The organism is Bacillus sp. EKM206B (assembly GCF_011066015.1).
Lineage (GTDB): Bacteria > Bacillota > Bacilli > Bacillales > Bacillaceae > Bacillus > Bacillus velezensis.
Genome location: NZ_JAAMNL010000001.1, coordinates 346,030 through 402,181 on the forward strand (window position 1 = coordinate 346,030; position 56,152 = coordinate 402,181).

64 protein-coding genes and 4 pseudogenes (2 of these 68 running past the window's edge) are annotated in these 56,152 nt (G+C 46.1%); 50 read left to right on the top strand and 18 right to left on the bottom strand.

Features of this window, described 5'->3' with window-relative positions:
- From murA to G9F50_RS01780, 14 genes are all read left to right on the top strand, one after another.
- Positions 1-483: the final stretch of a UDP-N-acetylglucosamine 1-carboxyvinyltransferase gene (gene murA / locus G9F50_RS01715; protein ID WP_007614362.1), read on the top strand. The gene continues 828 nt to the left of window position 1, outside the view; 483 of the gene's 1,311 nt are visible here — the last part of the coding sequence; its start codon lies off the left edge, out of view; its stop codon occupies positions 481-483.
- A gap of 199 nt (positions 484-682) precedes the next feature.
- Positions 683-1,714, top strand: coding sequence for a stage II sporulation protein D (spoIID, locus tag G9F50_RS01720; protein ID WP_060562439.1), 1,032 nt, complete (start codon positions 683-685; stop codon positions 1,712-1,714).
- Between the two features lie 265 nt (positions 1,715-1,979).
- Positions 1,980-2,666, top strand: coding sequence for a VWA domain-containing protein (locus G9F50_RS01725; RefSeq protein ID WP_007407590.1), 687 nt, complete (start codon positions 1,980-1,982; stop codon positions 2,664-2,666).
- Between the two features lie 309 nt (positions 2,667-2,975).
- Positions 2,976-3,656, top strand: a complete 681-nt coding sequence (locus tag G9F50_RS01730) for a VWA domain-containing protein (protein ID WP_015240755.1) — start codon at positions 2,976-2,978, stop codon at positions 3,654-3,656.
- Between the two features lie 85 nt (positions 3,657-3,741).
- Entirely contained in the window at positions 3,742-3,906 is a 165-nt protein-coding gene (locus G9F50_RS01735) for a hypothetical protein (protein ID WP_007407587.1), read from the top strand.
- A gap of 94 nt (positions 3,907-4,000) precedes the next feature.
- The gene (gene fdhD, locus G9F50_RS01740) at positions 4,001-4,789 is read left to right on the top strand and encodes a formate dehydrogenase accessory sulfurtransferase FdhD (protein ID WP_017418742.1); all 789 of its coding nucleotides are present in this window, start codon (positions 4,001-4,003) and stop codon (positions 4,787-4,789) included.
- A 17-nt stretch (positions 4,790-4,806) separates the two neighbouring features.
- Positions 4,807-5,832: a GTP 3',8-cyclase MoaA gene (gene moaA, locus G9F50_RS01745; RefSeq protein ID WP_014419094.1), complete on the top strand. Its 1,026-nt coding sequence runs from the start codon at positions 4,807-4,809 to the stop codon at positions 5,830-5,832.
- Positions 5,833-6,022: 190 nt separating this feature from the next.
- Positions 6,023-7,153, top strand: a complete 1,131-nt coding sequence (locus G9F50_RS01750; protein ID WP_060562440.1) for a response regulator aspartate phosphatase — start codon at positions 6,023-6,025, stop codon at positions 7,151-7,153.
- Positions 7,154-7,274: 121 nt separating this feature from the next.
- On the top strand, positions 7,275-7,754 hold the full coding sequence (locus G9F50_RS01755) for a hypothetical protein (protein WP_060562441.1): 480 nt from the start codon (positions 7,275-7,277) through the stop codon (positions 7,752-7,754).
- Between the two features lie 74 nt (positions 7,755-7,828).
- The gene (locus G9F50_RS01760) at positions 7,829-8,017 is read left to right on the top strand and encodes a CsbD family protein (RefSeq protein ID WP_015418407.1); all 189 of its coding nucleotides are present in this window, start codon (positions 7,829-7,831) and stop codon (positions 8,015-8,017) included.
- A gap of 353 nt (positions 8,018-8,370) precedes the next feature.
- Positions 8,371-8,688, top strand: coding sequence for an urease subunit gamma (gene ureA, locus G9F50_RS01765; RefSeq protein WP_007407581.1), 318 nt, complete (start codon positions 8,371-8,373; stop codon positions 8,686-8,688).
- Positions 8,685-9,059, top strand: coding sequence for an urease subunit beta (gene ureB / locus G9F50_RS01770; RefSeq protein WP_012118652.1), 375 nt, complete (start codon positions 8,685-8,687; stop codon positions 9,057-9,059). Before ureA ends, ureB begins: the two co-directional genes overlap by 4 nt.
- Positions 9,056-10,765, top strand: coding sequence for an urease subunit alpha (ureC, locus tag G9F50_RS01775; RefSeq protein ID WP_060562442.1), 1,710 nt, complete (start codon positions 9,056-9,058; stop codon positions 10,763-10,765). Before ureB ends, ureC begins: the two co-directional genes overlap by 4 nt.
- Positions 10,766-10,905: 140 nt before the next feature.
- Positions 10,906-11,310 (top strand): Rrf2 family transcriptional regulator, encoded by a 405-nt coding sequence (locus G9F50_RS01780; protein ID WP_003151203.1) that lies wholly within the window; start codon positions 10,906-10,908, stop codon positions 11,308-11,310.
- Between the two features lie 330 nt (positions 11,311-11,640).
- On the opposite strand, the gene xynA is transcribed toward G9F50_RS01780, so the two are convergent.
- From xynA to cls, 3 genes are all read right to left on the bottom strand, one after another.
- Complete coding sequence (xynA, locus tag G9F50_RS01785) at positions 11,641-12,282, bottom strand: endo-1,4-beta-xylanase XynA (protein WP_007407578.1); 642 nt, start codon at positions 12,280-12,282, stop codon at positions 11,641-11,643.
- A 471-nt stretch (positions 12,283-12,753) separates the two neighbouring features.
- On the bottom strand, positions 12,754-13,140 hold the full coding sequence (locus G9F50_RS01790; RefSeq protein WP_007407576.1) for a DUF5362 family protein: 387 nt from the start codon (positions 13,138-13,140) through the stop codon (positions 12,754-12,756).
- 136 nt (positions 13,141-13,276) lie between these two features.
- Positions 13,277-14,725: a cardiolipin synthase gene (gene cls / locus G9F50_RS01795; protein ID WP_003151210.1), complete on the bottom strand. Its 1,449-nt coding sequence runs from the start codon at positions 14,723-14,725 to the stop codon at positions 13,277-13,279.
- A gap of 220 nt (positions 14,726-14,945) precedes the next feature.
- On the opposite strand from cls, the gene G9F50_RS01800 reads away from it, so the two are divergent.
- Positions 14,946-15,383, top strand: coding sequence for a DUF5392 family protein (locus G9F50_RS01800; RefSeq protein ID WP_060562444.1), 438 nt, complete (start codon positions 14,946-14,948; stop codon positions 15,381-15,383).
- 31 nt (positions 15,384-15,414) lie between these two features.
- Here the strand turns inward: G9F50_RS01800 and G9F50_RS01805 are convergent, their stop codons facing one another.
- Complete coding sequence (locus G9F50_RS01805) at positions 15,415-15,864, bottom strand: DUF5362 family protein (RefSeq protein ID WP_007407573.1); 450 nt, start codon at positions 15,862-15,864, stop codon at positions 15,415-15,417.
- The gene (locus tag G9F50_RS01810; RefSeq protein ID WP_089072492.1) at positions 15,861-16,352 is read right to left on the bottom strand and encodes a GNAT family N-acetyltransferase; all 492 of its coding nucleotides are present in this window, start codon (positions 16,350-16,352) and stop codon (positions 15,861-15,863) included. The genes G9F50_RS01805 and G9F50_RS01810 overlap by 4 nt, the downstream gene beginning before the upstream one ends.
- Before the next feature lie 138 nt (positions 16,353-16,490).
- Here G9F50_RS01810 and spoIIQ point away from each other — a divergent pair, with 138 nt between their 5' ends.
- Both spoIIQ and G9F50_RS01820 read left to right on the top strand, forming a co-directional pair.
- Positions 16,491-17,360: a stage II sporulation protein SpoIIQ gene (spoIIQ, locus tag G9F50_RS01815; protein WP_060562445.1), complete on the top strand. Its 870-nt coding sequence runs from the start codon at positions 16,491-16,493 to the stop codon at positions 17,358-17,360.
- A 91-nt stretch (positions 17,361-17,451) separates the two neighbouring features.
- Positions 17,452-17,874 carry a VanZ family protein gene (locus tag G9F50_RS01820; RefSeq protein ID WP_060562446.1) on the top strand — a complete coding sequence of 141 codons (423 nt, stop codon included), beginning with the start codon at positions 17,452-17,454 and terminating at the stop codon, positions 17,872-17,874.
- Positions 17,875-17,890: 16 nt separating this feature from the next.
- Here G9F50_RS01820 and G9F50_RS01825 read toward each other — a convergent pair whose 3' ends face one another.
- Positions 17,891-18,466 (bottom strand): undecaprenyl-diphosphatase, encoded by a 576-nt coding sequence (locus G9F50_RS01825; RefSeq protein ID WP_003151220.1) that lies wholly within the window; start codon positions 18,464-18,466, stop codon positions 17,891-17,893.
- 164 nt (positions 18,467-18,630) lie between these two features.
- Between G9F50_RS01825 and ftsW the strand changes: the two genes are divergently transcribed.
- Positions 18,631-19,785, top strand: coding sequence for a putative lipid II flippase FtsW (gene ftsW / locus G9F50_RS01830; RefSeq protein WP_060562447.1), 1,155 nt, complete (start codon positions 18,631-18,633; stop codon positions 19,783-19,785).
- 51 nt (positions 19,786-19,836) lie between these two features.
- Here ftsW and G9F50_RS01835 read toward each other — a convergent pair whose 3' ends face one another.
- Both G9F50_RS01835 and G9F50_RS01840 read right to left on the bottom strand, forming a co-directional pair.
- Entirely contained in the window at positions 19,837-20,187 is a 351-nt protein-coding gene (locus G9F50_RS01835) for a P-II family nitrogen regulator (RefSeq protein WP_003151222.1), read from the bottom strand.
- Between the two features lie 17 nt (positions 20,188-20,204).
- The gene (locus G9F50_RS01840; protein WP_003151223.1) at positions 20,205-21,416 is read right to left on the bottom strand and encodes an ammonium transporter; all 1,212 of its coding nucleotides are present in this window, start codon (positions 21,414-21,416) and stop codon (positions 20,205-20,207) included.
- 252 nt (positions 21,417-21,668) lie between these two features.
- Between G9F50_RS01840 and G9F50_RS01845 the strand changes: the two genes are divergently transcribed.
- The 3 genes from G9F50_RS01845 (at position 21,669) to G9F50_RS01855 (ending at position 25,214) form a co-directional block, all read left to right on the top strand.
- Complete coding sequence (locus G9F50_RS01845) at positions 21,669-22,235, top strand: isochorismatase family protein (protein ID WP_012118644.1); 567 nt, start codon at positions 21,669-21,671, stop codon at positions 22,233-22,235.
- Positions 22,232-23,596 carry an MFS transporter gene (locus tag G9F50_RS01850; RefSeq protein ID WP_165406487.1) on the top strand — a complete coding sequence of 455 codons (1,365 nt, stop codon included), beginning with the start codon at positions 22,232-22,234 and terminating at the stop codon, positions 23,594-23,596. Before G9F50_RS01845 ends, G9F50_RS01850 begins: the two co-directional genes overlap by 4 nt.
- Before the next feature lie 163 nt (positions 23,597-23,759).
- Positions 23,760-25,214, top strand: a complete 1,455-nt coding sequence (locus G9F50_RS01855) for an NCS1 family nucleobase:cation symporter-1 (RefSeq protein WP_060562449.1) — start codon at positions 23,760-23,762, stop codon at positions 25,212-25,214.
- Between the two features lie 36 nt (positions 25,215-25,250).
- Here G9F50_RS01855 and G9F50_RS01860 read toward each other — a convergent pair whose 3' ends face one another.
- Positions 25,251-26,447, bottom strand: a complete 1,197-nt coding sequence (locus tag G9F50_RS01860) for an MFS transporter (protein ID WP_060562450.1) — start codon at positions 26,445-26,447, stop codon at positions 25,251-25,253.
- Between the two features lie 24 nt (positions 26,448-26,471).
- A complete protein-coding gene (locus tag G9F50_RS01865) occupies positions 26,472-26,885 on the bottom strand; it encodes a MarR family winged helix-turn-helix transcriptional regulator (protein WP_014305988.1) in 414 nt (137 codons plus the stop codon).
- 331 nt (positions 26,886-27,216) lie between these two features.
- Here G9F50_RS01865 and spoIIID point away from each other — a divergent pair, with 331 nt between their 5' ends.
- From spoIIID to G9F50_RS01885, 4 genes are all read left to right on the top strand, one after another.
- On the top strand, positions 27,217-27,498 hold the full coding sequence (gene spoIIID / locus G9F50_RS01870) for a sporulation transcriptional regulator SpoIIID (RefSeq protein ID WP_003151236.1): 282 nt from the start codon (positions 27,217-27,219) through the stop codon (positions 27,496-27,498).
- A gap of 180 nt (positions 27,499-27,678) precedes the next feature.
- Positions 27,679-28,680: a cell shape-determining protein Mbl gene (gene mbl, locus G9F50_RS01875; protein ID WP_003151237.1), complete on the top strand. Its 1,002-nt coding sequence runs from the start codon at positions 27,679-27,681 to the stop codon at positions 28,678-28,680.
- Between the two features lie 159 nt (positions 28,681-28,839).
- Entirely contained in the window at positions 28,840-29,637 is a 798-nt protein-coding gene (locus G9F50_RS01880; protein ID WP_007614310.1) for a flagellar hook-basal body complex protein FlhO, read from the top strand.
- A 24-nt stretch (positions 29,638-29,661) separates the two neighbouring features.
- Positions 29,662-30,483, top strand: coding sequence for a flagellar hook-basal body protein (locus G9F50_RS01885; protein WP_012118640.1), 822 nt, complete (start codon positions 29,662-29,664; stop codon positions 30,481-30,483).
- Between the two features lie 17 nt (positions 30,484-30,500).
- On the opposite strand, the gene G9F50_RS01890 is transcribed toward G9F50_RS01885, so the two are convergent.
- A complete protein-coding gene (locus tag G9F50_RS01890) occupies positions 30,501-31,565 on the bottom strand; it encodes a tetratricopeptide repeat protein (protein ID WP_007407559.1) in 1,065 nt (354 codons plus the stop codon).
- A gap of 195 nt (positions 31,566-31,760) precedes the next feature.
- Here G9F50_RS01890 and fabZ point away from each other — a divergent pair, with 195 nt between their 5' ends.
- Entirely contained in the window at positions 31,761-32,186 is a 426-nt protein-coding gene (gene fabZ / locus G9F50_RS01895) for a 3-hydroxyacyl-ACP dehydratase FabZ (RefSeq protein WP_003151242.1), read from the top strand.
- Positions 32,187-32,241: 55 nt separating this feature from the next.
- Positions 32,242-32,637: a large conductance mechanosensitive channel protein MscL gene (gene mscL / locus G9F50_RS01900; protein WP_003151243.1), complete on the top strand. Its 396-nt coding sequence runs from the start codon at positions 32,242-32,244 to the stop codon at positions 32,635-32,637.
- A 45-nt stretch (positions 32,638-32,682) separates the two neighbouring features.
- Here mscL and G9F50_RS01905 read toward each other — a convergent pair whose 3' ends face one another.
- Entirely contained in the window at positions 32,683-33,093 is a 411-nt protein-coding gene (locus G9F50_RS01905) for a YwpF-like family protein (protein WP_007407558.1), read from the bottom strand.
- 172 nt (positions 33,094-33,265) lie between these two features.
- On the opposite strand from G9F50_RS01905, the gene G9F50_RS01910 reads away from it, so the two are divergent.
- From G9F50_RS01910 to G9F50_RS01925, 4 genes are all read left to right on the top strand, one after another.
- Complete coding sequence (locus G9F50_RS01910; protein ID WP_003151247.1) at positions 33,266-33,619, top strand: hypothetical protein; 354 nt, start codon at positions 33,266-33,268, stop codon at positions 33,617-33,619.
- Positions 33,620-33,716: 97 nt separating this feature from the next.
- Complete coding sequence (locus G9F50_RS01915; protein ID WP_003151249.1) at positions 33,717-34,058, top strand: single-stranded DNA-binding protein; 342 nt, start codon at positions 33,717-33,719, stop codon at positions 34,056-34,058.
- A 210-nt stretch (positions 34,059-34,268) separates the two neighbouring features.
- Positions 34,269-35,051, top strand: a complete 783-nt coding sequence (locus tag G9F50_RS01920; protein ID WP_015418394.1) for a transcriptional regulator GlcR — start codon at positions 34,269-34,271, stop codon at positions 35,049-35,051.
- Complete coding sequence (locus tag G9F50_RS01925) at positions 35,048-35,905, top strand: Cof-type HAD-IIB family hydrolase (protein ID WP_060562452.1); 858 nt, start codon at positions 35,048-35,050, stop codon at positions 35,903-35,905. Before G9F50_RS01920 ends, G9F50_RS01925 begins: the two co-directional genes overlap by 4 nt.
- Before the next feature lie 111 nt (positions 35,906-36,016).
- On the opposite strand, the gene G9F50_RS01930 is transcribed toward G9F50_RS01925, so the two are convergent.
- Both G9F50_RS01930 and G9F50_RS01935 read right to left on the bottom strand, forming a co-directional pair.
- Positions 36,017-38,791: a DEAD/DEAH box helicase gene (locus G9F50_RS01930; protein ID WP_060562453.1), complete on the bottom strand. Its 2,775-nt coding sequence runs from the start codon at positions 38,789-38,791 to the stop codon at positions 36,017-36,019.
- On the bottom strand, positions 38,778-40,388 hold the full coding sequence (locus G9F50_RS01935) for an SWIM zinc finger family protein (RefSeq protein WP_165406488.1): 1,611 nt from the start codon (positions 40,386-40,388) through the stop codon (positions 38,778-38,780). Before G9F50_RS01935 ends, G9F50_RS01930 begins: the two co-directional genes overlap by 14 nt.
- A gap of 203 nt (positions 40,389-40,591) precedes the next feature.
- Here G9F50_RS01935 and G9F50_RS01940 point away from each other — a divergent pair, with 203 nt between their 5' ends.
- The 13 genes and pseudogenes from G9F50_RS01940 (at position 40,592) to G9F50_RS02005 (ending at position 50,354) form a co-directional block, all read left to right on the top strand.
- Positions 40,592-40,735, top strand: coding sequence for a YwzD family small protein (locus G9F50_RS01940; protein WP_003151259.1), 144 nt, complete (start codon positions 40,592-40,594; stop codon positions 40,733-40,735).
- Positions 40,736-40,950: 215 nt separating this feature from the next.
- Positions 40,951-41,697 carry a protein-tyrosine kinase activator TkmA gene (gene tkmA / locus G9F50_RS01945; RefSeq protein ID WP_060562455.1) on the top strand — a complete coding sequence of 249 codons (747 nt, stop codon included), beginning with the start codon at positions 40,951-40,953 and terminating at the stop codon, positions 41,695-41,697.
- On the top strand, positions 41,684-42,373 hold the full coding sequence (locus G9F50_RS01950) for a CpsD/CapB family tyrosine-protein kinase (RefSeq protein ID WP_007614272.1): 690 nt from the start codon (positions 41,684-41,686) through the stop codon (positions 42,371-42,373). Before tkmA ends, G9F50_RS01950 begins: the two co-directional genes overlap by 14 nt.
- Before the next feature lie 45 nt (positions 42,374-42,418).
- Positions 42,419-43,183, top strand: a complete 765-nt coding sequence (locus tag G9F50_RS01955; protein ID WP_060562456.1) for a tyrosine-protein phosphatase — start codon at positions 42,419-42,421, stop codon at positions 43,181-43,183.
- Positions 43,184-43,382: 199 nt separating this feature from the next.
- Entirely contained in the window at positions 43,383-44,708 is a 1,326-nt protein-coding gene (locus G9F50_RS01960) for a UDP-glucose dehydrogenase family protein (protein WP_060562457.1), read from the top strand.
- A gap of 63 nt (positions 44,709-44,771) precedes the next feature.
- Positions 44,772-45,560 carry a YwqG family protein gene (locus G9F50_RS01965; protein WP_060562458.1) on the top strand — a complete coding sequence of 263 codons (789 nt, stop codon included), beginning with the start codon at positions 44,772-44,774 and terminating at the stop codon, positions 45,558-45,560.
- 280 nt (positions 45,561-45,840) lie between these two features.
- Positions 45,841-46,275, top strand: a complete 435-nt coding sequence (locus tag G9F50_RS01970; protein ID WP_007407544.1) for a coiled-coil domain-containing protein — start codon at positions 45,841-45,843, stop codon at positions 46,273-46,275.
- The gene (locus tag G9F50_RS01975) at positions 46,275-46,535 is read left to right on the top strand and encodes a YwqI/YxiC family protein (protein WP_007407543.1); all 261 of its coding nucleotides are present in this window, start codon (positions 46,275-46,277) and stop codon (positions 46,533-46,535) included. The genes G9F50_RS01970 and G9F50_RS01975 overlap by 1 nt, the downstream gene beginning before the upstream one ends.
- Positions 46,536-46,554: 19 nt before the next feature.
- The gene (locus G9F50_RS01980; protein WP_060562459.1) at positions 46,555-48,303 is read left to right on the top strand and encodes a ribonuclease YeeF family protein; all 1,749 of its coding nucleotides are present in this window, start codon (positions 46,555-46,557) and stop codon (positions 48,301-48,303) included.
- A gap of 16 nt (positions 48,304-48,319) precedes the next feature.
- Positions 48,320-48,625, top strand: coding sequence for a hypothetical protein (locus G9F50_RS01985; RefSeq protein WP_012118628.1), 306 nt, complete (start codon positions 48,320-48,322; stop codon positions 48,623-48,625).
- Between the two features lie 160 nt (positions 48,626-48,785).
- A pseudogene (locus G9F50_RS20510) lies at positions 48,786-49,366 on the top strand (HNH endonuclease); the annotation flags it as partial.
- A pseudogene (locus tag G9F50_RS02000) lies at positions 49,300-49,824 on the top strand (T7SS effector LXG polymorphic toxin); the annotation flags it as partial. The pseudogenes G9F50_RS20510 and G9F50_RS02000, both read left to right, overlap by 67 nt.
- Positions 49,825-49,844: 20 nt before the next feature.
- Positions 49,845-50,354 carry a hypothetical protein gene (locus G9F50_RS02005; RefSeq protein ID WP_060562460.1) on the top strand — a complete coding sequence of 170 codons (510 nt, stop codon included), beginning with the start codon at positions 49,845-49,847 and terminating at the stop codon, positions 50,352-50,354.
- A 63-nt stretch (positions 50,355-50,417) separates the two neighbouring features.
- Here G9F50_RS02005 and G9F50_RS02010 read toward each other — a convergent pair.
- Positions 50,418-50,596, bottom strand: a pseudogene (locus G9F50_RS02010) (IS3 family transposase); the annotation flags it as partial.
- On the opposite strand from G9F50_RS02010, the pseudogene G9F50_RS02015 reads away from it, so the two are divergent.
- The 5 genes and pseudogenes from G9F50_RS02015 to G9F50_RS02035 form a co-directional block, all read left to right on the top strand.
- Positions 50,589-51,014: pseudogene (locus tag G9F50_RS02015) on the top strand (T6SS immunity protein Tdi1 domain-containing protein); the annotation flags it as partial. The pseudogenes G9F50_RS02010 and G9F50_RS02015 overlap by 8 nt on opposite strands.
- A gap of 118 nt (positions 51,015-51,132) precedes the next feature.
- Entirely contained in the window at positions 51,133-51,570 is a 438-nt protein-coding gene (locus G9F50_RS02020) for an SMI1/KNR4 family protein (protein ID WP_039063764.1), read from the top strand.
- Between the two features lie 170 nt (positions 51,571-51,740).
- Positions 51,741-52,181: an SMI1/KNR4 family protein gene (locus G9F50_RS02025; RefSeq protein WP_060562462.1), complete on the top strand. Its 441-nt coding sequence runs from the start codon at positions 51,741-51,743 to the stop codon at positions 52,179-52,181.
- Between the two features lie 191 nt (positions 52,182-52,372).
- Complete coding sequence (locus G9F50_RS02030) at positions 52,373-52,873, top strand: hypothetical protein (protein ID WP_060562463.1); 501 nt, start codon at positions 52,373-52,375, stop codon at positions 52,871-52,873.
- 38 nt (positions 52,874-52,911) lie between these two features.
- Positions 52,912-53,628 (top strand): endonuclease V, encoded by a 717-nt coding sequence (locus tag G9F50_RS02035; RefSeq protein ID WP_060562464.1) that lies wholly within the window; start codon positions 52,912-52,914, stop codon positions 53,626-53,628.
- 157 nt (positions 53,629-53,785) lie between these two features.
- On the opposite strand, the gene chrA is transcribed toward G9F50_RS02035, so the two are convergent.
- From chrA to chrS, 3 genes are read right to left on the bottom strand one after another with little or no spacing between them, the layout of a single operon-like run.
- Positions 53,786-54,322 (bottom strand): chromate resistance efflux protein ChrA, encoded by a 537-nt coding sequence (gene chrA, locus G9F50_RS02040; RefSeq protein ID WP_060562465.1) that lies wholly within the window; start codon positions 54,320-54,322, stop codon positions 53,786-53,788.
- Positions 54,319-54,909: a chromate efflux transporter subunit ChrB gene (chrB, locus tag G9F50_RS02045; RefSeq protein WP_017418772.1), complete on the bottom strand. Its 591-nt coding sequence runs from the start codon at positions 54,907-54,909 to the stop codon at positions 54,319-54,321. Before chrB ends, chrA begins: the two co-directional genes overlap by 4 nt.
- Before the next feature lie 13 nt (positions 54,910-54,922).
- Positions 54,923-55,399: a chromate efflux transcriptional regulator ChrS gene (gene chrS / locus G9F50_RS02050; RefSeq protein WP_007407537.1), complete on the bottom strand. Its 477-nt coding sequence runs from the start codon at positions 55,397-55,399 to the stop codon at positions 54,923-54,925.
- Between the two features lie 207 nt (positions 55,400-55,606).
- Between chrS and ggt the strand changes: the two genes are divergently transcribed.
- On the top strand, positions 55,607-56,152 hold the 5' end (the start) of the coding sequence (gene ggt, locus G9F50_RS02055) for a gamma-glutamyltransferase (RefSeq protein ID WP_060562466.1). It continues 1,032 nt past the right edge of the window; 546 of the gene's 1,578 nt are visible here — the first part of the coding sequence; it begins with the start codon at positions 55,607-55,609; its stop codon lies off the right edge, out of view.

Below are 56,152 nucleotides of genomic sequence, written 5' to 3' on the forward strand. Positions count from 1 at the left end.
GATGAAGGAGAAGGCCTTCGTGTCATCGGTCCTGCCCAGCTGAAGCCGATCGACATTAAAACGATGCCTCACCCAGGATTCCCGACTGATATGCAGTCGCAAATGATGGCGCTGCTTCTCCGTGCGAGCGGAACAAGCATGATTACTGAAACTGTGTTTGAAAACCGTTTTATGCATGCTGAAGAATTCCGCCGGATGAATGGCGACATTAAAATTGAAGGACGTTCTGTGATCATTAACGGTCCTGTACAGCTGCAAGGCGCAGAAGTTGCCGCTACGGACCTGCGTGCGGGCGCGGCGCTGATTCTTGCGGGATTAGTGGCTGAAGGTCATACACGCGTCACGGAACTGAAGCACTTGGATCGCGGTTATGTGAATTTCCATCAAAAACTTGCGGCTCTCGGCGCTGACATCGAGCGTGTCGTTGATGAAACGGCCGCTGAACAAGAAAGCAAAGAAGTCGTAACTGACCTAAACGCATAATGGCTGTAAAAACAGTATGTCAATCTGGCATACTGTTTTTTTATGGTTTATCATCATTATTATGCTCTGATTTCCAAAAAAGAATACGTTTTTCGCGTGAAAAATGGAATAAAGATTCTGTCCAAAAGGAAGTCATATTAGCTTGTCCCTGCCCATAAGATGAAGTAGAGTCGAATCCCAAGCAGGAGGCAGCTGATATATGAAACCGATTGTATTTCTACTATCCGGGCTGTGTATACTTATTCTTCTAGTCCCCACCATTCTCGTCCTTCCGTTTCAGGCAGAAAAAGGAGCAGCCGTAAACAGAGAGCCCGGACACAAAACAGCACACACCACACGAGAAACAAAAGGAGCAGAAACATTGAAAGAATCACCTGTATCCATTCCGGTTTATCGGACATCCAATCAATCTGTAGAAAACATTCCGCTTGAAGAGTACGTGATCGGTGTCGTGGCTTCCGAAATGCCCGCAGATTTTAAACCGGAGGCCTTAAAAGCCCAGGCGCTCGCCGCCCGGACATTCATCGTCAGACTGATGGTCGCTGACTCAGCCGTTCAGGCGCCGAAAGGATCACTGGTGGATGATACGCAAATGTTCCAAGTCTATCAAAGCAAAAGCCAGCTGAAAAAAGAATGGGGTTCTAAGTACGCACACAACCTCAAGAAAATCACAAACGCGGTCGCCGGCACGCAAGGAAAGATTTTAACGTACGACAACAAGCCGATTGAGGCATCTTTCTTCTCTACGAGCAACGGGTATACGGAAAATGCGGAAGCCTATTGGACAAGCGCCATTCCTTATTTAAAGAGCGTGAAAAGTCCGTGGGATAAACAATCGCCGAAATATCTCGCCACCCAGACCTTCAGTGTGCCGGAGTTTCAGCAAAAGCTCGGCGTACAGCTCTCGGGACAAAACACAGTGGGACAGATTACAGCCAGAACGCCGGGCCATCAAGTGGCGACGGCCGTCATAAACGGCAAAAAGCTGAAGGGAAGAGACATCCGGGAAAAACTCGGACTCCGTTCTGCCGACTTTGAATGGAAACGAAACGGCGGCAGCATCACCATTACGACAAAAGGATTCGGCCACGGCGTCGGCATGAGCCAGTACGGGGCCAATTACATGGCGCAGCAGGGGAAATCCGTGGCAGACATCGTCAAGCATTATTATCAGGGAGTGGACATTTCCGAAGCAGATTCATTTTTAAACAAATATATGGCGAAAAAATAGACGCTTTCATGAGCGTCTGTTTTTTTTGAAAACTATTCCATAAACGGTAAAGCAACCAACAGACTCATATAACGAAAGCCTAAAGGCTGACAAATGTCGATTGAAGGCTGAGCGCCGGGTGTAAATCACTGATAAAAATGCCGCTTCTATGTGAATATACGCAAAAATAATGAGGAACGCCGTCCTATTTATTTCCCTTTTCATCTCATTTACGATAAATATTGTTCGGCGTTGAACGTAAATCTATTGAAAAGGGGAAAAAGCAATGAAAAAAACATTTTCACTCATACTCATGCTCGGATTGATGCTGACTGCTGCATCTCCTGCTTTTGCTGCCGAGAATGCAAACGAGAAGACTCTTTCATTTAAAAACAATACCGCCATTTTACTTGATGCGAGCGGCAGTATGGCAAAACGGATTGACGGTGTTTCTAAATACAACATGGCAAAAGAAGAAATTGTCCGTTTTGCGGATCAAATTAAATCTAAATCACAGGTCAGAATGACGGTTTTCGGTTCGGAAGGCAATAATAAAAACTCCGGAAAGGTTCAATCTTGTGAATCCATTCGCGGTGTGTACGGATTCCAAAGGTTTGACAGACAGAGCTTCCTTAACTCTCTTAACGGAATCGGGCCTACGGGCTGGACACCGATTGCAAAAGCATTAGAGGATGCGAAGGCTTCCTTTACCGGTTTGCACAAACTTGGCAGTAAATCCGTTTTCCTGTTGACGGACGGCGAGGAGACATGCGGAGGAGATCCTGTTAAGACAGCGAAAGAACTTCGCAAACAGCATATTAAAGTCAACGTGATCGGCTTTGACTTTAAGGAAGGCTTCAACGGCCAGCTTCACGAGATTGCCAAAGCGGGCGGAGGAAAATATTACGAAGCTCACAGCCAAAAGGATATGAACCGCATCTTTACAATGGCAGCGAGTTCATTAGCGGAATAAGAAAAGGTGCCGTTTATCGGCCCTTTTTTTTATTTTTATTTAACAAAAATTTCAAGAAAAGATGAAGAGAAAACTGTAAAAAGAATCAGATTCCGGACTTATATTACAAAAAGGGCGAAAAAGGCATTAAATCTGTCATCATTTATCCAATCTTTTTAGGATGATGCGCATAATTCTGCTCATTTTTAACGGCGTACCGCCGCTTATACAAAAGGAATCCCGCCCTATATCTTTTTGCATACTCGTCATCTAGCATAGAGAAGAGCCGGGGGCCCATCGGCCAAAAACAAACGGAGAGGAATGAAGGAAATGAAAAAAATGTTCACTGCGGGGATTGTCGGACTTTTGACGCTTTCACTCGGATCACCTGTTTTTGCAGCTGAGAAAAAGCACGAAGAAACAAACGTTGCCGTGCTGTTTGATGCAAGCGGAAGCATGATACAAAAAACAGGGGGAGAGCGTAAAATAGATGTTGCGAAAGAGTCTGTCACTTCTTTTGCGGAAGTTCTTCCTGAAGACACGAATCTGATGCTTCGGGTATTCGGACATAAGGGGAATAATAAAAACTCAGGCAAAGCCGTATCATGTAATGCGACAGAAACGTTATACGGCCTTCAGCCGTACGCCGTGACTCCATTTGAGCAATCACTCAGCAAGATTAAACCGACCGGCTGGACACCGATTGCGAAAGCGCTTTCTGATACGCGTGAAGAATTTGAGCGGGCCGGCGCCGCGGGGAAAAACGTCGTATATCTGATCACAGACGGTGAAGAAACATGCGGAGGTAATCCTCAGGCCGAAATTCAAAAGCTCCGTAAAGCGAACGTCAACACGATCGTCAATATCATCGGCTTCAACTTCGGCATGAAAGGAAGCGAAAGCCTTGAAAAAGCGGCGGAAGCGGGAGGCGGCACATATGTCTCAGCTGACAGCGCGGACGAGTTCAAACAGGCTTGGGAAGACGCTGCAAAGGATTTAGCAAAAGAATAGGTTAAAAAAGGACGCCCGCGCGGCGTCTTTTTTGTTTAGAAAACGGAACCGCGGGAATGATACGGATAAAAGGAGATGAACGCTGTTGTTAAAAGGAGCAGGCATTATATTAGTGCTGGCGGCAGTCGTTTTTGTTCTGATGGGAATTTTTCTGAAGCTTGCCGCCTTCATATTCGTCAGTATATTGGCCATTATCGCCGCAGTTATTTTATTCACCATTCTGAGCAGACATCATCGCAATGAAACATAGAGTCCTAAGAGGGCTCTTTTTTTAAACCGCAAATTCGACAAAATACAGGGATTGTGGAAGAATAAAAGAGAAGGATACTGCGGAGGGGAAAACAGTGGATGAAAAAACAACAGCGGTAAGAGACATATACCGCTATGAAAAAGGGGTATTAACAAAAACGGCAGATCGGATGGTTTCAGAGTATCCGCTGACCGTCATGGTGAACGGGCAGGAATTTGTTACGCTCGTCTGCACGCCTGACCATTTAGAGGAACTCGTCATCGGATTTCTCGCATCAGAAGGCGTCATTCGTTTTGAAAAAGAAATCAAAAGCTTTACTATAGATGAAAGTCTCGGGTTTGCATATGTTGAACTGACGAATCCCGGGGTGCTTGAGCAAAAAGACTATACGAAGAGGGTCATCGGTTCATGCTGCGGGAAAGGCCGCCATTTTTACTTTCAGCAGGATGTGAAAACGGCCAAAACCGCCGTCAGCCGTATCACCATAACTCCTGAGACGTGCCTTCGCCTGATGAAGGAGATGCAAAGCGGGAGCGGCACCTTCCGGGAAACGGGCGGCGTCCATAATGCAGCGCTGTGCGATACGGAAAAGCTGCTCTTCATGAGGACGGACATCGGGCGCCACAACGCGCTGGATAAGCTGTACGGCTGCTGTTTGAAAAACGGAATGCCGGTCCGTGACAAGCTGATCGTCTTCAGCGGCCGGATTTCCTCAGAGGTTTTATTAAAAGCCGCAAAAATCGGCGTGTCGATTGTCATTTCAAAATCGGCGCCGACGGAGCTCGCGCTGCAAATGGCGGAAGAGCTGAACATAACCGCGATAGGTTTTGTCAGAAACGGATCATTTAACGTATACACACATCCTGAACGGGTTGAACAATAGAAAGGGGTCTTGGGCTTATGAATACAGAAACGCGCCGGGTGACAGACAAAAGGGAAAGGCCGCTCAGGGATCTTCGTATCTCTGTAACCGACCGCTGCAACTTCAGATGCACGTACTGTATGCCAGCCGAATTATTCGGACCGGATTATCCATTTTTACAAAAGACGGAATTGCTCTCCTTCGAGGAGCTTGAGCGGCTTGCGAAGCTGTTTGTCGGCCGCTTCGGCGTTGAAAAAATCAGGCTGACGGGCGGAGAGCCGCTCATGAGAAAAGATATGCCTGAATTGATCAAAAAACTTGCGCGCATCCCCGGACTTAAAGATATCGCGATGACGACAAACGGCTCTCTGCTTCCCGTGTATGCGGAAAAACTGAAGCAGGCGGGGCTGCATCGCGTGACAGTCAGCCTCGATTCTTTAGAGGATGAGCGGTTTAAGGCCATTAACGGCCGCGGGGTTTCGGTGAACAAGGTGCTTGAGGGCATTGAGGCGGCAAAATCGGCCGGACTCGGTGTGAAAATCAACATGGTTGTTCAAAAGGGCGTCAATGAAAAAGATATCCTGCCGATGGCCCGCTATTTTAAAGAAAAGGGTCATATTCTCCGGTTTATTGAATTTATGGATGTCGGCAATACGAATCAATGGAATAAAAAAGACGTGATCACGAAGGCCGAGATTATTGATCTGATCAACCAGCACATGCCGACGGAGCCGATAGAAGCGAATTATAAAGGAGAGGTCGCTTCCAGGTTCCGCTATCTTGACGGTTCCGGCGAAATCGGCGTAATTTCCTCCGTATCGGATGCATTCTGCGCCTCCTGCAACAGAGCGCGCCTGTCGGCGAGAGGCGAGCTGTTTACGTGCCTGTTTGCGTCAAGCGGCTATGATGTTCGGAAGCTCGTGCGCGGCGGTCTGACCGATGATGAATTGACGGAATCCATCGCTTCTGTCTGGAGAAATCGCACGGATCAGTATTCAATTGACCGCGCGCTTTCTAAAACGGATGGGAAAAAGAAAGTGGAAATGTCTTATATAGGCGGATGAAGAAAAGCTTGCCCGGACAAGGGCAGGCTTTTTTATTCACAATATGAGAGCGGTCTGTTCAAAAAATACCGATGACAGCCGAAATATATGATAGGAATTTTGATGCAGGACAATCAAGTTATGCAATTCCAAAGCCATACAATATGTTAAAATATAACCAATAGAAATTAGAAAAGGTTGTGAAAGGGGCATGACCGCATACGAGATTCCGTCATCTCAAGTTGGAGTCAAGATCAACAAATGGTACAAGCACATTTTAGCGTTTCAAGCGGCTGATGCCATAAAGCTGAAAGAGGAAATTGATGAGGATATACAACGTATGGAGGAAGACCAGCTGCTGCTGTTATATTATCAGCTGATCAGCTACCGCCATCATATTATGCTTGATTACGTCAAGCCGGAATGCACCGAACAATCACAGATTCAGTACAGCGAGCTGCAAAAGACGATCGAAAGCACGGACAGCATATCGGGACTGTCTGAGTATTATTTCCATTTGTTCAGAGGGATGTATGAATTCGATCACAATAACTATGTTGCGGCTATTTCTTTTTACCGGAAAGCGGAAAAACTCCTTTCATTTGTCGAGGATGATATAGAGAGGGCGGAATTCCATTTCAAGATGTCTGAAGTGTTTTATGTCATGAAGCAGACTCATTTTTCCATGAATCACGGGATTCAGGCGCTGGATACGTATATGAAACACGATTTCTACAGAGTGCGGAGAATTCAATGCCATTTCGTCATCTCAGGAAACTACATCGACTGCAAAAACTACGACAAAGCGCTTGAGCATTTAGACGAAGCCCTCCGCCTTTCTTTGCTTGAAGGACAGCCCCGCCTGATCGGGTCTTCGCTTTACAATCTGGGGAATTGTTATTCTGAAAAGCGCGATCTGGATGAAGCGGCCCGGTACTTTAGAAAAGCGGTTCCCGTTTTTGAAGAGCATCAGCTTGAACAGCTTCCGAAGGCGCTGTTCAGCTTAACGCACACCCTTTTCAGGATGCATGATGACCAAGCGGCCCTTACCTATTATGAAAGAGGGGTCATGATCGCGAAAGAACGGGGCGACCGATTCAGTTTAGAGAAGTATAAGTTTTTACAAGCGCTTTATTTGGAGTCACTCAATATGGATTTAATCCATGAAGTGTTTGACTATATGAATGAAAAATCGCTGTATGTGTATATTGAAGATTTCGCCTTGGAGGCCGCCATTTACACAAGCGGACATGGGCAATATAAAGAAGCGGCGTATTTTTATGAAAAAGCGATTCGCATGAGAGAAAACATTCAAAAAGAACAGTGTTTATACGATATATAATTTTCTTAACCATCTGCTCAGCAGATGGTTATTTTTTTATGCACATCATAACGTTTGACCATAGAAAAAAACGGAAAAATCGCAAAAGAGAGAAAAAAGTACAAGGGGAAGGAGGGATTTGTTGTTCGGATTCAATGATATGATAAAGTTTTTCGTATCATTTCTCATCATTCTGCCGATGGTGTCTGTCATCCATGTGTCGGGACACAGCTTTATGGCCATGCTGTTCGGAGGCAAGGCATCATTGGATATCGGAATGGGGAAACGTCTTTTAAAAGTAGGGCCGATTCAGGTTCGGCGTATCTACTTCATAGATTCTTTCTGCAAGTTCGGCGAATTGCGGATAGATAACCGTCTGACGAGCGCGCTCGTCTATTCCGGAGGCTGTCTGTTTAATCTCGCTTCTATCTTTTTAATAAATCTGCTGATCATAAAAGATATCCTCGAGCCAAACTTATTTTTTTACCAATTTGTCTATTTTTCAACTTATTATGTTTTCTTTGCCCTTCTGCCGGTGCAATACGGGGATAATAAGCTGTCAGACGGATTGGCCGTTTACAAAGTGCTCCGCTACGGGGAACGCTGTGAAATCAATAATTGAGAGTTGAAATGTTTGTGTTCAGGCTGAAAGGGAAGAAAACAAGTACACAGAACAAAAAAGGAGCTGAAGAGATCATGAGTCAAGATAACGGTTTAAAAGACAAAGTAAAAGGCGGCATGAACAAAATGAAAGGGGAAGCAAAGGACAAAGCAGGAGACATGGCAGACAAGTCCGACTTAAAAGCGGAAGGTAAAAAAGACAAAGCGAAAGGCAGCCTGCAAAAGGGTGTCGGTAAAACGAAAGATAAACTCAGTGATGATTAATTTGATAGTGAAACACAGCAAAAGCCCAAAATATTTTGGGCTTTTTGTTATGAGAAATGACAAAAATTCCAGTTCATTTGGTTAATATTCACTAAATTTTTAAATATTCTATAAATTCACCGGTAATTTCTTTATAATATTCACATAGAATGTAACCTTTCTTCACATTTAATTAAACGTTTGTTGAAGAAAAAAATGAGAAATCGGTAATTTCTGCAAAAGGAATCGGGCCGTTCACCGTCGAATAACTTTTATCACTTAACATTTCATGAGGTGAAGGGGGTGACGGCCGCCTGCATCGTTTCGGTATGACCATGCGGATTGTGTTTGACTATCACTAAGGGGGAATACAGATGAAACTGACACCGGTTGAACAAGAAAAATTGCTTATTTTTACGGCGGGAGAGCTCGCTAAGCAGCGGAAGGCGCGCGGCGTTCTGCTGAATTATCCCGAAGCCGCCGCATATTTGACCTGTTATCTGATGGAAGGCGCGAGAGACGGAAAAAGCGTTGCTGAGCTGATGGAATCCGGCCGCAATGTATTGACGGAAAAAGATGTTATGGAAGGCGTTCCGGAAATGCTGGACAGCATTCAGGTGGAAGCGACGTTCCCGGACGGGGTTAAGCTTGTCACCGTTCATCAGCCGATCAAAGCGGAGGTGAAGTCATGAAGCCGGGAGCGATTCAAGTCGCAAAGGGGATCATCACCATTAACGAAGGCCGGAAGACGCTGGAGGTGTCAGTCACCAATAACGGAACACGGTCAGTGCAGGTAGGATCGCATTTTCATTTTGCCGAAGCCAACGGCGCCCTTTCCTTCAATCGGGACAAAGCAATCGGCATGCGCCTTGATATTCCGTCAGGCACATCTGTCCGTTTTGAACCGGGAGAAGAGAAAACCGTCACGCTCGTGGAAATCGGAGGGCGAAAAACGGTCAGAGGTCTCAACGGCATGGCCGATACGTATATGGATGAGCGGGGAAAAGAGAAGACTCTGTCAAATCTTAAAAAAGCCGGATGGATGGAGGAGGCGATCCGATGAAAATGTCACGTGAGCAATACGCAGAACTGTTCGGACCGACAACGGGAGACAAAGTCAGACTCGGAGATACGGATTTATGGATTGAAGTCGAAAAAGATTTCACGAATTACGGTGAAGAAATGATTTTCGGCGGAGGGAAAACAATCCGGGACGGCATGGGGCAGAACGGGCGTATCACCGGGAAAGACGGAGCGCTTGATCTGGTCATTACAAACGCGGTTATCCTGGATTATACCGGAATCGTCAAGGCGGATATCGGGGTGAAGGACGGCCGGATTGTCGGCGTCGGAAAAAGCGGCAACCCTGATATTATGGATGGGGTGGACCCGCACATGATTATCGGTGCCGGAACAGAAGTCATTTCCGGCGAAGGGAAAATCGTAACGGCCGGCGGGGTGGATACGCATATCCACTTTATCTGCCCGCAGCAGATGGAAGTCGCGCTTTCTTCAGGCGTGACCACGCTTCTCGGCGGCGGAACGGGTCCTGCGACGGGAAGTAAAGCGACGACTTGTACATCCGGTGCATGGTACATGTCGAGAATGCTGGAAGCGGCCGAGGAGTTTCCGATCAACGTCGGTTTCTTAGGAAAAGGGAATGCATCCGATAAAGCGCCGCTGATCGAGCAGGTGGAAGCAGGCGCGATCGGCCTGAAGCTGCATGAAGATTGGGGATCAACGCCAAGCGCCATTAAAGCTTGCATGGAAGCAGCGGATGAGGCGGACATTCAGGTGGCGATCCACACAGACACGATAAATGAAGCGGGCTTTTTAGAAAATACGCTTGATGCGATCGGCGACCGGGTTATTCATACATATCACATAGAGGGAGCCGGCGGAGGCCACTCACCGGATATTATGAAACTCGCATCTTACGCCAATATCCTGCCGTCCTCTACGACGCCAACGATTCCGTATACCGTCAACACAATGGACGAGCATCTTGATATGATGATGGTCTGCCATCATTTAGATTCAAAAGTGCCTGAAGACGTGGCGTTCAGTCATTCACGCATCAGAGCGGCCACCATTGCGGCGGAGGATATTCTGCACGATATCGGCGCGATCAGCATGACGTCATCTGACTCGCAGGCGATGGGCAGGGTGGGTGAAGTGATTATCCGGACATGGCAGGTGGCCGATAAAATGAAAAAACAGCGCGGCGCTTTATCAGGAGAAAACGGCAATGACAATGTGCGCGCCAAACGCTATATCGCCAAATACACGATCAACCCGGCCGTCACTCACGGCCTGAGCCATGAAGTCGGTTCCGTTGAAAAAGGAAAGCTCGCCGACCTCGTACTATGGGACCCGGTTTTCTTCGGCGTCAAACCTGAACTTGTGCTCAAAGGCGGCATGATCGCCCGCGCCCAGATGGGAGATCCGAATGCTTCCATTCCGACGCCTGAGCCCGTGTTTATGCGGCAGATGTACGCATCATACGGTAAAGCAAACCGAAATACCTCTATTACATTTATGTCCCAGGCCGGTATCGCAAACGGTGTGCCGGAAAAGCTCGGCCTTGAAAAAATGATTTCTCCCGTACGGAATATCCGTAAGCTGAGTAAGCTCGACATGAAGCTGAATGACGCGATGCCGAATATACAAGTCGATCCGAAAACTTATCAGGTGTTCGCCGACGGAGAAGAGCTGGCATGCCAGCCTGTCAGCTATGTTCCGCTCGGACAGCGTTATTTCTTATTTTAATCCCTCTTCGGCCGGTTTCCCGCCGGCCTGTTTACCCTCTATTGCCAACTTGATTTCATCCTGCCGCCCGTTTTAGTGTATATTAGTAGTTGACAAACAAATGAAATGTAACTATTGCGGTTACAACGGTGGTGAAAAACATGATTAACAGCCGTCTTGCTGTGGCCATTCACATTCTATCGCTGATCTCAACGGATGAACGGGCGTCATCGGACATGATTGCGGGCAGCGTAAACACCAATCCCGTCGTCGTGCGGAGAACGATCAGCCAGCTGAAAAAAGCGGGTATTCTGACATCCCGGGCGGGTGTTCCGGGAGCCAGCCTGAAAAAAGATCCGTCGGAGATCACCCTCTTAGAGGTTTACAGGGCGGTGCAGAATAAGGAAGAGCTTTTTGCGGTTCACGACAATCCGAACCCCGACTGTCCGGTCGGAAAAAATATTCAGCGCGCGCTCGATGAGACGTTCGGAAGCGTACAGCGGGCAATGGAGAATGAACTTGCGAGCAAGTCCCTTTATGATGTAATGAATCATCTCTTTTGTTAAAAAGAGATGGGTTCATGCCGCTAGCGGTGTAACGAAAATGGTTACAATGAGTAATGAGGAAATCGCGGTTTTGGCTCCATATTCAGACACGCCTGGATGCGGATTGCGATCTGTTTAATGAAGAAATCCTCCGAAACTAAAGGAGGTGGTTACCGGGATATTTTTATTTTGCTTAAGACTTATGTGAAGGTGTCAGCTGTGAGCAAGTTAAACAAAAAATGATATCCTGCCTCCAGCAATGCCAAAACCGTTCGCCTCTTAACAATCATTATAAAATTTCTCTAGGAACGATCAGCAGCCCGTTAGCTGCCCCTAATTAAAGATGAGCTGTTACCACACTGTTACATTAGAACTTCCGCTGCTTTTATATCCTTCTGTCGCTAAGACTTGATAAGCCCAATTACTGCCCAGATTCATTCCATGGCTCTTCCATGCGTTAACATGATTGCTGAAAGTGATTGCAGCGTTGCTTCCGGTTGGTCTCTTCGACTGGCGAACACTCCAGTACTGCGTAAAAGTAGTGTTATCGCCATCAATGGAAGGTGCGTTATAACGTGTCGTTGTATATATGTCATATGTACCTCCATCACTCTTTACAGTACCTTTATACGTTCCGGTAGGTCTGTAAGTACCCCATGAATCCACCACATAATATTCGATGAGAGGTGCTCTCGTCCAGCCATATAAAGTCAAATATCCATTGCCATTCGGCGCCCAGACTCCGGCATTATAGTTTATTGTTCTAAATGGCGAGCCTGTAGTCCAGCCTTTACCAACAACGAAATTTCCGGTATTAGACCAATTAACACTGTAATTCCCGCCAGATCCATTGACAGCGTTGACTGTTCCGCCCCCATCAGTCCAATTTTGCCAGTAATCTGTGCCAGCTGCAGAGGCGGTTGCCGAAAACATGCTGATACTCATGAAAGCTGCCGTCAATCCAACTAAGAATTTCTTTTTAAACTTAAACATATGTTACCTCCTATACTATTTTTTCTGACTTTGACATGAGGCAGCACTCGTAAATATTTAACGAACGCCAACGCTTTTGATCGTTCCTTTCAATATAATAGCATGAATACATGAGTGAATATTAAGAACAATTGTAATTTAATTACAAAGACCCAAAAACTGTATGATAAGTGGTCTTGTTCCGCCATGGCTTTTATCCTTATTTTGCAGAATCACAATTCTTGCTTCTAAACCTGATCAGGAACAGTCGAACAATTGAGTGATTTCAGTTGAAACTCTGAGGAAAAGCTTTATTTGAATAAACTTTTTTGAGCTGAAGTCGAAATGTCTGAAAGAATATTTGCAGACAGCTGCATCAGCTGCGCCATTATGCCATCGTCGTATTGGAAAATCGAAAGCAGAAAAACTTTACCGTTGTCGAAGAAGCGGAATAAGAAAAAATCCCGGGCGGATGCGCCGGGATTTTCCTTTTTAATATGTATTGGCATCAATATTATTAAACACGCCGTCCACGATGCCGAGCGTCATGAGGACAATGAAGAGAACAATACCGAGAACGGACAAGCCGACCGTCACAATCAGGTAGATCCCCTGCATTTTCACGAACTTTGCATAATTCTCCAGCATATGTTCTTCTGTCAGTTCATTGAACTGCTCCGCCATCTGTCCCGCTTCATTTGCCGAGCGCATCAGAAAAATGCCGGCAATGATCTGCAGAACGCCGGGAATGGCTCCGATTAAAAAGAAAAACGCGCCCGACAGCGCCGCAAACGCACCCACGATAATAAATAAAATACCTGTCGCTTTTCCCCATTTCGAAATAGAAATAAGCGAACGATTCACTGATTCAGGTTTCAAACTATGGCACTCCTTTACAAAAAAATACTCACTTTTCATTTATACACTATTCGGTCATTCTTTTGAATATAAAATGTGTTTTTTCATGCCGTGTCCGTTTTTATATCAGAAAATTCCCGAGAAAACACCCCGGGAATTACAAAATCGGCGAAAGAAGTCTTGAAATCGATTCTTTAATGCGGATCCGCAGCGAACGCTCCTGATATTCTTCATACGTATATTTTCTGGAGACGAGCAGATCTTCTTTAAATGAGGAAATGAGTTTTTTCGCAATGGTGACGTCATAAATAAAGGCGTTGACTTCAAAATTAAGTCTGAAGCTTCTGACGTCGATATTCGCCGTACCGACTGAAGCCGTCTCATCATCGACGACAATCGTTTTTGCATGAATAAAGCCGTTATCGTAAATGTAGACTGAGGCTCCGGCTTTCAAAAGATCGCCGATGTAAGATAAAGTCGCCCAGTAAACGAAAGCGTGATCCGGCTTGTTCGGAATCATGATTTTGACGTCGATGCCTGACAGACAGGCGATCCTGAGGGCATCTAAAAGACTTGAGTCAGGAATAAAGTAAGGCGTCTGAATCAGGATCGACCGTTTGGCCGTTGAGATCATCTTGATATAGCCGTTTTTAATTTGTTCCCATTCTGAGTCCGGTCCGCTCGTGACAATCTGCATCCCGACGTTGCCCTTCGGCTCGCATTCCGGAAAATGATTCGGAACGTATGTGAGCGTATGATGATGGGAGGCTTGGTTCCAATCGAGGATAAACCGTGTCTGAATGGCGTGTACCGCCGTGCCTTGAAGCCTGAGGTGCGTATCGCGCCAGTAGCCGAATTTCGGATTCAGGCCGAGATATTCATCTCCGACGTTAAAGCCGCCGACATAGCCGGTTTCGCCGTCAATGATGACGAGCTTGCGGTGATTCCGGTAATTGAGCCGCAAATTAATCGGACGAAGCCTGGAAGGAAAAAAGACTTCCACATGGCCGCCGGCGTCCCGCAGCGGTTTGAAGAATTTTTTTCTGAGTGATCTTGAACCGAGTTCATCATATAACACTCTGACTTTTACGCCTTCCCGTGCTTTTTTCACTAAAGCATCGCGCAATTTTTTTCCCAGTTCATCACCTTTATAAATATAGTATTGAAGGTGAATGTGATCTTTTGCGTTGGAAATGTCCTTCATTAAGCGTTTGAACTTATCGCGCCCGTCCGTCAAAATCTCCACCGAATTATCCTCTGTAAAGACTGCGTGGTTGTTCATGACAAGCATATAGATGAGGTCTTTATTATCCACAGTCGCCCTGTTGTTAAATTGGAATTGCCTCGACTTCAGATCTTTCAGCTGAAACTTCAGCAGCTTTTCTATCCCGATTTTTTTACGGTCTTCCCATTGAAACAGATGCTTGCGTCTCAGGTTATGGCCGAATAACAGGTATAAAATAAACCCTAAAATGGGAATAAAAAAAAGAACCAAGAGCCAAGCCCATGAAGCGCTGGCATCGCGTCTTTCTTTGAAAATCATGATGACGGCCAAAAGTATATTTAAAACGAAAAAAAATCCGAATAAAATAAATGAAATGCTCACTTTGCAACCCCGCTATATCATATTTATCAAGACTGTGCCCATTAGTATTCCGACAAGTGCAGCAATCTGATTCCCATTTCAAATTATAACATTGACATTTTGAAAGAATAAAGAGCCGGAATCAAAGATGAATGCAGTTTTCTTTCAAAGAAAGTTCCGGGTGCGGTAAAATATGCATATATGAAAAAGAAGACAAAAATGACAGCAAAGGGGAGAGGGCATGAAGCTGGAGCATGCGGAACAATTGCCGGGATTCATAAAAAAAGAAATTCAGAAAATACAAATCGCCATCGCGCCGCTGATGAAAAAAAGCATCATGTACCGTTTTCTTGCTTTCCCGCTCGCCGCTTTTAGTCTGTTTCATCTGGCATCGCTTTTGATTCAGGCCCCTTCCGGGAGAGGAGCTCTCGTCTCGGCCGGCATTTTTGCCCTCCTTGCGGCTCTGGGTCTTGCGTTTTTTAAGGAAGCCGGCTATCAGCGGAAACAGGTGCAAAAAACGATCCGCCTTTATATGCTGAACAGAATCAGAAAAAGCGACATTCTGTCCGAGGAACGGAAAAGCGCCTATACCCGGCTGATTGCCGAGGAACCGTCTGCGATGAAGAGCTTTATTGAATTTTTAACGGAAGAAGACCGGAAAAAAGAAATGCTTTATTAAAAAAGAGCTGACGCGCGATCAGCTCTTTTTGTCATTCAAACACCGGGTCGTTCTCATAGTAATATGAATCAGGCGTGTCATACGTATCAGTGCTGTGATAAGCGATAATTCCGATGACAGCGAAGATGACGACTAAAATAAAAGCGAGAATGCCCAATACCACACTGGATGCCGCGTAAAAAAACTGCATTTTGATAAATGACGCGTAATGTGCAAGCATATTTTCTTCCGCGTTTTCTTCTAGTCCTTCCTGAAGGGCGGCAGCCGCTTTTGCCGAGCGCATCAGCATGACGCCGGAAATGATGAGCAGAACCCCCGGAATGGCTCCGAGCAGCGTCACAATGGCTGACAGAGCGGAAAGAGAGCCCGTGATGATCAGAAACACGGCGGTGATCTTTCCCCATTTGGCGATGTCGGCAAGGGAACGGGCTTTTTTATTGAGCGGCTGGTTTTCGTCTTTGTCTTTATCGATGGTGATCATGACAGTTCTCTCCCTAAAATGTTCAAGTCATATCGTTTTCCGTCCATTTCGGCGATACCCGGGAATACGCCCCATTCGGTAAAACCGAATTTTTCAAACAGCTTAATGCTCGGCACATTATGTCCGAAGATAAAAGCCATCAGGCTGCGGATGCCGATTGCCGGAGCGAGTGCCAGGGCTTCTTTCAGCAGAAAGCTTCCTGCTCCTTTGCCGCGGCAATCCTGATGCAGATAGATGCTGATCTCCGCCGTTTTGTCATAGGCCGGACGGCCGTAAAACGTTTCAAAGCTGATCCAGGCCGCTACTTTGCCGGTTTCATCTTCCGCGACCATCAGCGGGCGCCGGTCCGTGTGCCGCAAAAACCAATCCATCCGGTCTTCGGGCGTCACTTCTTCCGTATCAGCCGTTACCATTCGTGAGGCAATCGTCGAGTTGTATATGGCCACCACCGCATCTAAATCCTCCAATACGGCTTTGCGCAGGGTCAAATTCATATTCCGGGATCTCCCTTCACATTTTATTACATAATCAAGTGCAATCTGCACATACTATTTCCAAAAAAGTTTTTTATGGATGTGTATATATTTTCAGAAAAGTGTTCAGAATGTTGCTGAGGTGATGAACAAATGAGAGAGGAAGAAAAGAAAACTTCTCAAGTCAAAAAACTTCAGCGGTTTTTTCGCAAACGCTGGATATTCCCTGCAATCTACTTAGTCAGTGCGGCCGTCATTTTAACAGCTGTCCTTTGGTATCAATCCGTTTCGAATGATGTGAAGGACAATCTGACGAACAACGGCGGAAGCTCCGCGTATGACAGCGGCAAAGACGATGCCGTCGAAGTAGGCAAGTCAATGGAAAACGTCGCAATGCCGGCTGCTCATTCTGAAAATGTTTCTGTTGTGAAAAAGTTTTATGAAACTGATGCCGCAAAAAAAGAGAAAGAAGCAGCACTTGTTAACTATAATAACACGTACAGCCTCAGTAAAGGAATTGACTTAGCTGAGAAAGACGGAAAATCATTTGATGTTTCTGCTTCTCTGAGCGGTACGGTTGTTAAAGCTGCTAAAGACCCGGTACTGGGATATGTGGTTGAAATTGAACACTCAGACGGCCTGTCTACTGTCTATCAGTCTTTATCTGAAGTCAGCGTGGATCAGGGCGACAAAGTAAAGCAGAACCAGGTCATCGGTAAATCCGGAAAAAACCTTTACAGTGAAGAAAGCGGAAATCACGTGCACTTTGAAATCCGCAAGGACGGCGTAGCGATGAACCCGCTCAATTTTATGGACAAGCCGGTAACATCTATTGAAAAAGCAGCGGCTGAAGAGAAAAACGCTGTGACAGAAGAAACGGAAGGGTCAATTCAGCAGTCTTCCGAGAAAAAAGATGTGACGCCTAAAAAAGAAACCGAAGAAAAACCAGGTGACAAAGAGGACGGCACAAAAGACAAGACAGATGGTAAAGATGACGGCTCAATGAAAGATTCGGGCAAGTAATCTTGATCCCAAAGCGCCTATCAGCTCAGATAGGCGCTTTTCATATTGCCGCATGTGCCTTTATACTAGTAGAAAACGAAGGAGATGCTGAATGAATAAATGTCTGGCGGCCGGGTGGCTCGTCTTTGTTTTCGTTTCGGCTTTGACTGAAAGCTTTCACGATATGATTGTGTCACAGACGGTGTCCTTCCGTTTCACGCCGCATCCGGATGTGTCCGGTTTCTTTGTGTTCGATATGGCGGAGCTCGCCATACCGGAAGCGGCGATTCAAAAGCTCGGGCACGCGTTTTCATTTTTTGTGCTCGCCTATTTGTTTTTCAGGGAGTGCAGGCGCATGAAGAGGGCGGTGCTGTATGCATTGGCCGCCGCTTTCCTGACAGAAATCGTCCAGCTCTTTTTCGGCAGAAACGGATGCCTCCGCGATGTGCTGATTGACAGTCTCGGCATTGCCGCATTCTGTGCTTTACAAAGGAAAAAGCATACAGCCAAACATACAAAAACCGGCAGTCTGTGACAGACGCCGGCTTTTTTTATATATTATGGTTTGTCGATTTGCTTTTATGAACGATACTTTCATAGATTCGCACGATCAGATCGACAATCGGACGAAGCACATTTGAAAATCTGAACAGCAGGAATCCGACAATGAGGGAAACGATAATGCTTCCGAGCACATCGATCGGATAATGGTGGCCGACCCAAATTCTTGAGAAGCCGGTCAAAAGGCCGAAAATCACAAGCGGCCAGCCGAGTTTTTTGTTGCGGAACAGAATCGCAATTGAAATCGCCAAAGCGCCTGTCGTATGGTCACTCGGAAATGAAGCATCCGCGGCATGGGGGATCAGCGTATGAACCGTATGCTCGACAAAGGGGCGCGGCTCGACATAGACTTTCGTGATGAGGTAGTTGATGATAAGCGCTGCAACACCCGTGAAGCCCGCGTACAGGGCGTTTTGTCTGCCTTTTGTGCTTCCGAACAGCCACATGGCAAGCAGGAAAAGGGCGTAGGCGTAAATGGCGTATTCCGTAATAAATACCATGATAGAGTCGAGAATGGCACTATGGTGCGACAAACCATTGATCGCTTTAAATAGTTCGTAATTCACAAATATCACCTTTTATCTTTATTTTATATGAACAGTGTAATGCTTTTTTCTATGAGACACAATTGGTATTAAAAATAATCATAAAAAAGTAAACAGAATGAAACGTGACTGTATTACTGTGCGTCAAGTATGCGGGAAAAGAATAGCCGAAGGAGTTTTGTCCGTTGCTGAAACGTTTGAAAAACGCCGATCTGCCGCTTGTGTTTGTCATTATGCTGCTTTGCGGATTCGGCTTGTTAATGGTGTACAGCGCCAGTGATGTGATGGGGTCTCAGCGGTATGGAGATCCATCCTATTTCTTCCATAAACAGAGTGTCTCTTTACTGATCGGATTATGCTTATTTCTATTTGCCGCCTGTCTGCCGTATAAGCGGTATGCGCGGCTTGTACCGCTGTTTGTGGTCGGTTCGCTGGTATTGCTGCTGCTCGTATTGATACCGGGAATCGGGCTGGAGCGGAATTTCTCCCGCAGGTGGCTGGGAGCGGGCCCGCTTGTCGTACAGCCGTCTGAATTGGCGAAGATCGCGATGATTTTGTATTTCGCTTCGATTTATACGAAAAAGCAGCCGTACATTCATCAATTTGTGAAAGGGGTTCTGCCGCCTTTAGTGATTTTGGGGACCGCTTTTCTGCTGACATTGGCGGAGCCTGATTTAGGGACGGCTTCCTTAATCCTGGCGGCGTGCGGGTCGATTTTATTATGTGCCGGCTTGAAAAAGCGCCATCTGTTCGTGCTCGGCGCGACGGCGGTGTCCGGGGTTGTTTATCTCGCATTTTCGGCTTCCTATCGTGTGAAGCGCCTCGTTTCCTTTACCAATCCGTTTGGTGACGCGAACGGGGACGGCTATCAGCTGATTCAATCCTATTTTGCTATTTCCGGAGGCGGGTTTTTCGGAAGAGGGCTTGGAAACAGTGTTGAAAAAATGAACTATCTGCCTGAGGCGCATACCGATTTCATTATGGCCGTGATCAGCGAAGAACTGGGGATATTCGGTGTTCTGATCGTTTTGGGATTATATTTTGCGTTAATGCTTCTCGGCGTAAAAACGGCCGTGCGGGCTGATGACCCGTTCGGGAAGCTTCTTGCCATCGGAATTACGTTTCAATTAATGTTTCAGGTTGTATTGAATTTGGGAGCGATGAGCGGACTTCTCCCGGTTACGGGTGTGCCGCTTCCGTTTATCAGCTACGGCGGTTCTTCATTAATTATGACGCTGTTTTTGTGCGGCATACTGGTCAATATCAGTACATATGCGAAAAAACAACCCGTACGGCATAAGCGGCCTGTCCCGCATGAAAAAAAGGTTTCTTCTTTTTAATGAAGCTGAAAAAACGCCCGGGACATTTCTGTCTCCGGGCGTTCTGCCTGTTTATAAAGCTCCTGGTCCTTCTTCTCCGGTGCGGATATTAATCGTGTTTCCGATTTCATAGACGAATATTTTGCCGTCTCCGGGCTCTCCCGTTTTTAGCACTTTTTTCGCCGTTTCCACTACTTGATCAACGGGGACCTTGCTGACAACGATTTCCACTTTCAGCCGTTCATACACATTGCTCTCAATTTTGACTCCGCGGTACAGTTCGGTGTGGGCTTTTTGAAGGCCGCAGCCGTGTACGTTGGAGAAGGTCAGCGATGTGACTCCGATTTTACCGAGTTCCTGTTTCAATGTTTCAAACTTAGCCGGACGCGTAACGATTTCTACCTTGAACATTTGACCGCTCATCTAAGCCACTCCTCACTTTATAAGTCCTGATATGCTTTTTCCCCGTGCATCGTTAAATCAAGCCCGAGTGACTCTTCTTCTTCACTGGCGCGAAGGGGAATGAACAGACCTACAATTTTAATGATAACGAAAGTGACAATAAATACAAATACATAGGTTGCCGCAATGGCCGCAATCTGCTTCCAGAGCAGTCCCGGATCGCCGTAAAACAGCCCGTTTGCCCCGCCGTCATTGACGGAAGTGGTTGCGAATAAACCGGTCGCGATGCCGCCCCATGTCCCGCCGATCCCATGCAGGCCGAAAGCGTCAAGCGCATCATCATAACCGAAAGTCTTTTTGAGCCAATAAACGCCCCAAAAGCAGACAAGCCCGCCGATGAAACCGATTACGATGGAAGAGAACGGCGTAACGAACCCGGCAGCCGGCGTAATGGCGACAAGCCCGGCGATAGCGCCTGACACAGCGCCCAGCATGGTCGGTTTTTTATTCAGCATCCATTCGATTAAAATCCAGCCGATAATTCCGGCTGCAGCCGCGGTGTTTGTGTTAATGAAGGCAAACATCGCGATACTGTCAAGCGTCAGGGCGCTGCCGACATTGAAGCCGAACCATCCGAACCAGATGAGCGCTCCGCCCAAGAACGTGTAAATTAAGTTGTGAGGGGAAGCCGCCGTGCCGTCCTTGCGTTTTCCGAGCACAATCGCCAGCACAAGCCCGGCGACTCCGGAAGAAATGTGGACGACGTTTCCGCCTGCGAAGTCAAGAGCGCCCATTTGGCCGATCCAGCCGCCGCCCCATACCCAGTGCGCAACGGGCGTATATACGAGGGAAGCCCACAAAAAGGAAAATACAAGAAAAGCACTGAATCTCATGCGTTCAGCAAATGCTCCGGAAATAATGGCTGTCGTCAGTACGGCAAACGTCATTTGGAACATCATGAACAAGGAATGCGGGATCGTATCACTGTAACTTCCGGGTTCAAAGCCGACCCCCTTCAGCCCCGCCCATTCAATCCCGCCAAGCCATGTATTGCCGGGGGCAAAAGCAAGTGAATATCCGTACAAAACCCAAACGACGGATACGATGGCGAGAGAAGAAAAACTATGCATCGCCGTGCTGAGCACATTTTTGCTTTTTACCATTCCGCCGTAAAACAAAGCCAGCCCGGGGGTCATCAGCCACACGAGTAAAGCGCAAAAGAACATAAATACTGTATCGCCCATCTGCATGTTGTATTCCTCCGTCTCATTCAGAATGTAATTGTGATTAATTCATTATTATAGAGAAAAAAGAACGATAAAACATTTTCGTGTAAGGTTATCTGACATGGTTTTTTGCGTTCATAATGCTGCTTTTTCAAATGGGTGTCGTGCGACTTTATATCCATAAAAAGAGCGCCGGAGCACGGCGTAAGAAATCCTGTCCGGGAAAGAGTAAAATAAACGGGGTGAGAAACACTAACTGCATCAGGAGGAATCATTATGACAACATCATTAAATCTGCAATTTGAAAAAACGGCTTTGGTCCTTATTGATTTACAAAAAGGCATTGTGCCGATTGATAAAAGCGGTACCGTTGTGCCGAACGCGAAAAAATTAATTGATGTGTTCCGGGAAAAAGGCGGATTTATCAGCTTTGTGAACGTGGATTTTCATGACGGAGCGGATGCGCTGAAGCCGCTGACGGATGAAGAGGCGGCGGGCCATTCGGCTCCGCCGGCGGACTGGGCTGAATTTGTGCCTGACATCGGAGTGAAAGAAAATGATTATACGGTAACAAAACGGCAGTGGGGCGCGTTTTTCGGCACGGACCTGGACCTTCAGCTCAGAAGACGGGGAATCGACACGATTGTGTTATGCGGGATTGCGACAAACATCGGGGTGGAAAGCACGGCGCGAGAAGCTTTTCAGCTCGGGTATCAGCAAGTTTTCGTAACTGACGCGATGGCGACATTCAGCGATGAACAGCACGAAGCGACACTCAAGTTTATCTTCCCGAAAATCGGCAGAAGCCGGACGACGGAAGAATTTATCGCACAGACAAAATGACAATCTCTAAAAAAAGCCGCGTCCTGTTCTTGACGGCCGTGGCTTCGGGGACGATGCTGAACCCATTGAACTCGTCGATGATTTCTCTTGCGCTTCACAGTATTCAGCATGAATTTCACCTGTCGTTTACAACGGTGTCCTGGCTGATATCGTCCTTTTATCTGGCCAGCGCGGTGGCGCAGCCTGTTACCGGGAAGCTCGGTGATATGCTCGGCAGGAAGAAGCTGTTTTTGATCGGGCTTCTGCTTGTTGCCGTCTCGGCGGTCGGCGCGCCGTTTGCGCCGACTTTCATGACATTGCTGATCATGCGGCTTTTTCAATCGATCGGAAGCAGCGCGATATATCCGTCCGGCGTCGGATTGATCCGTTCAAATATACAGGAGAAGCAGGCTTCGGCACTGGCCGTCCTGTCAATCTTTGCATCAGCCATGACGGCGCTCGGTCCGACTCTCGGCGGTTTTCTGATCGTTTGGGGAGGGTGGCCGGCAATCTTTTTCGTCAATCTGCCGTTTATCATTCTCAGCTTTTTTCTCGGAATGTATATGTTTCCGAAAGATGAAAAACGCGAGATCGGCGGCTTGAAAGGCGTGCTCCGCCAGCTTGATACGATCGGGATACTTCTGTTTGCCGGAGCGATTATCCTTCTCCTGTCGTTTTTATTGTCCTTCAGTACGAAGCCTCACTATACAGAAGGCGTATTCGGGCTTTTGTTTGTCGGGCTGTTTATCTGGCGCGAGCTGAAAACGGAGAAGCCGTTTATTGATGTCAGGCTGTTTAAAACGCATCGGAAACTATCGTCGGTGTATATTCAATTTATTTTGCTGAATATATTCTTTTACTGCATCTTTTTCGGGCTTCCGAGCTATTTTCAGGATGAAATGCATTTGTCCGTTCAGACAAGCGGATTGATTATGCTGTTTATGTCGGGCATGAGTATTCTGGTGTCGCCTTTGACCGGAAAATGGATAGATAAAAAAGGGCTTCTTCAGCCGATTGTTGCCGGAACCTGCCTGACCGCGCTCGGAGCGGTGCTGTTAACGTTTTTCTTCCTTCAGGCGCCCATGATAGGAAAAGGGCTGATCCTGTCGGTGCTGGGTGTCGGCTACGGCTTCGGAAATGTCACGTTTCAGGCGGCCATGCTGAAAGCGAGCCCCGCCGACATGGTCGGAACAACGTCCGGCCTGTTTCAGACCTGCCGGTATCTCGGTTCGATTTTGTCTTCTGTCATTTTGGGCATTCTTTTCGGAAAAGAAATTACCGCCGGCCATTTTCATATGCTTGGGACGATTCTTATCGTTGTCGGCGCCGTAAGCCTTTTGATGGCGTCCCGGTTTTCGGTTCTCCTCAAAAAAGCCTCTTAACAGGCGCAAAAAAAGAGACGGGCTCTCCCCGTCTCTTTTTTTTGTGTAATGTACTCAAAAATCAAAACGATTATTGTCGACAGCAACCAATGTTATTTACGGAATTTTCAGTTATATTTTTTCACATGTGATGTAAGGAAAACGTACATGCGGGAGGGAGAAAATGAAAAAAACAATGAGTGATCGGCTAAGCAACAAAGATTTACTGCCTTTAGAAGACGGCGAACGGACATGGAAAGCAGTGAATTTTGCATCCATCTGGATGGGGTGTATTCATAATATCCCGACCTACGCGACTGTGGGCGGGCTCATTGCGATCGGCCTTTCTCCGTGGCAGGTGCTCGCCATTATCGTGACGGCGTCACTGATTTTGTTCGCCGCTTTGGCCTTGAACGGCCATGCCGGAACGAAATACGGCCTGCCTTTTCCGGTCATTATCAGGGCTTCTTACGGAATATACGGCGCTAACATTCCGGCGCTTCTCAGGGCGTTTACAGCCATCATGTGGCTCGGAATTCAAACATTTGCCGGGAGCACGGCTTTACACATTCTGCTTTTGAACATATGGCCTGGCTGGGGGAGTCTCGGCGGAGATTGGAATATATTCGGGCTTCATCTGCCGGGCTTTCTGTCGTTCATTTTCTTTTGGGGCATTCATCTGCTTGTGCTGCGGCACGGCATGGAATCGATCAAAAAATTTGAAGTGTGGGCGGGCCCGCTTGTATATCTCGTCTTCGGCGGCATGGTCTGGTGGGCGATAGATATTGCCGGCGGGCTCGGTCCGATTTACTCACAGCCGGGAAAGTTCCATACCTTTTCTGAAACGTTTTGGCCGTTCGCCGCCGGAGTGACGGGAATTATCGGAATATGGGCGACGCTGATCCTGAATATCCCTGACTTCACCCGGTTCGCCGCGTCGCAAAAAGAACAGATTCGCGGCCAGTTTTACGGGCTGCCGGGAACATTTGCGCTGTTTGCGTTTGCAAGCATCACGGTGACATCCGGATCACAGGTAGCATTCGGAGAACCGATTTGGGATGTGGTGGAGATTTTGGCCCGGTTTGATAATCCTTTCGTCATCGCTCTTTCGGTCATCACACTTTGCATCGCCGCCGTCTCGGTTAACGTGGCGGCAAACATCGTGTCACCGGCCTATGACTTGGCGAATGTCCTGCCGAAGTATATTACATTCAGAAGGGGAGGGTATTTGACCGCCGTTTTGGCTCTGTTCACAATACCGTGGAAGCTGATGGAGAGCGCCACGAATGTATATGCGTTTCTCGGACTTATCGGCGGGATGCTCGGACCGGTGGCCGGGGTGATGATGGCTGATTATTTTATCATCAGAAAAAGGCAGCTCTCAGTTGAAGACCTTTATTCAGAAACCGGACAGTACACTTATTACAAAGGCTATAATTACCGGGCCTTTGCCGCGACGTTTCTCGGCGCGTTTATTTCTTTAATCGGGATGTACGTCCCGGCGTTCGCCGGCATCTATGATATCTCCTGGTTTGCGGGTGTCATTTTGTCATGTCTCGGTTATACGGCGCTTATGTACATTCATCCTCCTTATGCAAAAGCGGAGGGGCGAATCGTGCGGGAAAGAGCGGCCGAATAAAAAAAGCCGGGGGCTGCCCCCCGGCTTTTTGTCATATCAGTCTGCGATTGAAACGTTTCCGTCCGCTTCAAGCGGCGTTCTTTTTTTCTGGCTCCAGCCATACAGGAGCAAAGCAATCAGGACGAACAGCCCCGCTGCCAGATAAATCGAATGGAATCCGGCCGAAGCGACGAAGAGGCCGAATACATATGACCCGCCGGCAATCCCGCTGTCAAAGAAAGTGAAGAAGGTAGCCGTCGCAAAGCCTGAACGGTGTCCGGGCGAATTCTGAATCGCCAGCGTCTGCATACACGGTACGATAGAGCCGTATCCGAGACCGATTACGGCACCGGACAAGAGAAGCATGAGGGCGCTGTTTGTCATCGCCAGCATGCAAAGCCCCGCGGAGAACACGATAATCGACGGATAGATGACGATTCCCGGCCCCACTCTGTCAAACAGCTTTCCTGTGAAAGGACGTGCGGCCATCATCGTCACGGCGAAACAGACGAAGAAATAGCCGCTGACATCCAACAGGTGGATCGTCTTTGCATAAACGGATAAATATGAAGTCACACTTGAATAACAGAAAGAAATGGACAACCCGACAAGCGCGATTTTAAGCGCGCCTTTTTCAAACATGTCGGAGAAAGAAAAACGGAAGACAGTCGTTCCGCTGTTGTTTTGATCCGGCACACGAATCATAAAAGCAATCAGCAAGCCTAAAGAAACAAATACGGCAAAAAGCGTAAAGAACACCGGGAACGATATGACTTTCACAAGGCTCAGTCCGAGAAACGGACCGATCGCCATGGCAAGGTTCATAGACATCGCGAAATAACCGAGTCCCTCACCGCGCCGCTTGGCGGGAATAAGGTCAGCGGCAATTGCGCCCGTGACCGTCGTTAAAATGCTGAACCAGATGCCTTGGAAAAAACGCAGTCCGAGCAGCAGATAGAAATTGTGTATCGGCAAATACAGATAAGAAGACAGGGCGAACAGCGCCAGAGATACAATCGTCATTCTTTTCTTGCCGAACCGTTCAATAATCGCCCCTGAAAAAGGACGGGTGATAATAGCAGATAACAGGAACAGGCTGATCAAAAGCCCTCCTTGCGATTCACTGCCGCCAAGCTCCTGAATCATATAGATAGGCAGCACGGCCAAAAATGTATAAAAGAACACAAAGACAAATAAATTCACGAGTACGACCATAATAAAATCTTTGGTCCAGATCGAGTCAGATTTACTCAAAAGTACAGCACTTCCCTTTCTTTTTTATTTCGTTAAAAACACATTCAGAAACTCAGAAAAAGCTTCCTTATCTCCATCTTGGAAATCCGCAAGCATGTCTTCCTCGAACTTCAGCATCTCTTGATTGATGCTGTTGTATTTCAATTCAGCTTCCTTCGTCAGGACGACGAGCTTTTCCCGCTTGTCTTCTCCCTGTTCCCGCTGAATCCAGCCGTTTTCTTCAAGGCGTTTGATCGTTCTGGTAACGGTCGGCGCCTCTACGTTCAGATAGGACCAGATTTCTTTTTGGGTCATCGGCCCGATCGTTTTTAAGCAATATAGGATTGACCATTGAGAGGAGTACAGGCCGAATGGTTCCAGCCGTTCATTGGCTTTCTTCGTAATCAGGCGGGCGCATTGATTGATTTGATGAATGAGGCGTCTGTTGACGTGGATCATTTCCGTTCTCCTTTTCAAAAAACTTACCTAAGTAACTAATTGTGCTGTTTCATTCTACAGCAGGATCGCGCGGATGTAAACCCCCCGTTCAAAAAGCAGAAAATTATGACCCGCCCCTTGTCCTTATTGAGTTTTTAGCATATTCCCAATTCATTGCTAATACACTGTTACAAACCTATCAAAGAGAGTGTTTGAGGTGAGGGATCGTGGGCATATTTCTAAAACCTTCTTATATAATCGGACAACGAAGAAGCTGCATCATCAGTGAATCTGTTACAGAATACGGATCTCATTTCACACTTCTCACATCCAACTGGGGAGGTCGAGTGGTGTGCACGATTACATCAAAGAGCGAACAATCAAGATTGGTAAGTATATCGTGGAGACGAAAAAAACCGTTCGTGTCATTGCGAAAGAGTTTGGTGTTTCCAAAAGTACCGTACACAAAGATCTGACAGAGCGCCTGCCTGAAATCAATCCTGACTTGGCGAATGAAGTAAAAGAAATACTCGATTATCATAAATCCATCAGACATTTAAGAGGGGGAGAGGCGACGAAACTAAAGTACAAGAAGGATGAAATTCTTGAAGGGGAGCCCGTTCAGCAGCCGTAGCGCCTGACGTCTGCCGGGCCCTTTTTTCTCCTCCCGGGCGGTTTCGCGAATATCCGCAAAATTTTGTCAAGAACTTATATCGTTCAGCAGCTTTTTTTTGATAAATTATGATAATATATATAATTAGGGCACAATGTGGATATTTTACTGTGAAACAGATATCAAGGAGGATATAAATAGATGTTTGCAAGGGATATTGGAATTGACCTCGGTACTGCAAATGTACTGATCCATGTAAAAGGAAAAGGAATTGTTCTGAATGAGCCTTCCGTTGTGGCACTTGATAAAAACAGCGGCAAAGTGCTGGCTGTCGGTGAAGAAGCCAGACGAATGGTTGGACGTACACCTGGGAATATTGTTGCGATCCGTCCGCTGAAAGACGGCGTAATCGCAGACTTCGAAGTAACAGAAGCTATGCTGAAACATTTCATTAATAAGCTGAATGTAAAAGGACTTTTCTCAAAACCGCGCATGCTGATCTGCTGCCCGACGAATATTACATCCGTTGAGCAAAAAGCGATTAAAGAAGCAGCTGAAAAAAGCGGCGGAAAGCATGTGTACCTTGAAGAAGAACCAAAAGTTGCCGCTATCGGCGCGGGTATGGAAATCTTCCAGCCGAGCGGTAACATGGTTGTTGACATCGGAGGCGGTACGACAGATATCGCAGTTATTTCTATGGGCGATATTGTCACCTCCTCTTCTATTAAGATGGCTGGGGACAAGTTTGACATGGAAATCTTAAATTATATCAAACGCGAGTATAAGCTGCTGATCGGTGAACGTACCGCTGAAGATATTAAGGTGAAGGTCGCAACGGTTTTCCCAGACGCACGTCATGAAGAAATCACCATCCGCGGCCGTGACATGGTTTCCGGTCTGCCGAGAACGATTACAGTAAACAGCAAAGAAGTAGAAGAAGCCCTTCGTGAATCAGTTGCCGTCATTGTGCAGGCCGCCAAGCAGGTTCTTGAAAGAACACCGCCTGAATTGTCCGCTGACATCATCGACCGCGGCGTTATCATTACCGGCGGGGGAGCGCTGTTAAACGGGCTTGACCAGCTTCTTGCCGAAGAGCTGAGGGTGCCTGTTCTTGTTGCTGAGAACCCGATGGATTGTGTTGCGGTCGGAACCGGCGTCATGCTGGATAACATGGACAAGCTTCCAAAACGCAAACTGAGCTGATGATAAAACCTCATTCTGAAAAAGAATGGGGTTTTTTTCTGTCAAACCCTTCACGAACGGGAATGTAAATCCGATAATAAGAAAAAATGCTGATTTTCATTATAGAACAAATGTTCCGGTGAGGCAACTGGAAATAATGCTATTTCAGAGGTGGAAGACTTGTTAAAAGGATTATATACCGCAACGTCCGCAATGATTACACAGCAGAGAAGAACGGAAATGCTGTCAAATAACATCGCAAACGCGAATACATCAGGGTACAAAGAGGATCAAGGTTCAATCCGCGCCTTTCCCGAGATGCTTCTGAGCCGAATAGAAGGCGACAAAAAAACGAAAATCGGCTCCGTCAACACAGGCGTATACATGCAGGAGCTGAAACCGTTGTTTACGCAGGGAAGCCTGAAAACGACCGATCAGCCGACGGATATCGCGCTGATGGAGAATCAGGTTCCCAAGAATGCCGAAACGAATGAAAACGCCGAGCTGTTTTATCCCGTGCAGACCGCAGGCGGCGTCCGCTATTCAAAAAGCAGCACTTTCTCATTAAATGAAAACAATCAGCTTACGATAAACGGAAACCTTGTGTTATCAACAAACGGACAGCCGATTACAGTCGACAATGAAAAATTCACCGTATCAGAAAACGGAACGGTCACGACAAACGGCCGGCCGGCGGGGCAGATTGATATCAGAATGGAAGAAGACGTGCGCAATCTGAAACGGGACGGCAATGACCTATACAGCACGGCCGACGGCTCTGAACTGCCGAGCGCGGCGGCGAATCCCCAAGTCTCGTATTCATTAAAGCAAGGCGTCTCGGAGCTTTCGAACGTGGACGTGACGAGCACGTATACAGAAATGACGGAAGCATACAGATCATTTGAAGCCAATCAAAAAGTCATTCAGGCTTACGATAAAAGCATGGATAAAGCCGCAAATGAAATCGGCAAAGTGTAACAAAATGGGGGACATTCAATTATGATGCTCAGATCAATGCTGACGGCTTCAACAGCCTTACATCAGCTTCAGCAGCAGATGGATACAGTCAGCAGCAACCTTTCAAACAGTGATACGACAGGCTATAAAGCGAGGGACTCCCGCTTTTCCGAGCTGATCAGACAGCAGTATGACCATATAGATGACAAAAAGGAAAATTCGCCGAACATGCGGAAAACGCCGCCCGGCCTGCGTCTCGGCGCCGGAACGGTCATGACTCCGCAGCTGGACTCAGGGCAGGGAAGCATCAAAAAAACCGACCGTGACCTTGATATCGCGTTCACATCACCTTATCAATATCTTCAGGCAGAAGCGGACGGACGGCGGGTGTATACAAGGGACGGCTCACTTTCCCTTAAGCCGGCCGGCGGAAATGACCGGCTGCTTCAGCTGATGACAGCGGGAGGCAATCCCATTCTCGATGAGAACGGTCAGCCCATACAAATTGACAGTTCGCTGACTCAGCTGAAAATCAGCAAAACCGGAACGCTGACGGCTTCAGACCAGGCGGGAACCCGTTCGCAGACGTTTAATCTCGGCATCGTCAATGTCAATAATCCGCAGGCGCTTCATGCGGAAGGGGATAATCTGTTTTCCGTGAACGGCGCGGGGGCTTCAGCGATTGAAGAGCTTACCGGCGCAAACCGGCAGGCAATCGGCATGGAGCAGGGCGCGCTTGAAGGTTCAAATGTCGATATGTCAAAAGAAATGACCGGCTTAATCGTGTCTCAGCGTTCCTATCAGCTGAACAGCCGCACGATTACATTAGGAGACCAAATGCTGGGCTTAATCAACTCAGTCAGATAAAAGAAGGGGCGTTTTGATCAGCCGCGCATGATAAAAAATGCGGCTTTCTCAAAATCGCCCTTTTTTTTGTAGTAATCAGTAATATCCTGAAGCAGCACTTCCAAATCCACCCACGCTTCAATTTTCTGCAGCTCCAGCACGAGCTTCTGCAATCGGTCGTACGGGTCCTCCTGAGCGGTGTACAGTATGTTGAGCGCGGTCAGCTTCAATTTCATAATCTTGTTCTGCACTTTTTCAGATATGTATAAACCTTTCTGCAGCACGGTTTGTCCTTCGGCGGCAGAGCCGGTTTTAAAAAGTGCTCTGACCGCTTCGTATACACAATGCAGGTAGGAAACGGGAGACTCTTTCTCGAAACGCTGATTGCCCAATACCTTTTTGTAAAAAGGGAGGGCCTCTTTATCTTTTTTCTGGGCGGTCTTTAAAAAACCAAAATTATAATAGGCGTGGCACAGCAGGTTATTGTCATTGATCCGGTCCGTTATCTTTATGGATTCATTGAAGAGCTGTTCTGCGTCGTCATAGCGTGCCTCGTCTATATAATTCACGGCGAGAAGCAGCCGGCAGCTGAGCGTTTTTTTGATGTAGCCGGCTTCATCTTGATAGATTTCCAGCGCTTTATTGACATATTGAATGGAGAGCGCAGGCGACTTCATCATGTAATATGCACCCGCTGTTTTATAATAAAATTCAGCGGCTTCGAAACGGTCCTGAATGGCCGGCAGGTACTGTTCAGCTTCTTTAAAGCGGCAGACAGCACGGTTCGGAGCGCCATTCACCATATGGAATAACCCTTTGAAAAAATAGAAATAATAAGTTAATTCATGATCCATCTCATCTTTGCGCCGCTTCAGCTCGCAGAACAGCTTATTCAGACCGTCTTTTTTCTCAAACAGCAGCTGAAACCGTGCGAAAAACAGCTGATATCTGAGTTTGAGCTTTGCATTCTTTTGTAATTTGGGGAGATGCTGATTGATTTGTTCGTGAAGGGAACGGGCTAGATCGAATTGGCGTTTTCCCATGGCGTCATACCACTCATTCAGCATCACCAGCGTACGTTTTTCAGTAAACTTAGCAATCATCTTCCAACCTCTTTGCATAGGGTAAAAATCTTTATTTATCATAACACATTAATGGACGAGGCTCATTGCCAGCTGGTTACAGTTTACAGCGCGGTTGAAAAAGAAATTGATTCATAATATACTTCCAAATGTACAGATTGGTTGCCACATATGCCTTCTATACATACTATTGTCGATGAAGGAGATGTCAAGAGAATGCTTGATACTCAGCAAATTAAAGAAATTATTCCCCATCGCTATCCGTTTCTTCTGGTAGACAGAATTACGGAAGTCGAAGAAGGAAAACGGGCGGCGGGATATAAAAATGTGACGGCGAATGAAGATTTTTTCAACGGCCATTTTCCTGAATACCCTGTTATGCCGGGCGTATTAATCGTAGAGGCTTTGGCGCAGGTCGGAGCGGTTGCGATGCTGATAAAAGAAGAAAACCGGGGCAGACTCGCATTTTTTGCGGGGATTGATAACTGCCGTTTCAAAAAGCAGGTAAAACCGGGTGACAAGCTGGAGCTTGAGGTTGATATTACCCGCGCGCGCGGTACGATCGGACGCGGCAAAGGCGTTGCCAAAGTTGACGGCGAGCTCGTGTGTGAAGCTGAATTAACCTTTGCGCTCGGAGAATAAAAGCAAACAAATGGGCTTATAAAAAGCCCATTTTGTATAGAAAGGGGTGAATGTGATGTGGTCAGAATTTAAAAGCTTTGCGATGCGGGGCAATATCATGGATCTGGCTATCGGTGTCGTCATCGGCGGCGCTTTCGGCAAAATCGTGACGTCGCTCGTTGAAGACATCATCATGCCGCTTGTCGGCCTGCTTCTTGGCGGTCTTGACTTTTCAGGGCTGGCCGTGACATTCGGCGACGCCCATATCAAGTACGGAAGCTTCATTCAAACGATTGTGAACTTCTTCATTATTTCATTTTCTATTTTTATCGTGATCCGCACAATAGGCAAGCTGAGACGTAAAAAAGAAGCAGAAGAAGAGGCTGAAGAAGCCGAGGAAACAGATCAGCAGACAGAACTGCTGACTGAAATCAGAGATCTGCTGAAACAGCGGGCTCCTCACAATGACTAGGGCACAAAAAAAGGCTGGATGATTAACGTCCGGCCTTTTTCATGATCATAATTTTTGTTTAAACGCTTCAATCAGCCGGCTGCCCGAGTAGCCTTCTTTCACGAGCGACTCCAGAATGCTTTCTGATCCGGGGTGGTTTCTTGACACCATTTGACCGTAAATTAAAACTTGTATACTTCTTTCCAGCTCGACGATATTTTTGATGCTTCCCGTCAGCTGGGCGGGGCGGTTGCTTTTTTTCGTAATCGTTACAAACACCTTCGCTTCTTTCTGGCTTTTCATCAGCATGTCAAAAAAAGAAAAGTGTTCGGCCGGGACCAGTGCTTCAATTAACCAGTGATTTTCTCCGTCCTCTTTATTGATAATCAATCCGTCTAAAAGGGGAAACTGCTCAATCGGCTGATCGTCTTTATCTAAACGTTCCACATTCAGATCAACCAGTTTAAAGGTTTTCATCTCTTATTTTCACCCCTGTTGTCCATGTTTTTCGTTCATTTATTATAACACATATCATTTTTCCCGGGAAAATGCTGTAAGACATGCTTCATCATTTTTGTAGGCGGTCAACATTTAATCATTTCTATTTTTTCATTATAATGTAAAAGAATATGGTCATGGAGAGATGCTTATGAATCAATTGCGCCTGAAGGAAATCTATATAGAAGACGGTTCAAGGCGAAAAGACGATCATTCCTACTTGGTATGCAAAAAGGAAGATTGTGAGGTGCATCTTAACAGAAGGGGAAATGTCGTCTTTTTATATGAAACAAAAGACCGCATGGAACAGTATAAAATTCAGCTTTCACTGACTGATAAAAAGCTGAGTTTTTACTGGTTCGCATGGGACGGCGGAAAGTTTGTCCGCATGTTTGAGAAAGACTGGCTCAAAACGAAACTTTTCTCGCGGCTGCTCAAAAATACATATTACATAAGCGGTCAAAAACAAAAGTTTTTTTTATCAGAAAGAAAAACGAAAACATAAGAGCAGCCTAAACGGATAACGGCTTTTTCCGCTTTTTGCTTTCACGAGCCCATGTACTACAATGAAGCCAGCCTCGAAAAAGAGAGGAGGATACGGCTTGTTTAACCACGTTATGCTTGTCGGCCGGCTGACGAAAGACCCGGAGCTCCGTTTTACATCAGCGGGCATTCCCGTCGCGCATATTACGTTGGCGGTAAACCGCAATTTTAAAAGCGCGTCGGGTGAAACCGGAACCGACTTCGTCAACTGCACCATCTGGAGAAAAAACGCTGAAAACACGGCATTGTACTGCCAAAAAGGGTCAATGGTCGGTGTAAGCGGCAGAATCCAGACAAGAAGCTATGAAAAGACAGACGGCGTAAAAGTTTATGTGACCGAGGTCATGGCTGATACCGTTCGGTTTATGGATCAAAAACGGAAAGAGCCGCTGGCTGAATAGCATGCTTTTTTCCTCGATTTCCCGCCTTTTTCAGCGGGCCCCGCAATACCTCCTTCCCACTCGCCAGTCGAAAGACTGGTTTTTTTGTGCGGGAGCTAAAAAATGGTTAAAAAGAAGTGATTTCACTTATGAATACTTAAAAACATTGAATATATTGGGATAAAAACTTATAATTACTTACAGATAAGTGACGAAAAAGGGAATGAGGACGTGTATCAAGAAGAAAGACTGATTGCGATAATGGAATATTTGAAACAGCATCGGCGGATCACCGCTGAACAGATATGTTCGCTGCTTCATATTTCAAGAGATACCGCAAGAAGGGACCTTGTAAAGCTGAAAGAGCGCGGGGCCATTATCAGAACACGGGGCGGCGCGATTCTGCCGTCGGTGAATCAGGAAGTTCCGGGCTATTCGGGCCGGCTGAAAACTGTTTCTGAAGAGAAAAACAAAATCGGCAAGCTGGCCGCATCCCTGATCCATAAAGGAGACCGGATCATCCTGGACACTTCGACAACCGTGCAGGCCTGCGCGGAGCATTTAAATGTCACCGGCTGCACTGTTATTACAAATTCGATCAATCAGGCCGATATCCTTTCCGCAAAAGAGGGAATTGATATTCACCTGCTCGGCGGAAAGCTCCAGAAGGAACATCGGTTTTTATACGGGGCTTCCGTTGTAGAAAAACTGGGGGATTATCACGCCGATAAGGTGCTGATCGGCGTTGTCGGTATCTCGGAAAACGGCCTGACGATTCCGCATGAAGAAGACGGCATGGTAAAGCGTAAAATGATCCGACAGGCTGAACAGGTGATTGCGCTGAGCGATCACTCCAAGCTTGGCCGTACGAGTTTTTATCAGTATGCAGACCTGCACGAGGTTGACCTGCTGATTACCGATCAGCTGCCTGATCAGGATTTTTGCGATCTGCTCGACCGGCACGGCGTAGAATTGCTTGTAACTGAATCTGAAGAAGAGGATGAGGACATGTGAAACTGATTGCCATAGATCTGGACGGCACACTGCTGAACAGCAGTCATCAAGTAAGCGATGAAAACAAGCGGGCTTTAAGGGAAGCCCGGCAAGCGGGAATTGAAATCGTGGTTTCCACTGGACGCGCGCATTTTGATGTGCACTCCATATTTGAACCGCTCGGCATAAAAACATGGATTATCAGCGCAAACGGAGCCGCCATTCATGCTCCTGACGGCAGCCTGTACCACTGTGAAGCGATTGAAGAATCAAGAGCCCGCGGCATTTTGTCATGGCTTGAAGAGAATCAATATTATTATGAGGTGTTTACAAACAAAGCCATCTATACGCCTGAAACCGGCAGGCAGCTGCTCGATATCGAAATGGACCGGGTGAAAAGCGCCAATCCGGAAACCGATCTTTCTGTTTTGGAACAGGCGGCTTCAGTGCAATACAGCCAGTCCGGCTTTGCTTACATTCATTCATACCGTGAGCTCTTTGAGAAAGAAGAGCATCTGGATTTTTATAATATTCTCGGATTTTCGTTTGATGAGCGGAAGCTGAAAGCGGGCTGGGACCGATTCAGCGGTCAGAAAGATCTCACCCTTGTCAGCTCTGCCGATCACAACTTTGAACTGGCGTCTCGAAACGCCTCTAAAGGGCAGGCGCTCAAACGGCTGGCGCAAAAGCTCGGCATTCCGATGGCTGAAACCGCCGCGGTCGGTGACAGCTTAAATGACTATTCAATGCTTCAGGCGGCCGGAAAAGGCATAGCGATGGGGAATGCGAGAGAAGATATTAAAGAGATCGCTGATGCCGTTACATTGACAAATGATCAAAACGGCGTTGCGCATATGATCAGGAATTTACTGTGAAAGATGGCGATACTGTTCATGACTGGCGTGACGCATTCATGGCAAATGCGGCGTAACAGTAAGGACGACATAAAAGACCGGCTCTTCCCGAGAGAGCCGGTCTTTTTGCGTTTAATGTGATTGCGCCGATGCGCTGAGGGTGAATAATTCTTCAAGCTCATCGGATGACAGCTCGGTAATCCAATTTTCACTTTGGATAATCTGATCGTTCAGCGTTTGTTTCGTTTCGAGCATGGCATCAATTTTTTCTTCAATCGTTCCCGTCGTAATGAGTTTGTGAACGTGGACGAACCGTTCCTGGCCGATTCGGTAGGCGCGGTCGGTCGCCTGGTTTTCCACCGCCGGATTCCACCACCTGTCATAGTGAATGACATGATTGGCAGCCGTCAGATTCAGGCCGGTTCCGCCCGCTTTCAGTGACAAAATCAGCGTCGGGTATTCTTTCTTCTGGAACTGTTCGACGAGAGAATCGCGTTCCTGCTTGGACAGGCTGCCGTTTAAAAACTGAACCGGTTCTCCGAATGTTTTTTCCAGGAGGCGCTTCATCATGTTGCCCATCTGAATGTATTGGGTGAAAATGAGGCAGCTTTCCCCTTGTCCGCGGATCACCGCCATTAAGTCAAGCAGCTTTTCCAGTTTGACGGATCTCCCGTTTAACAGCTCTGTCTGTTCTTCCTTCAAATAGAGCGCAGGATGGTCGCATATTTGCTTCAAGCGGCCGAGCATGCTCAGAATCAGCGCTTTCCGCTGCATCCCGGTCAGAGAAGCCATATGTTCAAATGTATCTTTGACAAGCTGTTCATATAGGGATGCCTGTTCGGCTGAGAGCGGGATAAACTCTTTTTGTTCCAGCTTGTCAGGAAGATTAAGCGCCACTTCTTCATCCCGTTTTGTCCGGCGCAGTAAAAACGGCCGGATTAACTGCTGAAGCTGGTTGATTCTTTTTTCGTCACGGTCTTTTTCAATCGGCAGCACATAGCGTTTATGAAAGCCGGTCAGACTGCCGAGATATCCTTTGTTCATAAAATCAAAGATCGACCAAAGCTCTGTCAGGCGGTTTTCCATCGGTGTTCCGCTCAGCGCGATATGATGGACGCCTTTCAGCTTTCTGATTGCGCGGGACTGCTTCGTATGCGCGTTTTTAATGTTTTGCGCTTCATCAAGGCAGACGGTGCTCCATGTCACGGAAGAAAGCTCTTCCTGATCGGCGTGCGAGAGGCCGTAAGAAGTAAGAACGACATCCGCATCCTGATAGGCCGGGACAAATGCTTCCCCCTTCGGCCTGCGGGGGCCGTAATGAAGCACGGCCTTCAGCTGCGGCGCGAAGGTCTGGAGCTCACGCTGCCAGTTGCCGAGCACCGATGTCGGCGCAATGATTAAGGCAGGCGCTTTTTGCCGGCCGCTTTCCTTCACATGGAGAAAATAAGCGATCATCTGAATCGTCTTTCCAAGTCCCATGTCATCTGCGAGACAGGCGCCGAAGCCGTTTTCCCGTAAAAACAGAAGCCAGTTCATGCCGTACATCTGATAAGGGCGGAGCTGGCCCTGAAACGCGGCGCTGACTTCATGCTCCGGCAGATCCCCGGCATCCGTCAGTTTGCGGATCAGGCTTCTGAGATGCTTTGATAATTCGATCTTGATCCCGGCAAATGCCGATGAGTCAATGATGCCCGTGTCCTCGGCTCCGTTTTCCCCGTGATCCATCAGTTCGCGCGCCAGCACGTCGGACATGTGGAGGCCCTCAGATTCCGCTTTTTCCATCAGTATTTTCATCTGTTTAATAAATTGCGGATCAATTTTCACCCATTGGCCGCGGATGTTGACGAGACGTCTGTTGTTTGCGACAAGCTCATTGAATTCATCCTCTGTCAGCTCAATTCCGTTTGTGGCGAATCTCCAGTTGAAATCAAGCAGAGCGTTCATGCCGACGAAGGACTCGCCCCGCGGGGAGGATGACACTTTCGCCTTGAGCATCATATTGCTGTCCCGGACAATCTGCCACCATGATGGGAGAAGAATCTCCACACCCATATCGACAAGCGTCTCACTCGCTTCCGATAAGAAGATCCAAGCCTCTTCTTCAGAGATCAGCGTCGTTCCTGAATCAAACGAAAGCCAGGGAACCGTTCTGCGGAAGCGGTCCTGTTCGCGCGCGATTTTTCCGCTGTATGCCTGCCACGCTTTTTTCAGACCCTTCAATCCGTCGAAAAAGGTGATGGAGCCGGTTTTTTTCTCACGTAAAAACATCTCGATTTTCCAGTCGTCACCGTCGAAATCAGGCTCGTTTAATCGGAGCCCGACGGTAAACGGCGTCAGATCGTCATGCCAGCCGATTCCCTCGAGAAAATCATCTTCATCCAAAAAGGAGCCTTTAAACGTATGAACGGCCGGCGAACGGGTTTCGATCCGCCGCCATTTTTCCAGCAGGTCATCATTGTACTGAATGTAGTCCTGTACCGCGGCTGAGAACCAGTCTGCCGTAAAGCCTTCCAGCAAAAGCTCGCGGTCTTTGAAGCGCAGGACGCCATTTTGCCATGCGTCATAATCCGGAAGAAAATCGCCGTCGGCAATAAATTCGTATATCGTCGAAGCCGCTTCGATTAACGGTTCCGTTTCCTTTGTCAGCTGCACGGTGCTGAATGAATTGAACGAGTTTTTTCCAAGCAGCTCGACGGTCATCCACGGGCTGAGCAGAACGGCCGGAGTGCCGATGAAGCTGACGTCTTCAAGAAACGTTCCGTAAAAGGTGGACTCATGCCATTGGAACAAATGAGTCTTCATCTGACTGAGAGTAAGCGGCTGCTCCTTCTCATCATGGCTTGACAGCGTAAATGTCCAATCTTCCATTTGTTCTACATGAATGAAAATTTCCTTAAGACTCGCCATCAATCAACTTTCCTTTCTGCAATTCTTCTTGAAGGGCGCGCAGCCTCTTGTAGCTTGCGCTCAGCCGGCTGATATACCGCTCCCAAACCTGCTGTTTTTTTGCCTTTTTATAAAGCGTCCGCAGTTTTTTCAGATGGCGCGCAGCCTCTTTATAGGCGCTGCGGTTTTTTTGGTCGATAAAAAAGGCCGCCGCCCGGTGATAGGAGGGGATGAGCGCTTCCGGATCACTGGCGGCAATTTCCTTCAGGATGTCCTTTTCAATTTCCCAGACGGAAAAACCGACGAGGCTGTGAATCTCCACCCATTCCGCGTACCGCCGTTTTTCGTACAGGTACTGGCTGTATTCGGTAAAGGTATAGGGAAGGCAGCCGGAAGCAAACCGTTCAAACAGCTGATCATCCCGTGAGTGCCGCGCATAATCCGCCAACAGCGCAAACAGCTCTCCGATGATGTCGCGCATTTCTTTAAACGGCTTATCAAGCTTCGTATAGTTCACGGCAAGCGGTTCGATCCGGCCATACCATGTTTTCAGCCGTTTCCAGTCTTTTTTCGCGGTGAGTTCACCGAGCCATTGAAAGGTGTACGGCAGCGCTTCAGGAGGGAAGCGGGATATATCTTCAAAGACCGCTTCATCATCTTTTTGCAAAAAGGCCAGATGAAGCCGTCCGAACCGCACTTCCGGCGAAAAACGGCGCCCGCTTTCCTGTTCGAGAATCTCCTGTTCACGCGCGACCCATTTCGGCCGGTTCAAAAGCGCGCTCCACATTTCACCGAATACCCGGAGGCGTTCGTATTGAAAAAGCTCTTCTTTCACAAGCAGTCTGCGGAGCACCGGGGGCGTCCGGTCTAAAAAAGGATCGAGTGAAAAAGACAAGGCGTACGTTTTCAGTCTGTCAATGGAGGAATAAATCGTATCCATCAGCTGTTCCACGTATGGATTAATGCTGTAATAATCTTTTTCGGCATCCAATCTGCCTGACTCAATCAAAGTGAACATGTGAAGCCAGACGGCAAGCGCCGAATGAATCTGATATAAGCTTTTAAGCTCGGGTTTTTTCGGGGCGTGTTTTTTGAGCGCTGACAGATAGCCGTAATAAAGGCCCTGCATCGTCTGGCTTCCGGCCGGCGTCCGCGCCTCCCACAGCGAGAATTCCGAATCAAAAAAAGCGAGCCAGCTTGACAGCGACTCTTCATTCGGCAGCACTTTTTCCTGAAACTGCCGGCGGACAAGCTCCCTGCTTTCCTCAAGCTTTTCTCTTTCCAGCCAATGTTCGGTAAAGGTACCGACCCGCTCGAATTGGGCATATACGTAAAGAAAAACGGCCAGCACGTGGCGGCAGATCGCCTCAGACGGGCATGCGCAGCCGCTTTTCACCATGAAAAATAAGTTCAGCGTGACCCTTACAGGCACAACATCCTGCACATATGCGGAAATCTCTGTCGGGGTTTGAACCTGTATACGATAGACGGAATCCTGCCGATATAAAATGAGTGCTTTCTTCATCAGCTGAAAATTGTCTTCATTGTAAGGAAGAAGTTCTTTAAGCTGTTCAGCCGCTGCGAGCACATCTTCTTTAGCAATCATATCCTGAAGCATGATTATCGCTCCTAACGAGTCACAAAATAAAAAGATTCCAATTCCTCTATTATATCGCAACACATGGCCCGGAAAAAGTTTTTCCTAAAAAAGGACATAAAAACCCGAATGTGTCGAATGATGTATTAGAGATTGCAAAACAGCACCCGACAGCATATAATAATCTTGTTTTCAATTTAATGGAAGCCGAAAGGAAACGAATGATGAAGAAAACGAAGTTAGATCAAGAGGAGTTTCTGAAGATTTTAATGCATGCGCACGACATTGGTGAGCAGTCCTCTGAGATGACCACAAAAGAAATGCTTGAGAATTTGATTTCTTATATTAAAAATGGATATGCAACATAAAATCCCGCAGGCTCTTGGCCGCGGGATTTTTTAATCTTCCTGTGACACCAGTATTTAAAGCGCTTACAAAAATAAAACAGATTGAAGTGATTGTCTATTTTTGTCGAATTTTGTCATTTGAAAAGGTTAGAAATGACAGTTTAAAGCTGTATAATCGTAATTGGAAAAGATCATTGGAGGGAATGGGAATACGCGGAAAGTGATATGGAGGTTATATGGGAGAATCTACAAGCATAAAGGAAATATTCGCAATACTGAGAAAGCGTCTGCTGTTTATACTTATTATTACCGCGGCGGCATCTGCCGCAGGCGGACTCATCAGTTTCTTCGCTCTTACGCCGGTCTATGAAAACTCAACTCAAATTTTGGTCAGCCAATCCAAAAACAATCAAAAAGAAGTCCAATTCAATGACGTTCAAACCAACCTCCAATTAATCAACACGTATAATGTCATCATCAAAAGCCCGGTCATCCTCGACGAAGTGATTAAACAGCTGCATCTGTCCATGACTTCGAAAGAGCTGGAATCGAAAATCACAGTGTCCAGCGAGCAGGATTCACAAGTCGTGACGATTGCCGTGAGGGATACGGATGCTAAGCGGGCGGCCGTTATGGCAAATGCGGTTGCAGCCGTTTTTCAGGACAAGATCACCGCCATCATGAACGTGGATAATGTCAGCATCCTTTCAAAGGCCGAAGCGGCGGACAGCCAGTCACCGGCAAAGCCTAACCGTAAGCTGAACATCGCGATTGCGTTTGCCGCCGGACTTTTGGGCGGAATCGGTCTCGCCTTTTTGCTGGAACATCTGGATAATACGATCAAATCGGAAGAACAGCTGGAATCGCTGCTCGGCATCCCGATCCTGGGAACGGTTACTTCAATCAGTACTAAAGACAGCGTTGCCAAAAACTTGAGGATGGCGGAAACCAAACAAGCGGGGGGCGGACATGTTGACGCGTAAAAAAGACAAACCCGGAAAACGAAGCGTGATTGCGATGTCTGAGCCGAAATCCATCAACTCAGAACAATATCGCACGATCCGCACAAACATTGAATTTTCTTCCGTTGATACGGAGGTGAAGTCCCTTTTGATTACATCCGCCGGCCCGGAAGAAGGAAAATCGACAACCGCGGCCAACCTTGCCGTCGTATTTGCACAGCAGGGGAAAAAAGTGCTTTTAATTGATGCGGATCTGCGCAAACCGACGGTTCATTTCACCTTCAAATTGGACAACGGAACCGGATTAACGTCACTGCTGTTAAAACAGATGCCGTTTCAGAAAGCCGTCCTGCCGGCTGATGAAGCAAACCTGGATATTTTAACGAGCGGGCCGATCCCGCCCAATCCGGCGGAGCTTTTATCGACGGGTGCCATGAAAGATCTTCTGTCAGAAGCAGCCGCAGTTTATGATAAGGTGATTTTGGATACGCCTCCCGTCTTGGCCGTAGCCGATACGAAAATATTAGGCAGCTACACTGACGGGGCCATTATGGTGATCTCAAGCGGGAAAACGGACAAGGAAAAAGCGGCCAAGGCAAAAGAAGCGCTCGATTACTGCCCGTGCAAGCTCCTTGGGGCCGTGATGAACGGGAAGAAACAAACGAAACACTCGGACTACGCCTATTACGGACAATAATGTCATAATGGGCGCGGTCCATTCTTTTTAAGGAGGGATTGAAATATGATAGATATCCATTGTCACATCCTTCCTTCCATAGACGACGGCGCGGCGGATGATACAGAAAGCCTGAAGATGGCGAGAGAAGCGGTCAGACAGGGGATTGATACGATCATCGCGACGCCGCATCATGTGAAATACCGCTATGACACGGACCGGCATACGGTCAACGAAGCGGTCAGCCTGTTAAACAAACGTTTGAACAAGGAAGGCATTCCGCTGACTGTTCTGCCCGGCCAGGAAATCAGAATAGACGGAGATCTGCTGGCAGGTCTTCAAAGCGGCACGCTTGTCCCGCTCCATAATACAAAGTATGTGCTGGCGGAATTTCCGGCGGATCATGTCCCGGCCTACGCTGAAAGGCTGTTTTATGAACTGCAGCTGAACGGATATGTCCCCGTCATCGCCCATCCGGAGCGGAACAGGGAAATTCGCGAAAACCCTTCCGTTCTATACAATCTTGTGAAGAAAGGGGCGGCCGCCCAAGTGACGGCCGGCTGCATTGCCGGAGCATTCGGGCGGAAAGCGAAATCCTTTTCGCTGCAGCTGATGGAAGCGAATTTGATCCACTTTCTCGCATCTGACGCCCATAATCTCGGACCGAGAAATTTTTATTATCAGGAGGCGCTCGGCGTTCTGAAAAAAGAAGCAGGGGCCGAGCTGATTTACATGCTCACGGAAAATGCGGCGCTTCTCGCTGAAAACAAAGCCGTTTATAAGGAACCTCCGCTGCCTGTGGCCCGCCGTAAGCGCTGGGGTCTTTTTTAATCGTCGTCTCCATCCCGTTTAAATGAAGCGTAAGCGGCTGTTTTGCAAGATGATTCTTTTATGCTTATGCTATTATCAGCGGCCGGCGCCGTTTTTTCCTATCATGACCTCAGGCTTCCGGCATTCAGCCGGCGCCGGGATCATATGATAATAACGGTAAGCTGCCCAGCAGCAATTTCTAAACGGTTGGGGGAACACGATGAAAATAACAGTGATCGGAACAGGCTACGTCGGTCTTGTGACAGGAGTGTCTCTTTCAGAAATCGGCCATGACGTAACATGCATAGATATTGACGAACGTAAGGTTGAGCAGATGAGAAAGGGATTGTCCCCTATCTTTGAACCGGGCCTTGAAGATATGATGAAACGAAATATCGGCCGGCATCGGCTGGCATTTGAAACGAGCTACGAAAAAGGGCTTGCGGAAGCGGACGTTATTTTTATAGCGGTCGGGACACCGCAAAAAGAAGACGGGCACGCAAACCTTACTTATATTGAAAATGTCGCCGAACGGATTGCCGAACATATTTCTAAAGATGCGATCGTCGTGACAAAAAGCACGGTTCCCGTGGGAACGAATGACAGGATCAGCGAAGTTATTCATTCACGGCTGAAAGCGGACGTGAATATTTCAATCGCCTCGAATCCGGAATTTCTCCGTGAAGGTTCGGCAATTCACGATACCTTTCACGGAGACCGCATCGTGATCGGGGCTGAAGACCGGCAGACGCGGGAAACGCTTGACCGGGTTTTCGGGCCGCTTGCGATTCCGGTATATCATACGGACATCAGAAGCGCTGAGATGATCAAATATGCGTCAAACGCATTTTTAGCGGCGAAAATCAGTTTTATTAATGAAATTTCTCATATATGTGAAAAAGTCGGTGCGGATGTGGAATCAGTCGCACACGGAATGGGATTGGATAAACGGATCGGCAATCAATTCTTAAGAGCCGGCATCGGTTACGGCGGTTCCTGTTTTCCGAAGGATACAAACGCCCTCGTGCAGATTGCGGGACATGTGGAGCATGATTTTGAATTGCTGAAGTCCGTCATTAAAGTCAACAATAACCAGCAGTCCATGCTGGTTGATAAAGTGCTGAACAGGCTCGGCGGTGTGACGGGGAAGACCATCGCGTTATTAGGGCTGTCTTTTAAGCCGAATACAGATGATATGCGGGACGCGCCGTCCATTGTCATTGCGGATCGTCTGGCGGCTCTTGACGCCCGGATGACAGCGTACGATCCGATCGCTTCATTCCGGGCTTCCGGGCTGCTTCCGGCTGCGGTTTCCTATCGGGAGTCCATAGAAGAAGCCGTCAGGGGAGCGGATGCCGTCCTGATTCTGACAGATTGGGAACAAATTAAACACTTCCCGCTTGAAGCGTACAAAGAGCTGATGGAAACCCCGGTTATTTTCGACGGGAGAAACTGCCACTCGCTTGAGGAAGCGGAACAGGCGGGCGTGGAATATATCTCAATCGGAAGAAGAGCCGTCGTGCCTCAGACTGATTCTGTCACTTGAAAGGCCGGCGGACCGCGCCGGCCTTTTATCATACAATCATTAGAGACGAAGGAGATATTTATCGTGGAAAAAACATGGAAATTGCCGAAGCGAATGGAATCATCCCGCGGTCTGCTGGAAACGTCAGCACGGCCTTTTATCAAACTGCACGTCAAAAAAGCTGAAACGGGACGGTATGACAGTAAAATTGCAGGAGACCCCTATTTTCCGAAACATGAACCATATCCTAAAGATGAAAGCGGCAGGCCGATGAAGCTTCTCGCTCAAATCAATTTTGCGGATATGCCCGGACTCCCTGATTTTCCGGACACCGGCATTCTTCAGTTTTACATATCGGTCAGTGATGACGTATACGGTCTGAATTTTGACGACGGGTGCGTGCAAACGGGTTTCTGCGTCAAATATTTTGAACATGTGACAGCAGAAGAAGCGGAGCTCATGGATGATTTTTCTTTCGTTCAGGTTGAAGAGGAGTACGATTTTCCGATTCAATCCGAAGCGCTGATCACCCCTGAGCTGTCTGCTGAATGGGTGCTCCCGTCTGATTTTCAATTCGGGCAGTATGCCGGGATGGATGCCTTTGACTATTTCGAGCAGTTTGACGATGAGGTGTATGACGAATATACGGCGAACGCATTCGGCCATAAAATCGGCGGCTATGCGTCCTTCACCCAGGAAGATCCGCGGTCTTACTCCCATCAAAACCATACGATTCTGCTTTTGCAAATTGATTCAGATGATGACATTGATTCGATGTGGGGAGATGTGGGAATCGCCAATTTCTTTATCAGACCGGAAGATTTGAAGAAAAAAGATTTCTCAAACGTTTTGTACAACTGGGACTGCAGTTAACGACAGTATGATGATCATGATACAAGGCAAAGGAGACGGTTAATCACTGTCTCCTTTTTTTTAGGGAATTTATCATGGATACATAGAGGAGATCGATGAATGGATATGCCGTTTATGTGAGTCTTTTGGCGTTAATGATGAGCATCTCGGCTGTTGAAAATAAGCCATTTAACCTATTTAAGCTGCTTTCTGTCTATTTTAAAATATAATATATGGAAATATAGTATGGAAAAGTCTGTGCTTTTTGTACGACTTTTTGCGTAAGACGAGGTGAAAACAGATGAGCCATTCAAGCACATTAAGCCATATTAACAGCACGATCAGCCATAAACTGGGCGAGGTTGAACACCAAATTGATAAATTAAAAGAAGCGAAAAGAGAGATAGAATCTCTGCAGGAAGAGGGCGTATCTGAAATCAGGGACATCCTCAGGCCGCACCTGGACCATCATTGGACCGGCACTTTTGCTGAAGAATTTGATGACCGGCGCGATCAGGCCCATACAGAAGCATACAGAATCGTCACAGACAAATACGACGGTTATATTTACCGAATCGGCTTAAAGATGACACAGCTTGAAATTGAAAAAGGAGGGCTCCTTGCCGCCAGAAGCATTGCGAGAGAGGCAGAGCACCTGCTGACGCTGGGAGAAGAAGCCCTTGACACGGTCGGAGAAAAAATACAATCAATCAAAAGAAGCTGGAGTTGGTTTTAATGGCAGAAATAAAACTCAAATACGGAACCGTCATGAAGCAGCTTGAATCCGTCAGCAGCGCTTTGGAGGCCGTTTCGATCGGGAACGCCGGTTCAAACGGAAAAAACAAGCTCGACTATACCTCCAAGTACCAATCCCGCGAGGCAAAGCTTGTATCGATGATCAGCGAATACAAGCAGGCCGTTCATAAGAATATCGCGGACGTTAAAGACAACGTAGATTCTTTGAAAGAACAGGACGAGGCGATCGCCGTAAAATAACGAAAGAAAGGACTTGCCGATGAGCAAAGTGTTTGAATCACAATCGTTAACGGACGAAGCAGATAAGAGAAAGAAACAATACGAAGCCCTTGAAGAGCAGCTGCGTGCGCTCAAACAAGCCTTTCAAGGCGTGGCCGATCTGGGTGATGCTTTGAAAGGGAAAGGCGCAGACAATATAAAAGATTTTTTTCAGGGACAAGCGGAAATCGCCGACAGCTGGCTGACGCTTGTCTCTGCTCAAATTGCGTTTTTAAATGGCATTTCAGGTGACATTAAAGATCAAGAACTCAGCGATACATATGTGGAGACTTCATTTTTGGAGCATGAGCTGCCCAACGCGGATTTGAAAGCTTCAGAGATTGTCTCCGCTCATAAAGCAGAAATCGATTCAATTTTGTCAGGCATCAGCGATATTATTCATCTCGACACATATACGCTGGATGATTACGCTGACAAAATGGGCGATGCCCAGAAAACCAGACGTGACACGATCACGGCAGTCGATACGCTTGATGAATCCCTGACTGCTGAATATCAAAACTTAGAATCTCTGGACAACGCCGTGCTCAGCAAATATTCTGTTCTCATGCAGGCCACCAGCAACGGGAAAAGCGCATCCCCTATGTACTATGACAAAAAAGGCTTCCACAGCAATGAAATCTACAAAAGCGTCACGGCGACAGAAAAACAGGGAACGGACTATATTGACGCAAAAGCCCAGCAGGCCGAAGCAAGACGGCTTCAGGAAAAGGCTGAAGAAGAAGCCAATAAACCATGGTACGAAAAAACATGGGACGGCATCTGCAACTTTACCGGCGAAGTCACCGGCTATTATGATTATAAAAGAGCAGCCGAAGGCGTTGATCCGGTGACCGGAGAAAAGCTCTCCACCGCAGAACGCATCACAGCAGGAGCGATGGCCGCCGCCGGATTCATACCGGTCGTCGGCTGGGCGGGCCGCGCTTTCAAAGGCGGAAAAGCTATTTACAAAACCGGAAAAACCGTCATTGCCGCAGAACATGCTTTAGATGCCTATAAAACCGGAAAATCCTTAGACATTCTCAAAATGACAGAAATGGGCGCATACGGCCTTGTTGCCTCAAACGGATTCTCCGAAGCCGTCACAGGCAGGGATATGTTCGGAAACAAAGTGTCCGAGGAGAAGCGGAAGCAAGGGGCGCTGGAAGCTGCGCTGAGTTTGGTTGGAGCGGGTGCATTGGCGAAGCATGTAAACAAAGGCATACCGCTTGCAAAATCGCCACATGCATCAAAAGTTGAAAAAGGGAAAAAGATTCTAGACCAAGTGAAAGAATTCAAAGTCCCGACGAATGTAAAAATTCGTGTCCACAAGACTGTCACACCGGATGGCGCAACTTTCCCAATCATTCATGCTGATGTGAAAACGACTGCTGTGAAAGATCTTGGGATTGTGAAGATGACTAGTGGTGGTAAAGGTATTAAGGGTATTGTTAAACCTGTTTCAAATATGAATGAGTTTTTTGATATGGAATTTGGAAAAAAAATAAGTAATTCCTTATCAAAATCAAAAGTAAAGTACGATGGACAATCAATTTATAAGGTGGAAAAGAAAACTGATAACCAATATCTGAAAAAGGGTTATGGAGTTTATCTTGACGCATTACACAAAGACCATTTAGAAGTAATAGATAAGACGGGAAATGTGAAATACGTATTGAATTTAGATGGTACTTTAAACCCTGACAAGACTAAGAAAGCACTTGGACGAGTAGTTAAGGGGTGGAAATAATAGTGGAGGAATTTATATGGATAAAAAGTTAGAAGGAATATTGGACATATTAGATAAACTTAATTCAAGTATTAATATTGTAAATAAAGAAGATTTAGATGAACAGTACGAGAACCTTGAGGATTTTAGGGTGTTAACTAGAGATTTAGATATTATACTAAACAATTTTGGTTCATTGGATAAGAACGATGGTGATGAAATAGAGAAAATGTTATTTGAACTTCATAGAATTCTAACGACGTTTGAATGGCATTTCTCAGAAATCAGTGATTTAAACACAACAATTTTAAAAGTTTATAAAGACAAAATCAATAACCTCTAGTAATGAAAAGCCTTAAAAGATTTTTATTTTCTTTTAAGGCTTTTTTAGTGGGGGTGAGTGCCGAATAAACTGTTTTCTATTTAGAGAGTAGAGGTGATCCTTATAAGCCTTATATGATGTTTTACCAAATTATAGAGTGCGTACAAATAACTTTAAAATGTATGCCCTATCGTATGAATCAAGGATTAATCAAACACCTGCACAGATCAATCCAAAGATTGAATTTTAAGGAATTAGGGGAGAATCTTTAAGTACGCTTAAACCTCCACCAGACCCTAAATTGAAAAGCATATTAGATGAGGCTGGTGTAAAAGGGATTCAATATAAAAATGGAGTTCCTGATTTTTCACCAATTGCAAAAGCACAAGTTGAAATCAACTATATGCTTGGAGGAAAAGGAACTTATGGGGGGAAAGCAAGATGAGCTAATTTTGTTCAATCAGATCAAAAATTAGCTGACCAAATTAATGGCTCACCTGAGTTAGCAAGTCAACTTGGGATGGAATCTGGTAAAATTAGTGCAAGAGATATAAAAAAATATCGAGAAAAAATAAATTAACATGGCATGAATTAAATGATGTTAAAACAATGCAACTTGTGCCAACAAAAATAAATAGTGAATTCGGACACCTTGGTGGTGTAGGAGAAATAAACGCAGGAGCTTTTAAACCTGAAACAAAGGCATACCGCTTGCAAAATCGCCACAAGCATCAAAAGTTGAAAAAGGGAAAAAGATTCTAGACCAAGTAAAAGAATTCATAGTACCGACGAATGTAAAGATTCGTGTCCACAAGACTGTCACACCGGATGGCGCAACTTTCCCAATCATTCATGCTGATGTAAAAACGACTGCTGTGAAAGATCTTGGGGTTGTGAAGGTGGCTGGTAGTGGTAGCGGGAATAGTAAGAAACTTTTCGGTCAATATGGAACTCAAATTGCAAGTAAGACAACATGGCAAAATGGGAAGACAGAAAGAATAGACATTGAAAACCCAAATCCAGGGCAAAGAGAAGGTCAAATTCACTATCACGAGCCAAGTAATAAAAAATGGTATTTTGATGTAGAAACAAAAAAGTTTTATGACCAAAAAACAGGTGAAGATGCACCTAGCAAAATTCAAAAAGTACTTAAAGACAAGAGTGTTCAGAAAGCTATAAATAAGGGATTGAAATTTTTAGGTGAGGATCCTGTATTTTAGTATAGGAGTGAAGATTATATATGGAATATACAAATAAAAATATGAAAAGACTAAAAGAACGACTTGAAGATCGGAGTAATGCAAATAAAGTTGACCTATCTAAATTAAAGGATATTATTTCACCTAATATAGTTAAAGTAGACGATTGCTACATTCTAGATCTAGAGTATGAGTTAACTGATAATACAACGATAAATTGGAATAGAATTTTGAAAATGTACGGGGATAAAACGGGGTATGAAGCATCGTGTAATGAGCTCCGCATAAACGATTATTTAGACAACAGTGATTTGTCTGATGAAGAGATTTCACTTTATGCGTTTCAGGTAGTAGACGGTTGGGAACAACATTTAAAAGAAAAATTTCCTGAGCATAAATTTGTTGTGATTATAAGTATTGATGAAGGTTTTGCGACACTTAGATTTCATAAATATAGAGAAGAGGAAAGAGGTTGGCTAAAGGCCGACATTGAAGAGTACGGAAACGAAGCTATCCTTGTAAAAGAAATTAACTTTAGTAATAAAATTTAACTAAAAAAGCAGGTAGTTATATTGGGACTGACCCCTGTTTTTGAGACAGGGATCAAAACACCTTCATACAGCCAATTGCCGATATTGTATCGGCGATTGGCTGTTTAGTTTCGTTTGAATACGAATATTGTTATAATAATGAATGTATTCTATGGCAGTGCGTTCTACGATGGCCGTCGTAGTTCGATCAATGTTAAGATAGAACGTTTAGACTTTAGTGAGGAATGAAACGATTCGATATTAAACGGTTTTTTAAAAGTTATTAACCCAGACGAGTATTTAGATATCTTAGAAAGATGTTATATAAGGTACGAGCAAGCGATTCCTATTTTCACCACCTCAATGGGTGATATTATAGTATGGGAAAAAGATAAATACGTTAATTTATTAAATTTTAGAAAAGGGCATGTTCATGTTGTTTCATCTGGATTTGATTTCTTTTTTGATGATTTAAAAGATAATGATTTTATGAATGATGAATTAATGTGGGAACCTTATCCCGAAGCTAGTAGAATATACGGTAAACCTGATTATGACGAATGTTTCGGATACACTCCTTTACTAGGTTTAGGTGGATCTGAAAAAGTAGAGAATCTAGAAAAGGTAAAATTAAGAGAACATATTCTTATTATTACTGAATTTATAGGGCCAATTGAATAGGATTGGTGTTAAGACAAGCACTTGATTTGCACTTAAGGCATCAAGTGCTTCTTTGTATGTAACAGGAATAGCTGAACGAAAAATGAATGTTTGCTTTCCAAGGAGGTAAAAATAGTTCATGGCTGAATTTGAATTTATAAATCATTTAGAAAATAAAACATATAAGGTACCTGAAGAGGATATATTAAAAGCTGAACAAAGAATGAAAGTAGATATTCCAAATGATTTAAAACAATTATACTTAGAAGTCGGTTATGGTTTTATTAAAGGTGAAAGTGATAATGCAATTAATAGGATATTGGGGCCAGGGGCAGTAGCCGACATTAGACTAAGAGAAGGAATTTTTGAGTTTGACCCAGATTTAGATGAACTTTATGATGATGAAAATAAACTTATTTTTTTTGAAGTAAACGAGGGTGTTTATATTTCTATAGATTTACAATTAGAAAACAATCCAATATTTTATTTTGACACTCAAATAGCTGAGTCGTTAGAGGATTTTTTTAAAAAGTTCCTCAATGATAACGAATATTATATTGATTTAATTGAGGATTAGACTTAAAAATGGGATAGTTAGAAGAATTAATTGACCTTGATTGGCTAGTGAAGCCTTTCAAGGTTTTTTACAAATGAATTGTTATTTTCTGTTTAAAATGACTTAAATGTCTTTGGGCTATGACCCCGTCACAGGAGAAAAACTCTCCCACTTAAAGGAGGTAAATAATTGTGAAATATGATTTTATTAAAACTTACAAAGAAAATACATTTTATCAAGTAAGTGAGAATGAAATCTTAGAAGTAGAAAATAAGTTAGGTTTAAGGTTACCTTATGATTTGAGACAGTTTCTTCTTGAGGTTGGATACGGCTTTCTGAAAAAATCAGAATATAATATTAATCGCATTCTTGGACCTGCTTCAATTAGAGATGCAAGATTAAAAGTTAATGACTTTGAGTTTTATCCAGATATAGAAGTTTATGAGGAACTTGAAGAAGATAAATTGATTTTTTTTGAAGCAAATGAAAGTGCTTTATCGTTAATTGCATTAGGCAATGAACAAAACAATTCAATATATTACGATGATATAAAAATTGCAGATTCATTAGAAGAGTTTTTAATAGAACTTATGAAAAATGATAAATATTATCTTGATTTAATTGAGGATTAGACTTATAAGAGGGAATGGTTAGAAAAATTAATTAAACTTGATGGCTGCTGAAGCCTTTCAAGGTTTTTTCATAGGTGAATTGTTGTTTTCTGTTTTGTAAATTCTGAATAATTTATTTAGCTTTAGGCTGCGTTCCGGTTACCGGAGAGTTGGTAACCCTACGGTTGTACTTAGGAAAGGTGTATAAAGTAATGAAATACGGACATTATCATAATCAGGTAAAAGAAGTTATTGATTTTTCCAAAACCTTTAAAGCAGTTGCATCACATGATATCTCTTATTTTACTAAAATTATTAATGATGAAGAAAAAGCTAAGTACTATGCTTACGAAGATGTAATTGGTGAAGATGAATATGCGTGGAAAGATATAAAAGAAAACGAGATGAGTGAGGTATGGGGAAAATTTTATAAATTAAACGATGATCAAAAACCACAAAACCTAGACATGCTTCTGAAAATTTTTTCGGAAAATGTCAGAAGTGCTACGACTGAATTTAATACTTTTCTTGAAGAGATCGTAGCAGATCTGAATAATTGTGCAATAAATAGAGCAGTAAGCGGGAAAACAGACAATTTTTTTGAAAAACTTTTCAAAATTTATAAAGCGGGCTATTTTCCATGTGGCTGGGATGGAGATTATCCTTATGGAAGTTTTATTGCGCTGTATATCGAAATGAAGAACTTGAGTTGAAAAGACGATTTTAAATGAAAACGAGGAAAATAAGTGAAATGAAAATACATCAAATTCACGATTTTGATCTAAATGATGAATCGGACTTTATTCAAACACAACAATCCCTAATACATAAAATTAACCTATCCCCCGTCATCCATCCAGACTCCGTCAACACATGCGCAGGCGTCGACCTCGCTTATCGGGAGCAGGACGGGGAACCGTACGGCGTATGCAGTATCATCGTGATTGACGCTGATACAAAAGAAGTGATTGAAAAAGTGCACAGCATGGGGAAAATCAGCGTGCCGTATGTTTCCGGTTTTCTTGCGTTTCGCGAGCTGCCGCTGATCATTGAAGCGGCCGAAAAGCTGGAGGCGGAGCCGGATGTGTTTTTGTTTGATGGCAACGGGTATCTGCATTACAATCATATGGGCGTTGCCACCCATGCGGCTTTTTTTCTGGGGAAGCCTACAATCGGGATTGCGAAAACCTATCTCAAAATCAAAGGATGCGATTTTGAGATGCCCGAAAATGAAGTCGGCGCCTACACCGATATTCTCATTGACGGCGAGGTATATGGCCGGGCGCTTCGGACACGTCGGGACGTGAAGCCTGTCTTCTTGTCTTGCGGACATAACATTGATTTAGAAAGCAGCTATCAGATCACAATGAAAATGATCAATCGAGAAAGCAGGCTGCCGATCCCTGTCCGTCTGGCTGACCTTGAAACGCATGTTTTGCGAACGTTTTATCGGAAAAATCACGTGTAACACTTGCAGTCCGGGAGGCTGCAAATGTTTTTTATTGATCAGGCCATCTGGGAGGATGACAGGAACCACATGTAAGAAGCATAGACGAAGAAATAGTTATCTATATCGAACAACATATCGGGACTGAAACAAAAAGCACCTGTCCAGGTGCTTTTCTTTATAAATGAGGAACCACAAGACCTCCATACAAAAACGCCGCGATAATCAGGAAGGCCGGATGCATCTTGAATTTTGTCAAGGCAAGGAGGGAAATCCCCGCAATCACTAACGCTTGAACCCAGCCGATCGCTTTGATGCCGTCTGCGCCGATTTGCCAGGTAAGAATGAGCATCATGACGGCGATGACAGGCTGGACGGACAGCGTCATGCCTTTGATGACGGGTGATTGGCGGAAGCGCTGAATGATGCGCAAGAGGACGATCAATGCGAGCGCCGACGGTACGACGGTGGCGATCAGCGCAATCAGGAAGCCGGGCCATCCGCCTGCGCTGTAGCCGACATACGCGGCGATTTTGGTGGCGATCGGGCCCGGCAATGCGTTCGCAAGCGCGAGCATATTTGAGAATTGATCGTTTGAGAGCCAGCTGTATCTGTTGACGACTTCTTCAAACATCAGCGGGATCGACGCCGGTCCGCCTCCATATCCGAGTGCGTTTGCGACAAAAAACGCCATAAATATATAAATCATGATCATGAGGCCGACATTCCTTTATCTTTTGAACGTTTATTTGTGATTTTGTCCTTTAATTTAAAATGAAACGCGCCGTACGCCAAGAAAATGATAATGACAAAGCCGGGATTGATCTGTAACGTTTGCAGGCCGATAAAAGCGATGATAAAAAACAGGATGCCCGTGACCCAGCCGAATCCTTTAAGCGCTTTTTGGCCAAACTCGTACGCCATGATGCCGAGCATTACCGCAATCACCGGTGTTACGGCGCCAATCATGCCGGCAACAATTGCTGAGTGGCTTAAGACATTGACAGCCGCAAACAAGCCCGCCATAGCGAGACATGTAGGCAGAATATGGGCGAGGGTCGCCGCGATTGCGCCTAACGTGCCTTTCAGCTTGAAGCCCAGATACGCAGCCATTTTTGTGGCAATCGGTCCGGGAAGCGCATTAGCGATCGCTAATATTTCTCCGAATTCATCATCATCTATCCATTTGTATTTATTGACGGCTTCATGGCGGATGAGCGGGATCACCGACGGGCCGCCCCCGAATCCGAGAATGCCCGTTCGGACCATCGCCGCCGTAATGTCCCAATAGGGATGTTTCATGGCTATGTCCTCCTTACAGCTTCATGCCCGTTCTGCTTTTATACCGTTTAATCAGCATTTGGCAGTCGACGCTGACGACGCCTTTTTGCGTATAGAGCCGTTTTGTCAAAAACTCTTCCATCTCCTGATCATTTGCGAAAATGCCGTGCATATGCAGCTTGCTCGGCCCGGTCATGTGATAAAGGCTTGTCACGGCCGGCTCCTTTTCAAGCTTTAATGCGGTTTCCTCCAAATACTGCGGCTCCACCTCCACATTAAAAAACACGGACACGTGACGGCCGATTTTCGCCGGGTTGATGACAGCGGTGAATTTTTCAATCACACCGGCATCCAGTAAATGCTGAATGCGGTGCTGAACCGCCACTCGCGACAGGTTAACCCGCTTTCCTACGTCTGTATAGGAAATCCTCCCTTCCTCGTGCAAAATCGAAAGAATCTGTTTATCCGTTTCATCAAGGACAAGATTCGGAATGCTGTATTCATGTTCCAACCCGCTTCACCTTCCTTCATTTGGTAGACAATATTGTATCATGAAATATTACGTTTTGAAGGGAGAATTTTTTTATTGTTTTCGATATGTAACAACTTAGAATTATTTCTTATCGGAAAGTAAATAGTGTGTAAGATTTTCTTTCAGGAATGTGGATGGCCGCGAAGTCGCTTTTTATACTTGAGAAAATTTGTAAAGGGGCTTGTCATGAATACTTCAACCATCGGAACGAAACAAATGGTCGTCAGTCCGCATTATCTCGCGTCTCAAGCGGGGGCCGGCATTCTGGAAAAGGGCGGAAACGCGTTTGACGCGGCAGTGGCGGTCAGCGCCTGTCTGGCAGTCGTGTATCCGCATATGACGGGTCTTGGCGGGGATTCATTTTGGCTCACTTACCATAAAGAAACGGGACGAATCAAAGCTTATAATGGGAGCGGCCGTTCAGGGAAGCATGTGACGAGAGACTTGTATCGGGGCAGAGAAGCGATCCCTCTGCGCGGGACAGAAAGCGCTATTACCGTTCCGGGAATGGCGGACAGCTGGGATGCCGTGCTTTCGGCGTACGGGCGTCTTTCGCTCGCTGAGGTGCTGAAGCCAGCTCTTGATTATGCGGCAAACGGATTTCCGGTGTCCGCCGACCAATGCGCCCACACAGAACGCAATCTCGCTCTTTTAGCCTCGACGCCTTACACCTCGGCCATTTTTACGAGAAACAAAAAAGCGCCCATGCCCGGTGAACGGTTTGTCCAAAAG

Bases quoted from the DNA above. Each gene is read 5' to 3' on its own strand.
- spoIID (WP_060562439.1), top strand. From the start codon at position 683: ATGAAACCGATTGTATTTCTACTATCCGGGCTGTGTATACTTATTCTT.
- G9F50_RS01725 (WP_007407590.1), top strand. From the start codon at position 1,980: ATGAAAAAAACATTTTCACTCATACTCATGCTCGGATTGATGCTGACT.
- G9F50_RS01730 (WP_015240755.1), top strand. From the start codon at position 2,976: ATGAAAAAAATGTTCACTGCGGGGATTGTCGGACTTTTGACGCTTTCA.
- moaA (WP_014419094.1), top strand. From the start codon at position 4,807: ATGAATACAGAAACGCGCCGGGTGACAGACAAAAGGGAAAGGCCGCTC.
- G9F50_RS01750 (WP_060562440.1), top strand. From the start codon at position 6,023: ATGACCGCATACGAGATTCCGTCATCTCAAGTTGGAGTCAAGATCAAC.
- G9F50_RS01760 (WP_015418407.1), top strand. From the start codon at position 7,829: ATGAGTCAAGATAACGGTTTAAAAGACAAAGTAAAAGGCGGCATGAAC.
- ureA (WP_007407581.1), top strand. From the start codon at position 8,371: ATGAAACTGACACCGGTTGAACAAGAAAAATTGCTTATTTTTACGGCG.
- ureB (WP_012118652.1), top strand. From the start codon at position 8,685: ATGAAGCCGGGAGCGATTCAAGTCGCAAAGGGGATCATCACCATTAAC.
- ureC (WP_060562442.1), top strand. From the start codon at position 9,056: ATGAAAATGTCACGTGAGCAATACGCAGAACTGTTCGGACCGACAACG.
- G9F50_RS01780 (WP_003151203.1), top strand. From the start codon at position 10,906: ATGATTAACAGCCGTCTTGCTGTGGCCATTCACATTCTATCGCTGATC.
- xynA (WP_007407578.1), bottom strand. From the start codon at position 12,282: ATGTTTAAGTTTAAAAAGAAATTCTTAGTTGGATTGACGGCAGCTTTC.
- G9F50_RS01800 (WP_060562444.1), top strand. From the start codon at position 14,946: ATGAAGCTGGAGCATGCGGAACAATTGCCGGGATTCATAAAAAAAGAA.
- G9F50_RS01805 (WP_007407573.1), bottom strand. From the start codon at position 15,864: ATGATCACCATCGATAAAGACAAAGACGAAAACCAGCCGCTCAATAAA.
- spoIIQ (WP_060562445.1), top strand. From the start codon at position 16,491: ATGAGAGAGGAAGAAAAGAAAACTTCTCAAGTCAAAAAACTTCAGCGG.
- G9F50_RS01820 (WP_060562446.1), top strand. From the start codon at position 17,452: ATGAATAAATGTCTGGCGGCCGGGTGGCTCGTCTTTGTTTTCGTTTCG.
- G9F50_RS01835 (WP_003151222.1), bottom strand. From the start codon at position 20,187: ATGAGCGGTCAAATGTTCAAGGTAGAAATCGTTACGCGTCCGGCTAAG.
- G9F50_RS01840 (WP_003151223.1), bottom strand. From the start codon at position 21,416: ATGCAGATGGGCGATACAGTATTTATGTTCTTTTGCGCTTTACTCGTG.
- G9F50_RS01845 (WP_012118644.1), top strand. From the start codon at position 21,669: ATGACAACATCATTAAATCTGCAATTTGAAAAAACGGCTTTGGTCCTT.
- G9F50_RS01850 (WP_165406487.1), top strand. From the start codon at position 22,232: ATGACAATCTCTAAAAAAAGCCGCGTCCTGTTCTTGACGGCCGTGGCT.
- G9F50_RS01855 (WP_060562449.1), top strand. From the start codon at position 23,760: ATGAAAAAAACAATGAGTGATCGGCTAAGCAACAAAGATTTACTGCCT.
- G9F50_RS01865 (WP_014305988.1), bottom strand. From the start codon at position 26,885: ATGATCCACGTCAACAGACGCCTCATTCATCAAATCAATCAATGCGCC.
- mbl (WP_003151237.1), top strand. From the start codon at position 27,679: ATGTTTGCAAGGGATATTGGAATTGACCTCGGTACTGCAAATGTACTG.
- G9F50_RS01885 (WP_012118640.1), top strand. From the start codon at position 29,662: ATGCTCAGATCAATGCTGACGGCTTCAACAGCCTTACATCAGCTTCAG.
- G9F50_RS01890 (WP_007407559.1), bottom strand. From the start codon at position 31,565: ATGATTGCTAAGTTTACTGAAAAACGTACGCTGGTGATGCTGAATGAG.
- fabZ (WP_003151242.1), top strand. From the start codon at position 31,761: ATGCTTGATACTCAGCAAATTAAAGAAATTATTCCCCATCGCTATCCG.
- mscL (WP_003151243.1), top strand. From the start codon at position 32,242: ATGTGGTCAGAATTTAAAAGCTTTGCGATGCGGGGCAATATCATGGAT.
- G9F50_RS01905 (WP_007407558.1), bottom strand. From the start codon at position 33,093: ATGAAAACCTTTAAACTGGTTGATCTGAATGTGGAACGTTTAGATAAA.
- G9F50_RS01910 (WP_003151247.1), top strand. From the start codon at position 33,266: ATGAATCAATTGCGCCTGAAGGAAATCTATATAGAAGACGGTTCAAGG.
- G9F50_RS01930 (WP_060562453.1), bottom strand. From the start codon at position 38,791: ATGGCGAGTCTTAAGGAAATTTTCATTCATGTAGAACAAATGGAAGAT.
- G9F50_RS01935 (WP_165406488.1), bottom strand. From the start codon at position 40,388: ATGCTTCAGGATATGATTGCTAAAGAAGATGTGCTCGCAGCGGCTGAA.
- G9F50_RS01940 (WP_003151259.1), top strand. From the start codon at position 40,592: ATGAAGAAAACGAAGTTAGATCAAGAGGAGTTTCTGAAGATTTTAATG.
- tkmA (WP_060562455.1), top strand. From the start codon at position 40,951: ATGGGAGAATCTACAAGCATAAAGGAAATATTCGCAATACTGAGAAAG.
- G9F50_RS01950 (WP_007614272.1), top strand. From the start codon at position 41,684: ATGTTGACGCGTAAAAAAGACAAACCCGGAAAACGAAGCGTGATTGCG.
- G9F50_RS01955 (WP_060562456.1), top strand. From the start codon at position 42,419: ATGATAGATATCCATTGTCACATCCTTCCTTCCATAGACGACGGCGCG.
- G9F50_RS01960 (WP_060562457.1), top strand. From the start codon at position 43,383: ATGAAAATAACAGTGATCGGAACAGGCTACGTCGGTCTTGTGACAGGA.
- G9F50_RS01970 (WP_007407544.1), top strand. From the start codon at position 45,841: ATGAGCCATTCAAGCACATTAAGCCATATTAACAGCACGATCAGCCAT.
- G9F50_RS01975 (WP_007407543.1), top strand. From the start codon at position 46,275: ATGGCAGAAATAAAACTCAAATACGGAACCGTCATGAAGCAGCTTGAA.
- G9F50_RS01980 (WP_060562459.1), top strand. From the start codon at position 46,555: ATGAGCAAAGTGTTTGAATCACAATCGTTAACGGACGAAGCAGATAAG.
- G9F50_RS01985 (WP_012118628.1), top strand. From the start codon at position 48,320: ATGGATAAAAAGTTAGAAGGAATATTGGACATATTAGATAAACTTAAT.
- G9F50_RS02005 (WP_060562460.1), top strand. From the start codon at position 49,845: ATGGAATATACAAATAAAAATATGAAAAGACTAAAAGAACGACTTGAA.
- G9F50_RS02020 (WP_039063764.1), top strand. From the start codon at position 51,133: ATGGCTGAATTTGAATTTATAAATCATTTAGAAAATAAAACATATAAG.
- G9F50_RS02030 (WP_060562463.1), top strand. From the start codon at position 52,373: ATGAAATACGGACATTATCATAATCAGGTAAAAGAAGTTATTGATTTT.
- G9F50_RS02035 (WP_060562464.1), top strand. From the start codon at position 52,912: ATGAAAATACATCAAATTCACGATTTTGATCTAAATGATGAATCGGAC.
- chrA (WP_060562465.1), bottom strand. From the start codon at position 54,322: ATGATCATGATTTATATATTTATGGCGTTTTTTGTCGCAAACGCACTC.
- chrB (WP_017418772.1), bottom strand. From the start codon at position 54,909: ATGAAACATCCCTATTGGGACATTACGGCGGCGATGGTCCGAACGGGC.